Here is a 57,208-nt window from a genome sequence, read left to right on the forward strand (position 1 = left end):
TCCGGCGCTCCTCGACACGGACCCGTCCCAGCCCGGCGTCCTGGCGGTCGGGCAGACCGGTAGTTCGACGGACTCCATGGCGGTCGTGAACGTGGCCGGTGCCACGCCCACCCTCACCGCCTGGTACTTCAGTGACTACTCGCTCAACAGCGGCATCGGGGACATCGACCTGGTTCCCGGCGGGTCCCAGGTCCTGGTCAACGGATACCTGAAGGACGCCTACGCGGACGGCAAGTTCACCGCGGCCGGCGCCTACCCCGCCGGCCAGCGGGCCGACGTCTCCCCCACCGGCCTGGTGGCCCAGTCCACCGGCACCAAGGTGGCCGTGCACCGCCCGAACGTCTCCGCGCCCGTGCGGACGTACACCGTGGGAACGTCCGGCGCGGCCGAGCTGGCCTGGGCACCGGACTCCTCGCGGATCTTCGCCCTGGTGGCGGCGAGCGGCCGGTACAGCCTCAAGGTGCTGACCAGCCCGACGGTCAACAACCCGACCCTGACCGTGAGCGCCCCGTCGAAGGCCACCCGCGCCAAGTCGCTCACCGTGACCGGCAAGCTGTCGGCGACGGTGGCGCTGCCGGCCAGTGTGTCCCTGCGGGTCACCCGGACCGACCTGGACAGCCCGGCCGGCAAGGCGCTGGCCTCCGTCAAGACGAAGTCGGACGGGAGCTTCTCGTTCAAGGACACCCCGCCGGCCGGCGGGAACGTCAAGTACACGGTCGCGTACGCCGGTGACGCCACGCACCTGGCGGCCTCGGGCTCCGACACCGTCGCGGTCTCCCGCGTCACCCCGAAGCTGACGCTGACCAACAACGGCAAGGTGTACGACTACGGCAAGAAGGTCGCGTTCACCGCGCACCTCGGCTCGACGTACAAGAACCGCACGGTCGAGATCTGGGCCGACCCGTTCGGCACCGACAAGCCGAACAAGCTCCTCAAGTCCGCCAAGGTCAACTCCGCGGGCAACGTGTCGGTCTCGATCAGCATGACCCGGGACGCCACGGTCAGCGCCGTGTTCAAGGGCGACGCCCGGTCCGCGCCGAAGACGGTCAAGTCCACCGCGGGCGCGCGGGTGAAGGTGTCGTCCACGCTGTCGAAGTACTACCGGACCGGCAAGATCGGCTCCACGACGTACTACTACTTCCACAAGAACACCGACGTCGTCGACACGACGACGATGACGTACTACAAGGGCCGCAAGCAGCGCCTGGAACTGGAGCTGTACTACCAGGGCCAGTGGTACGCGGGGGACTCCGAGTACTTCAACCTCGGCACGAGCGGCAAGTCGATCGTCAACCTGGGCCACCCCGGCGAGTCCGGCATCCGGGCGCGCGTGCGTTCCTCGTACGTCAACGCCAGCTCGGGGGACACCGTGAACTCGACGACGCACGGCGCCTGGAAGTACTTCCTCTTCACCAACTGACCGCCTCAGTCAGCCAGCACGGCGCAGGGCCCCCACCGTGAACGTGAACGGTGGGGGCCCTGCGCGTTCAGTCGCGTACCGGCGGGACCGCCAGCCCCAGCCGCCGGTCCTTCAGCGCCGGAAACTGCTCGCGCGTCACCGCCACCCGCGCCGGGTCGAACTCGACCGTCAGGACCTCCTCGCCGTCCCCCGCCTCGGCCAGCACCTCGCCCCACGGGTCCACGACCACGCTGTGCCCCGCCTGCTCCACGCCCGCGTGGGTCCCCGCGGTGCCGCAGGCCAGGACGTACGACTGGTTCTCCACCGCACGCGCCCGCGCCAGCAGCGACCAGTGCGCGCGCCGCCGCGCGGGCCAGCCGGCCGGGACGACGAGCAGGTGCGCGCCCGCGTCGACCAGGCCGCGGAACAGTTCGGGGAAGCGCAGGTCGTAACAGGTGGCGAGGCCGATCGTGGTTTCCGGCAGCGCCACGGTGACCAGTTCGCCGCCCGCGTCCATCAGCGTGGCCTCGCCCTTGTCGAAGCCGAAGCGGTGGATCTTGCGGTACGTACGGACCAGCTCGCCGGCGGGGGAGAGGACGAGCGAGGTGTTGTAGAGCCGCCGCGAGGGCCCGTCGCCGACCCGCTCCACGATCGACCCCGCGTGCAGCCAGACCCCCGCATCACGCGCCGCCGCCGACATCGCCCGGAACGTCGGGCCGTCCGGCGTTTCCGCCTCGGTGGCAAAAAGTTCGTACGCGAATGCCCCCATGGGCCACAGTTCCGGCAGCACCACGAGGTCCGCGCCGCGCTGTTCGCGTACCAGAGCCGCCACCCGCAGCCTGCGGGATTCGACCGATTCGTCCGGGTCTACTGCGATCTGGAGAAGAGAGGCGCGCACGGTACCACCGTCCTGGCATTCGAGCCGTCAACACGGGCCTACGATCGTCACACGAAAGCACTGCCGGGGTGCCATCGGGCAGCGTAACTTAGCGTCCTAGCCTCCCACGCAGCCCGCAGCCCGCAGCCCGCAAGCCAGCCCGCGTACCGCAGAACCGCCGAGGGGTCCCGTGACCGTCCATCCCAGCCTCCAGAACTACGCCGATGCCTGGACCCACTCCATCGATGCCATAGTCGAGCTGGTGCAGCCACTCGTCGAGGGCGAATGGAACTGGCGCACACCGTGCCCCGCGTGGTCCGTACGCGATGTCGTCTCGCATGTCATCGGCATGGAGTCCGAAATGCTCGGGGACCCGCGTCCGATCCACTCCCTGCCGCGTGATCTCTACCATGTGCAGAACGAGTACGCCCGGTACATGGAGATGCAGGTCGACGTACGGCGGCACCACACCGCGCCGGAGATGACGGCCGAGCTGGAGTACACGATCATCCGCCGCAACCGTCAGCTGCGGAACGAGACGCGCTCGCCCGACACGATGGTCCGCGCCCCTCTCGGCAAGGAGCAGACTCTCGAGACGGCCCTGCGCGGGCGGGCGTTCGACGTGTGGGTGCACGAGCAGGATCTCCGTACGACCCTGAACCGGCCGGGCAACCTCGACTCCCCCGGCGCCCACATCACGCGCGACCTGCTGCTGGAGGCGCTGCCGAAGGTCATAGCCAAGGACGCGGGCGCGCCGCCGAACTCCGCGGTCGTGATCGACGTGAACGGCCCGCTGGAGTTCCTGCGGACGGTCCGGGTGGACGCGGACGGCCGCGGCACGATCGACGGCTCCCCGTCGCTCGGCCCGCTGGTGACGCTGGCGCTGGACTGGGAGACGTACTACCGGCTGGCGTGCGGGCGGGTGCGGTACAACGCGGTGGCGGACCGCGTGAAGATCGACGGCGACCCGGAGATGGCGGCGGCGATCCTGCGCGAGTTCGCGATCACGCGCTAGCGGTCACCACTGCGGGCGGTCACGCGGCAGCGGTCACGCGGCGCCGGCGGTCACGCCGGTACGTGCACGGCCTCCACCCGGCTCGCCACCAGCCGCTCCCGCTCCCGCCGTGCCGTACGCGCCCGCAGGCGCAGGATCTGCACCACCCCGAGCGCTTCGAGGACGAAGACGGACGAGAAGGCGATCCGGTAGTCGCCGTCGGTCGCGTCCAGCAGGACACCGACGGCGAGCAGCGTGAACATCGACGCCACGAAACCGCCCATGTTGACGATTCCGGAGGCCGTGCCCTGACGTTCGGGCGGGTTCGCGGGGCGGGCGAAGTCGAAGCCGATCATGGAGGCGGGGCCGCAGGCGCCGAGGACCACGCAGAGCGTGATCAGCAGCCACAGGGGCGCCTGCCCGCCCGGGTAGCCGAGGGTCGCCGCCCAGAGCAGCGCCGTCGCGCCGACCGTGCCGAGGGCGAGCGGGGTCCTGGCCTCGTGGTGGCGGCCGATGACCTGCCCGTACACCAGCCCGACCACCATGTTGGAGAGCACGACGAGGGTGAGCAGTTCACCGGCGGCGGCGCGGGACAGGCCCTGGGACTCTACGAGGAACGGCATGCCCCAGAGCAGCAGGAAGATCATCGCGGGGAACTGCCCGGTGAAGTGCACCCACAGCCCGAGGCGGGTGCCGGGCTCGCGCCAGGACTCGGCGATCTGCTTGCGCACGTAGGCCGTTCCGGCGTGCTGGGAGGGCGGCGGCTCGTGGCCCTCCGGGTGGTCCTTGAGGAAGAGGAGCAGCAGGACGAGGACCACCACGCCCGCCAGGGAGCTGCCCGCGAAGGTCGTGGTCCAGCCGAGGCCGTGCAGGGTACGGGAGATGAAGACGGTGGAGACGAGGTTGCCCGCCATCCCGAAGAACGCGGCGACCTGCGCGATCATCGGCCCGCGCCGGGCCGGGAACCACCGGGTGCCGAGCCGCAGCACGCTGATGAACGTCATCGCGTCGCCGCAGCCGAGCAGGGCGCGCGAGGCGAGGGCCGTGCCGTACGAGGTGGAGAACGCGAAGCCCAGCTGGCCGATCGTGAAGAGGACGACCCCGAAGGTCAGCATCCGCTTGGTGCCGACCCGGTCGACCAGCAGGCCGACGGGTATCTGCATGCCCGCGTACACGAGGAGTTGGAGGATCGAGAAGGTCGAGAGGGCGGAGGCGTTGATGTGGAAGCGGTCCGTCGCGTCGAGGCCGGCCACGCCCAGGCTGGTACGGAAGATGACGGCGACGAAGTAGACCGCGACGCCGATGCCCCACACGCGCAGGGCGCGGCGCCCGCCCGGTGGGTCGCCCGGCAGGCCGACGGCGGCGGCGCTCACCGGTCCTCCCCCCTGACCAGCACCTTGACGCGGCTCACGTGGCTGCGGATGCTGCGCGCGGCGCCCTCGGCGTCGCCGGACCTGATGGCGTCGAGGAGGTCGGCGTGCTCGTCGATGCTCCGGGCGACCCGCTCGGGGTGGGCCTCCAGCACGGCCACGCCCATCCGCAACTGCCGGTCCCTGAGCTGGTCGTAGAGCTTGGACAGGATCTCGTTGCCCGCGTGGCGCACGATCTCGGCGTGGAAGCAGCGGTCGGTGACGGCGAAGGCGGCGAGGTCGCCGGCGCCGGCCTTCTCGCGCTGCTCCTCCAGCACCTCTTCCAGCCGGGCGATCAGCCGGGCGGGGGCCGGGACGGCCTTCCGTACGGCGAACTCCTCCACGAGCAGGCGGGTCTCGACGACGTCGGCGATCTCCTGCACGGAGACGGCGAGGACCAGCGCGCCCTTCTTGGGGTAGAGCTTGATCAGCCCTTCCACCTCCAGCTTGAGCAGCGCCTCCCTGACGGGGGTGCGGGAGACCCCGACGGCCTCGGCGAGTTCGCCCTCGGTGAGGAGGGTCCCGCCCTGGTAGCGGCGGTCGAGGACGGCCTGCTTGATGTGGCTGTAGACACGGTCGGCGGCGGGCGTGCGCTTGACGGGGGCAGGGGCGGGGACGGGGGCGGCTGACGGCATGCGCACAGCTTAGATACAACAGGGGTGCAACAGAACACCGGTCCGCATGGCGGACATCCACCGGGCGGATCCACAGGGCGGACATTCGGAAATCCGTGCGCGGCGTACATCCTTCGGGGGTTCTCGGGAGTCACACATACGGACCCCTCATTCCCGAGGGCCCTCACACTTCGCTTTTCCACGCATGCGCGAACTCGGAGCGTTTCCTTTGATATCCACCCTCCCGGGCATACGCAAGGCCGCCGTGGTCGCTGTCGGCACCGGCCTGCTGCTGGCCGTCTCCCCCCTCGCCTCCTCCGCCCAGGCCGCCGCGAAGGCGCCGACGGTCGGCGGCAAGGGCGCCTTCCTGCTCAACAACTCGTCCAGCGCCACGGTGTTCAGCAAGACCCCCGACACCCGGCGCCAGATGGCCAGCACCACCAAGATCATGACGGCCGCCGTGGTGCTGAACATCAAGGGCGTCGACCTCAACAAGAAGATCACCGTCAAGCAGGCGTACCGCGACTACGTGGTCAGGGAAGGCGCGAGCACCGCCGACCTGCGGACCGGTGACAAGGTGACGGTCCGCCAGCTCCTGTACGGGACGATGCTGCCCTCCGGCTGCGACGCGGCGTACGCCCTGGCCGACGCGTACGGTACGGGCACCACGGTCGCGGCGCGGACGAAGTCCTTCATCTCGAAGATGAACGCGACGGCCAAGACGCTGGGTCTCAAGAACACCAAGTTCGACTCGTTCGACGGCATCTCGCCGAGCAACAACAACTACACGACGCCCCGCGACCTCGCGAAGATCGCGCAGTACGCGATGAAGAACAGCAACTTCCGCGCGGTCGTGAAGGCGACGAAGTACGTGGCCCCGGCGACGACGAGCGCCGGCAAGACGCGCACGTACACCTGGTACAACACGAACAAGCTCCTCGGCTCCTACAAGGGCGCCATCGGCATCAAGACGGGCACCGGCACCGCCGCGGGCCCCTGCCTGGTCTTCGCCGCCACCCGTGGCAGCAAGACGCTCGTGGGTGTCGTCCTGAACGGCACCGACCGTTACGCGGACGCCGCGAAGCTGCTCGACTACGGCTTCGGCACGACCACCGCGAAGACGATGAAGCTGCGGACCCTGCCGGCCACCGCCCAGCAGGACTGACCGCGCACCGGTACGGGGGTGGGACCACGGCGGTGGTCCCACCCCCTCATGACGAAGAGGGATGACCGGAATGTCGAACGTATCCATCGTGCGGGCCGACGGAGCCGACACGGAGGAGGTGACGTCGGTCCTCGCGACCGGTTTTCACGACGACCCGGTGAGCTGCTGGATCTTCCCGGACGAGGCCGACCGCGCCCGCCTGCACCCGGACTTCTTCCGCCCCTTCGTGGAACTGGCGCTCGCCGAGGGCTCGGTGTGGACCACCGCCGACCGCGCGGCGGTCGCGCTCTGGCTGCCGGTGGACGTGACGGCGCACGACGAGGGGCCGGACCTCAGGACGCTGTACGAGCCGATACTCGGCGCGTACCACGCGGACCGGATCGGGGCGTTCGACGTACGGTCCACGGCCAACCACCCGACCCACACGGACCACCAGTACCTGCCGTTCGTCGCCGTACTGCCGGACCGGGTGGGCGAGGGGCTCGGTACGGCCCTGCTGACCGACCGCCTCGACGAGCTCGACCGGCAGGGCGTGCCGTCGTTCCTGGAGGCGAGCAACGAGCGCAGCGCGAAGCTGTACGCGCGCCTGGGCTACGCGCACCTGGACGTCACGACGGACCTGCCGGGCGGGCCGAGCCTGTACCCGATGTGGCGGGATCCGGCGCGCTGACGGGCCGGCGGACGACGCACGGGGCGGGCCGCGGAGATCGATCTCCGCGGCCCGCCCCGTGTTCTCGGCGCTGTGTGCTGCTGTGGACCCGCCGAACGGCCGGGCCGTCAGGCCCAGGTGATCAGCCGCTTCGGCTGCTCCAGGATCGCGGCGGTGTCCGCCAGGACCTTGGAGCCCAGCTCGCCGTCCACCAGGCGGTGGTCGAAGGACAGCGCCAGGGTGGTGACCTGGCGGGCCTTGACCTTGCCCTTGTGCACCCAGGGCTGGAGCTTGATCGCCCCGACGGCGAGGATCGCCGACTCGCCCGGGTTGAGGATCGGCGTACCGGTGTCCACGCCGAAGACCCCGACGTTGGTGATGGTCACCGTGCCGCCCTGCATGGCTCCCGGGGTCGTCCGGCCCTCGCGGGCCGTGGACACCAGGTCGCCCAGCGCGGCGGCCAGTTGGGGCAGGGTCTTGTCGTGCGCGTCCTTGATGTTCGGGACGAGCAGGCCGCGCGGGGTGGCGGCGGCGATGCCCAGGTTCACGTAGTGCTTGACCACGATCTCCTGGTTCGCCTCGTCCCACGTGGCGTTGACCTCGGGGTGGCGCTTGATCGCGACCAGCAGGGCCTTGGCGATGAGGACGAGCGGGTTGACCCGCACGCCCGCCATCTCCTTGTCGGCCTTGAGCTCCTCGACCAGTCTCATCGTGCGCGTCACGTCGACGGTGACGAACTCCGTGACGTGCGGCGCGGTGAACGCGCTGCCCACCATCGCCGCCGCCGTGGCCTTCCGTACCCCCTTGACGGGGACCCGGGTCTCCCGGGCGGAGGCGGAGACGGGAGCGGGTGCGGCGGGGGCGGTGACGGCCGCGGGCGCCTGGACGGTCACGACCGGCTCGGGCGCGGCGGCCGGGGCGGTCGCCGCGTGGACGTCCTCGCGGGTGATGACCCCGTCGGGACCGGTCGGCGTGATCGTCGCCAGGTCCACGCCGAGGTCCTTGGCGAGCTTGCGCACGGGCGGCTTGGCCAGCGGCCGGGTCCGCTCGGGCTCCTGGACCGGCGCCGCGTACCCGTTCATCTCCGCCTGGACGGCGGCGGCCGCCGCCTGCTCCGGTACGGACGGGGCCGTGGCGCCCTTGCGGGCGCGGCGCTTGGTGGACGCCTCGGCGACGCCGTACCCGACGAGGACCGGCGTGCGGCCCGCGGAGGCCGCCGTCCCGGTCCCGGCGGAGGCGGAACCGGAGGCGGAACCCGAACCCGAGCCCGCGTCGGAGGACCCGTCCCCGGCGGCGGGCGCGGCCACCGGGGCCGCCGCCGGAGCGGCCTCCCCGCTGCCCGGCGCCACGTCCACCGTGATGATGGACTCCCCGACGTCGACGGTCGTGCCCTCGGCGAAGCGCAGCTCGTGCACCACCCCGTCGTAGGGGATGGGCAGTTCGACCGCCGCCTTCGCGGTCTCGACCTCGCACACCACCTGGCCGTCGGTGACGACGTCACCGGGCTGTACGTACCACTTGAGGATCTCGGCCTCGGTGAGTCCCTCGCCCACGTCGGGCATCTTGAACTCGCGGTAGCGCGTGGACGTGTCAGCAGTCATGGTCACGGCACTCCTCAGTACGCGAGCGAGCGGTCGACGGCGTCGAGCACCCGGTCCAGGCCCGGGAGGTACTCGTCCTCCAGGCGGGCCGGCGGATACGGCGCGTGGAAGCCGCCGACGCGCAGCACCGGGGCCTCCAGGTGGTAGAAGCACCGCTCCGTGACGCGAGCGGCGATCTCCGCGCCCGAGCCGTAGAACACCGGCGCCTCGTGCACCACGACCAGCCGGCCGGTCTTCTCCACCGACGTCTGGATGGTGTCGAAGTCGATCGGGGACATCGACCGGAGGTCCAGGACCTCCAGCGACTTGCCCTCCTCGCCGGCCGCCGCCGCGGCCTCCAGGCAGACCTTCACCATCGGGCCGTACGCGGCCAGGGTGAGGTCCGAGCCGGGGAGCGCGACCCGCGCCTTGTGCAGCGGGCCGGGGATGGCCTCGGGGTCGACCTCGCTCTTGTCCCAGTAGCGCCGCTTCGGCTCGAAGAAGATCACCGGGTCGTCGCTGAGGATGGCCTGCTGCATCATCCAGTACGCGTCGGACGACGTCGACGGCGAGACGATCTTCAACCCGGCAACGTGCGCGAAGAGCGCCTCGGGGGACTCCGAGTGGTGCTCGACCGCGCCGATGCCGCCGCCGTACGGGATACGGATCACGACGGGCATCTTGATCTTGCCGAGCGCGCGGGCGTGCATCTTCGCGAGCTGCGTGACGATCTGGTCGTACGCGGGGAAGACGAACCCGTCGAACTGGATCTCGACGACCGGGCGGTAGCCGCGCAGCGCGAGGCCGATCGCCGTGCCGACGATGCCCGACTCGGCGAGCGGGGTGTCGATGACCCGGCCCTCGCCGAAGTCCTTCTGGAGCCCGTCCGTCACGCGGAAGACCCCGCCGAGCTTGCCGACGTCCTCACCCATGATCAGGACCTTGGGATCGGTCTCCAGCGCCTTGCGCAGCGACTCGTTGATCGCCTTCGCGAGAGGAAGCTTCTGTACGGCCATGATCACTTACCCCCCTCGGCGGACTCGCCGGAGTCCGCGAACGACGCCTGGTACGCCTGGAACTGGGCCCGCTCCTCGTCGACGAGCGCGCTCCCGTCCGCGTACACGTGGTCGAAGATCGCCAGACGGTCGGGGTCCGGCATCGCCCGTACGGCCTCACGCACCCGCTTGCCGAGCGCCTCGCTCTCCTCCTCCAGGCCGGTGAAGTACGCCTCGTCGGCGTGCCCCTCCCGCTCCAGGAGGCGGCGCAGCCGCAGGATCGGGTCCTTGGCCCGCCAGGACTCGGTCTCCTCGTCGGCCCGGTACTTGGTCGGGTCGTCGGAGGTGGTGTGGGCGCCCATCCGGTACGTGAACGCCTCGACCAGCATCGGCCCCTCGCCCCGGCGCGCCCGCTCCAGCGCGGAGCGGGTCACCGCCAGGCAGGCGAGGACGTCGTTGCCGTCGACCCGGACGCCGGGGAAGCCGTACCCCTGGGCGCGCTGGTACAGCGGCACCCGCATCTGCTTCTCGGTGGGCTCGGAGATCGCCCACTGGTTGTTCTGGCAGAAGAAGACCACCGGGGCGTTGTAGACCGCGGCGAAGGTGAAGGACTCCGCGACGTCGCCCTGGCTGGAGGCGCCGTCGCCGAAGTAGGCGATCACGGCGCTGTCGGCGCCGTCCTTGGCCACCCCCATGGCGTAGCCGACGGCGTGCAGGGTCTGCGAGCCGATGACGATCGTGTAGAGGTGGAAGTTGTTGGTGCCCGGGTCCCAGCCGCCGTGGTTGACGCCGCGGAACATGCCGAGCAGGTTGGTGGGGTCGACGCCGCGGACCCAGGCCACACCGTGCTCACGGTAGGTCGGGAAGACGTAGTCGTCGTCGTGCAGGGCACGGCCCGAGCCGATCTGGGCGGCCTCCTGGCCCAGCAGCGAGGCCCACAGGCCCAGCTCTCCCTGACGCTGGAGCGAGGTGGCCTCGGCGTCGAAGCGCCGGGTCAGCACCATGTCCCGGTACAGGCCCCGCAGCTCCTCGGGGGTCAGGTCGATCTCGTATTCCGGGTGCTCGACGCGCTCACCCTCAGGGGTGAGCAGCTGTACGAGCTGGGGCTCGGAACTCTGCTGCTGCGGCGTCCTCCTGGCGCTGGTGCGCTTGGTGCCGCTACTGCGTCGCGGTTTGCGCGGGGCAGTGCTCTCCACGGTCACGTGCGTGCTCCTCCGTCTGTCCGGCCCCCGGGATCCGCCGGGAACCAGTGCGGCTCGCCGCTTCCGTCCGTCCGCACAGGGTGGGTGCGGTCCGGCCGGGATCGGCGTGACAAGTTGCCCCGGCGAGCGCCCTGTCAGAGGCACGTTACCCAGTGGGCGGCATTCCTGCGAAACCCCTTGTGACCTGCGATTTTGCTCGGATATCCAAGTAAATCGAAAGAAGTCGGAAACACCCACTGGTCACAGCCTCGCAGGCCGCCGGAACAACGGCACGTTATCCCGGCGCATCCGTGCCAGGGAAGGGCGGGCGGAGGGTGAGTGTGTGAGACTGACTTATGTGGGTGAAGACGGAAAAATCACGGTTTTCCTGGTCGATGATCACGAAGTCGTCCGACGCGGGGTGCACGAGTTGCTCTCCGTGGAGTCCGACATCGAGGTCGTGGGCGAGGCGGGTACGGCCGCGGACGCGATGGTGAGGATCCCCGCCACCCGTCCGGACGTGGCGGTGCTCGACGTACGGCTGCCGGACGGCAGCGGGGTCGAGGTCTGCCGCGAGATCCGCTCGCGCGACGAGGGCATCAAGTGCCTGATGCTGACGTCGTTCTCGGACGACGAGGCGCTGTTCGACGCCATCATGGCCGGGGCGTCCGGCTATGTCCTCAAGGCGATCCGGGGCAACGAACTGCTGAGCGCGGTACGGGACGTGGCGGCCGGCCGCTCGCTCCTCGACCCGGTGGCGACGGCCCGGGTGCTCCAGCGGCTGCGGGACGGCAGCGGGCCCAAGCCGGACGACAAACTGGCGGGGCTGACGGACCAGGAGCGCAGGATCCTCGACCTGATCGGCGAGGGCATGACGAACCGCGCGATCGGCGAGCAACTGCACCTCGCGGAGAAGACGATCAAGAACTACGTCTCCAGCCTGCTCTCCAAGCTCGGCATGGAACGGCGCTCCCAGGCCGCCGCCTACGTGGCACGCCTCCAGGCCGAAAGGCACTGATTCACCCCGATTCGGCCAGGTGTGACCGGGCCCTTTTCAGGACCAACGTCCCACGGCATCGGGGGCTGCCTCCCCTGGTGAGAGGGGTGCGCGGTGACGGAGAGTGGAGGGCATGCCCACCACGACCCAGGAACTCCGCGCACTGGAGCTGCTCACGCTCGTCTCGTACGGACGGGTGTCCACGACGATGCGGGCAATGCCGTTCGTCGCCCCGGCGCGGCACGTGGTGGTGGACGGGAACGTCCTGCTGCGGATGCACGCGGGCCACGGCTACCACCGGGCCTGCGCGGGCGGGGTGGTGGCGTTCGGCTCGGACAACTTCAACGTGGGCGGTACGGACCTGTGGTCGGTGCAGCTCACGGGCACCGCGGAGATCATCGAGCCGACCGCCCGGGAGCTGGAACTGTTCGGCGCCGTCCCCACCCTGATCGACGGCGCGGCCTACGAACCGGTGTACATGCGGCTCACGCCGCAGTTCTTCTCCGTACACACGCTCGACTACTGCGCAGGGCGACAGACCCAGCACACAGTGTGATCTAACATCTGACATGTGCTGCGCTCATATGCAATGGCTGTGCCCGCCGCGATCTCGGCGATCCCCTCCATCACCTTCGTCCCACCCGCCCCCCAGCCCACCGCCCATGCCCGTCCGCCCGTCGGAGCCCTGCTCCGCCGCTACCGCGACGCCGGCGAGGTGCTCTCCTGCGAACCGGTCGCCCAGGGGCTGCTGAACCGCGGCTACCGCCTGGCGACCACCCGGGGCTCCTACTTCCTCAAGCACCACCTGGACGGCGACCACGAGGCCGTGGCCCGCCAGCATCGCGCCACCCGGCGATTACCGGGCCTGGGCGTGCCCGTGGCGGAGGCCGTCGAGAACGCCTCCGGCGAGACCGTCACCGTCATCGGCGGCCACTGCTTCGCCCTGCACCCCTGGATCGACGGGCGCCACCGCAACGGCGCCCAGCTCACCCGCGCCGGGTCCGAGCGCCTCGGCGCGCTCCTCGGGCTCGTCCACACCGGCCTGGAGCAGGTGATGGAGGCGGACCCGGTGGCCCTCACCCACGCCCTCACGTACGACAGCCAGGACCCCGCCTCCACCTTCGCGCTCATCGACGAACTCCTCGCCCTGGCACGGCACAACGCCCCGCGCAACGCCTTCGACGAACTGGCCGAGCACCGCCTGACCGAGCGGCGCACCCTGCTGGAGCGGCACGCCCACCGCCGCCCGCCGCCCGGCGCGGAGCCGGCCGCGGGCTGGGTGCACGGCGACTTCCACCCGCTGAACCTGATCTACCGCGGCTCGGAGCCGGCCGCGATCGTCGACTGGGACCGGCTGGGCGTCCAGCCGCGCGCCGAGGAGGCCGTACGGGCCGCGGCGATCTTCTTCGTACAACCGACCGGCGAGCTGGACCTGACGAAGGTACGGGCCTACGCGCGCGGCTACCGGCGGGCGGCCGGCGCGGGCGCCGCCGAACTGGCCGCCGCCGTGCACCGCGTGTGGTGGGAGCGGCTCAACGACTTCTGGATACTCCGGTGGCGGTACCAGCTGGACGACCGGAGGGCCGACCCGCAGTTCGCCGCGGTGTCGGCCCTGGCGGTGTGGTGGACGAGGGAGTACGAGGCGGTGCGCGAGGCCTTCGCGGGGTGACGCGAAAGCCTCACGCGAGCGCCTTGTGCGGGGCGCCTCGCGCGGGGCGGGCGCGGGGTGCGGGGCGCGGTCGGGCGCCTCGCTCAGCCGCTGCCGGTGGTGGTGGCGCCTTCCGTGCCCGCCACGGCCCCGCCGGGGTCGGCCCCGACCGTCGTACCGGCGTCCCCGGTGCCGGGGTCGCCCGTCGTCGCCGTCTCCGAAGGCCCGCCCGTCGGTTCGCCGTTGGTGTTGCCGCCGTCCGTGGTGCCCCCGTCTGTCGTACCGCCCTCGGTGCCACCGGAATCCGTGCCGGTGTCGGGCGACGACGGGGTCTCCGAGGGCTTCTCGGAGGGGGTCAGCGACGGGGTCGGCTTGCGCGGCGTGGTGTAGTCCGGCTGCTGCTGGCCCCCCGACGACGTGTCGGGCTCCTCGGTCTTCTCCGTCTCCGACTCGCTCGGCGTCGGCGAGTCGCTGGGCGCGGACTCGGTCGGGGAGACCGACGGCTTCGGGTTCTTGTCGCCGCCCTCCTTCGCGCCCATGCCGTTCACCGCGAAGGCGACGCCCGCCACGATCGCGACCAGCGCCAGCGCGACGAACAGCAGCATCTTGCCGCGCCCGCCGCCGCCCTGGCCGCCGTGGTTGTTGACGTACGCGCCGTCGTTCGGGTTCATCGGCGGCAGGATCGGGCCCTGCGAGGTCTCGCCGTGCGGCGGGTGCCCCATCGCGGTCGTCGCGGCCATGCCCATCGGCGGGGTGCCCCCGCCGTGCGCGTCGACCGGGCCGGTGTTCCAGGTGTGGGTGTGGCTGCCCTGCTGCTGGAGCATCTGCATGCCGTACTGGATGAGCCCGCGCATCTCCTCGGCGCTCTGGAACCGGTCGTCCGGTTCTTTCGCGAGGGAGCGCATGACCATGCCGTCCAGCTCCGGCGGCGCGACCGGGGAGACCTGGGAGGGCGGCACCGGGATGTCCTGCACGTGCTGGTAGACGACGGACAGCGGCGTCTCACCGGTGAACGGGGGCCGCTGCGCGAGCAGTTCGTACAGCAGGCAGCCCGTCGCGTACAGGTCGGAACGGTGGTCGACGGACTTGCCCAGCGCCTGCTCGGGGGAGAGGTACTGGGGCGTGCCCATGACCATGCCGGTCTGCGTCATCGTCGACTGCGCGCCGTGCAGGGCGCGCGCGATGCCGAAGTCCATGACCTTGACCGCGCCGCTGTGCGTGATGATCACGTTCGCGGGCTTGATGTCGCGGTGCACGATGCCGTGCTGGTGCGAGTAGGCCAGGGCCTCCAGCACACCGGAGACGATGATCAGCGCCTGCTCGGGCGGCGGCGCCTCCGCCTCCAGCAGCAGCTCACGGATCGTGCGGCCCTCGACCAGTTCCATGACGATGTACGGCACGACCTGGCCGTTGACGACGTCCTCGCCGGAGTCGTAGACCGCCACCACCGCGTGGTGGTTGAGCCCGGCGACCGACTGCGCCTCGCGGGTGAAGCGGGCCTTGGAGATGGGGTCTTCGGCCAGATCGGCCCGGAGCAGCTTCACCGCCACGGTGCGCCCGAGGCGTACGTCCTCGGCCGCGAACACCTCGGCCATACCGCCACGGCCCAGGCGATGCGTCATCCGGTAGCGGCCGTCGCCGACCAGTCCGCCCTCGCCCCAGGAGTCCGCGGCATCCGACACTCCGTTGCCGCTTGCTTCCGGTTCGGGTGCCATCAGTCCTCGCCGTCGTTTCTGTCCGCGTCAGGTCCGCCAGCGCGGCCCGCGGTGGTTCGGGGATTTTCAGGGGTGCTATGCCACGTCACGCTACAGCCTTCGTGTGACACGCCGGTTCAGGATGGAACCGGTCATGAAACCCGTACGGACGGGGCCACGCAAATTACATGGAGTTCCTGTAACGCTTCCGAGACGCTCTGTCGCGCTTACGGTCACGGAACGGGCACCCCGCTTGACGTGTCCGGGGCCTGGGGCAGACTTGGCCCGTTATCGCGCACCAATGGGAACATCGCGTCAGCGTCACGGCATTCAGCGCCCAACCCGCCGACGCGCCGAGGGGGAAGCACAGTCATGAGCCAGGACGGCGCACGGGGCCGCTACGCGGGCGGTTCGGTCGCGGGCGGCCGGTACCAGCTTCGCGACCTGCTCGGCGAAGGCGGCATGGCGTCCGTCTACCTCGCCTACGACTCGGCGCTGGACCGCCAGGTCGCCATCAAGACCCTGCACACGGAGCTGGCGCGCGAGCAGTCGTTCCGCGAGCGGTTCCGCCGCGAGGCGCAGGCCGTCGCCAAACTGTCGCACCCGAACATCGTCTCGGTCTTCGACACCGGCGAGGACACGCTCTTCGAGAACGGCGCCGCCGCGGGCACCGGCGCGATGATGCCGTACATCGTCATGGAGTACGTGGAGGGGCAGCCGCTCGGCTCCCTGCTCCGGGCGGACATCGCGCAGCAGGGGGCGATGCCGGCCGACCGGGCGCTCGGCGTGACGGCGGACGTGCTGGCCGCGCTGGAGGCCAGCCACGAGATGGGCCTGGTCCACCGCGACATCAAGCCGGGCAACGTGATGATGACCCGGCGTGACGTGGTCAAGGTCATGGACTTCGGCATCGCGCGCGCCATGCAGTCGGGTGTCACGTCGATGACGCAGACCGGCATGGTCGTCGGCACCCCGCAGTACCTCTCCCCCGAACAGGCGCTGGGGCGCGGCGTGGACGCCCGGTCCGACCTCTACTCGGTCGGCATCATGCTCTTCCAGCTGTTGACGGGCCGTCTGCCGTTCGACGCGGACTCGCCGCTGGCGATCGCGTACGCGCATGTGCAGGAGGAGGCCGTCGCGCCGTCCTCGATCAACCGGTCGCTGACGCCCGCGATGGACGCGCTGGTGGCGCGGGCGCTGAGGAAGAACCCGAACGAGCGCTTCCCGAGCGCCGCCGCGATGCGCGACGAGTGCCGGCGGGTGCTGCCCGCCGGGCCGACGGGCGCGCCGGTGATCATCCAGGGGGCGCCGTCGAACAGTGGCGCGGGGGTCAGCTCGGCGGTCTTCCCGCCGGTCGACCAGTCCGCGCAGGCGCCGGGGCCGTACGGCGTGCAGACCCCGTACCAGCCGCCGCACCAGACGCCGGCGCACCAGGCGACCGGGCTCCCGCAGGCGCCGCAGCACCCGAACCCGTACGGGCCGCCGGCCCCGGTGCCGGGCCCGCACGGGGCGGGTGCCGGGTACGGGTACCCGCAGGCCGCCCCGTACCAGACGCAGGGGCAGCAGACCCCGCCCCCGTACGCGATCTCGCCGCAGCAGTCCCCGCCGCAGGGGGGCGGGGGCGGCAGGCGGAACACCCCGGTCGTCGTGGGCGCGATCGTCGTCTCGCTGCTGGCCATCGGCGGGCTGATCACGGCTCTCTCGATGCGGGACGACGGCACCACGGACGGCGGCAACGAGGCGGGGCCGACCGCGAGCGCCCCGGCGGTGGACGGCTACCGGGCGCCGGACCGCGGGAACACCATCGACGAGGACGAATGCACGGATCCGTCGGAGGACCCCTCGGACCCGAGCAAGGTGACGGTGCCGGACTTCCGGTACAAGGACATCCTCTCCGTGAAGCAGTGCCTGAACGCGGCGCACTGGAAGTACGAGCAGCCGACGACGGTCCAGAACGGGCAGTACGCCAAGGAGACCGTGATCGAGCAGTACCCGACGCAGGGCACGGGCATCGACCCGAAGTCGGTGGTCTTCACGCTGCGGCTCGCTTCGGGGTCCGCGCAGTAGCCCGTAGTCCTTACGGGGGAGGCGGGACGGCCCCTTCCCCGGCGAGGGGCCGTCGCTCAGGATGCCGGGGCGGTCACGCCGTGTGACGCTGGTCGCGTGATGCCACGGCTCCGCTCCCACTGCGCTCTCGCGGTCGCGTCCTTGCTGCTGGCCGCGCCGCTCGCGCGGGCCGAGGAGTCCGCCTCCCCGTCCGCCGGGCCGCCGGCGGCCGCCCGGCCGCCCGTGGCCGGCCCCTCGGCCACGCCCGGGCCGACGGAGTCGCTGGCGGGACGGCAGGCCGGGGAGGGGCACTTCCGGCCCGGCAGGCCGACCGGGCCCGAGGTCTCCCGGCCGGGGGACACCCCGCCGGACACGCCGGAGGGCAGCCCGGACCCGGAGTCCACCGGCGCCTCGGACAGCCCGTCCCCGGCGTCCCCCTCCCTCGCCCCGTCATCCCCCTCGCCGACCGGTCCGTCCCGTACGGCCCGGCCCCGGCCCTCCGCCTCCCCCTCGGCGTCCCCCGACCGCGGCAGGCCGTCCCCGGCCCGGCCGGAGCCCCGGGACACGGGCGGCTCCGAGAGCGCCGCCGAGGAGCGCGGGGACACGGCGCCGCCGTCCGGCGGCCCGGCGTCCCCGCCGCCCGCGGCGGCCCGTGAACCCGGCGCGACGGCGTTCCGGCAGCCCGTCGCCGAGCCGGTGGCGATCCTGACCCTGGGGACCGGCATCACCCTGATCGGCCTCGGGCTCGGCTTCCTCGGCCTGCGGCTACGCCGCCGCTGACCCGGGGCTCGCGGCTCTGTCCCAGGTCCGTCCCGGCCGTGTCACCGGGTCGTATCCGTCTCACGGCTGAGGCGTGAGGTCCGTCTCAGGTCGCTTGCGGCCGCCGACCTACCGGGTATACATACTGAGTATGTCGATTCGCCACGGGCTTCTGGCCCTCCTGGAACGCGGCCCGCGCTACGGCTCCCAGCTCCGTACGGAGTTCGAGTCCCGTACGGGATCCACCTGGCCGCTCAACGTCGGGCAGGTCTACACGACCCTGAACCGCCTGGAGCGGGACGGCATGGTCACGCAGGACGGTGAGGACGAGGCCGGCCGCGCGCTCTACGTGATCACGGATCAGGGCCGCGAGGAGCTGCGGTCGTGGTTCCGCACCCCCGTCGACCGCACCAGCCCGCCCCGGGACGAGCTGGCCATCAAGCTCGCCATGGCGGTGGGCGCGCCGGGCGTCGACATCCGCGAGGTCATCCAGTCCCAGCGGCACCACACCATCCAGGCCATGCAGGACTACACGCGTCTCAAGTCCCAGAGCGTGGAGAGCGCGCCGGTCGGCCGGGACGAGGTGGCGTGGCTGCTCGTGCTGGACCAGCTCATCTTCCAGACCGAGGCCGAGGCCAGGTGGCTCGACCACTGCGAGGTACGGCTGATCCGGCTCGCGATGGCCCAGGACAAGGCGGCCGGGAGCGGCGCCGGGGCGGCCACCGCCGCGGACGCGGCCCCGGACGACGCGAGCGTCCCCGTGCCGACGCCCCCGGAACCGGCCGTGACCGCACCGACCCGCCGGGGCCGCCGGCACTGACCGCACCTCACCGCGCCTCACCGCGCGCCACCCGCCCCGGCGGGCGCCGCGCACCCACCCCACCGTCTTCAGCTCACCATCCGTACGCGCGAACACGCCCGCGTCAGCACAGAGGGGGATCCACCCATGCCCGAAACACCCGGCACACCGCCGCAACCGGTGCTGCGCCTCATGGACCTGACCCGCGTCCACGGCAGCGGAGCCACCGAGGTTCATGCGCTGCGCGGCATCAACCTCGACGTGTTCCCCGGCGAACTCGTCGCCGTCATGGGCCCGTCGGGCTCCGGCAAGTCCACGCTGCTCACCATCGCGGGCGGACTCGACCACCCCACCTCCGGGCGCGTGGTCGTCGAGGGGACGGACATCACCACCGTCGACCGCAAGCGGCTCGCGGCCCTGCGCCGCCGCAGCATCGGCTACGTCTTCCAGGACTACAACCTGATCCCCGCCCTCACCGCGGCGGAGAACATCGCCCTCCCGCGCGAACTGGACGGCACCTCGGCCCGCAAGGCACGCGTCGAAGCCCTCGCCGCGCTGGAGGAGATGGGCCTCGGCCAGCTCGCCGACCGCTTCCCCGACGAGATGTCCGGCGGCCAGCAGCAGCGGGTGGCCATCGCCCGCGCCCTCGTCGGCGACCGCCGGCTGGTGCTCGCCGACGAGCCCACCGGCGCCCTGGACTCCGAGACCGGCGAATCCGTCCTCGCGCTGCTGCGCAGCCGCTGCGACGCGGGCGCCGCCGGTGTCCTGGTCACCCACGAGCCGCGCTTCGCGGCCTGGGCGGACCGGGTGGTCTTCCTGCGGGACGGCTCGGTCGTCGACCAGACCGTCCGCAGCCAGGCGGACTCGCTGCTCACCGGGCAGGCGGCCGACCTGTGATCACCTGGTTCCACTCCTGGCGCGCCGCCCTGCGCATCGCCCGCCGCGACGCCTGGCGCTTCAAGGGACGCAGCTTCCTCGTCCTCGCGATGATCGCGCTCCCCATCCTCGGGGTGAGCGCCGTGGACCTGACCGTACGGAGCGCCGAACTCTCCCCGCGGGAGACCCTGGCGCGCGAACTCGGCCACGCCGACGCCCGGTTCACCGACCCGGGGCTCGCCGGGGCGCCGATCCTCCAGGGCCCCAAGGGCACGGACTACTCCCCCGCCAAGGACTACAGCGACACGGCGTGGCCCAGCGGCAGCACCGACCTCAGGAAGGCGCTGCCCGCCGGGGCCACCACGCTGACCGACACGACCGGCAACGCGAAGCTCCGGACGACCCACGGGCTGCTCCAGACGCAGGTCCGTGAGCTGAGGGCCGCGGACCCGGTGGCCGAGGGGATCATGCGCCTGCAGCACGGCCGGTTCCCGGCCCGGGCCGACGAGGTCGCCGCGACCACCCAGTTCCTGGAGACCAGCGGACTGCGGGTCGGCTCGAAGCTCACCGCGCGCGGGCTCGACACCCCGTACCGGATCGTCGGCTCCTACGAGGTGCCCGACGAGCTGAACAGGGCCGAGGTCAACGCGCTCCCCGGCGCCCTGCTCGCGCCGCTGGACAAGGCCCTGCGGACCCAGGGGCTGGACAGTTCGACGCCCGACGCGACCCTGCTGGTGTCCCTTCCCGGCGGTTTCACGTGGAACATGGTCCAGGAGGCCAACACCAAGGGCGTCGTGGTCGCCTCGCGGGCCGTGATCCTCTCGCCGCCCGCCGACGCCGACGTACCGCTCTACCAGAAGAGCGACTGGATCGGATACCGCGACAACGGGCAGACCGATCCGGCCGCGCTCGCCGCGGCGGGCACCGTCGTCGGCCTCGCCATGCTGGAGATCTGCCTGCTGGCCGGTCCCGCCTTCGCCGTGGGCGCCCGCCGCTCGCGCCGCCAACTGGGCCTGGTCGGGGCCAACGGCGGCGACCGGCGCCACATCCGGGCCATCGTCCTCGGCGGCGGCCTGGTCATCGGGGTCGTCGCGGCGGTCGTCGGCACCGTCCTCGGCGTTGCCCTCACCTTCGCCCTGAAGCCGGTCCTGGAGGGCTATCTCGGCGCGCGCTTCGGCGCCTTCGACGTACGGCCGCTCGAACTGCTCGGGATCGCGGCGATCGCCGTGCTCACCGGCCTGCTCGCCGCGATCGTCCCGGCCGTCACCGCCTCCCGGCAGACCGTCCTCGCGTCCCTCACCGGCCGGCGCGGCATCCGCCGCAGCAACCGGGTGCTGCCCGCGGTGGGCCTGGCCGCGGTCGTGATCGGCGCGGCGATCGCGCTGTACGGGTCGACGGTGTCGGACAGTTACGTGATCGTCGCGGGCGGCAGCGCCGTCGCCGAGCTGGGCGTGGTCGCGATGACCCCGGCCCTGGTGGGGCTGTTCGGCAAGGCGGGCCGCTGGCTGCCGCTCTCACCGCGGCTGGCGCTGCGGGACGCGGTACGCAACCGGGGCCGTACGGCCCCGGCCGTCGCCGCCGTCCTGGCGGCCGTCGCGGGGACGGTGGCGGTCGCCACGTACACCGCGAGCAGCGACGCCCAGAACCGGGACGCGTACGTCGCCGACCTGCCGTACGGCGCGGTCGCTCTCTCCATCAGCGACGACGGCGGCCGGGACGTGCCCGCCGCGCGGGCCGCCGTCCAGCGGGAGCTGCCCGTCGCGGTGTCCGCGAAGATCGACGGCCTGGTCGTCGGTCCCCCGCGCTGCGCGTCCGACAACTGGGGCAAGGGCTGCGGGACGGCCGAGGTGGTCGTACCGGACGCGAACCAGTGCCCGCTGTGGAAGGAAGGCAGCGGGGACAAGGACTTCAGCGCCGCCGAGCGCCTGAAACTGCGGGCCGACCGGCGCTGCAAGGACATGACGGTCTACCCCCCTACGGGCGACACGGTGGTCGGTGACGCCGCGCTCCTCAAGGTGCTCGGGATCAAGGACCCCGGCGCCGAGAAGGCGCTGGCGGCGGGCGAGATCCTCTCGTTCGACCCCCTCAACGTCGACACCCGGGGAAAGATCGGCATCCGGCTGATCACCGACACCCACGCGGCCGACGAGGCCAGGCAGCAGAACAAGAAGGTGCCGGCCGCCGTCAAGGAGTTCACGGCGCACGCCGTCCCGGGCAAGCCCAACTCCTACGGCATCAAGATGATCATCCCGGCCGCCGCGGCCAGGGCGGCGGGCTTCGGGGTCGTCCCGCTCGGCGGGTACTTCTCGACGACCTCGATGCCGAGCAGCGTGCAGGAGCAGCGGCTCACCTCCGCCCTCGACACGTTCGGCGCCAACGCCTACCTCGACATCGAGAAGGGGTACGTCGGCGAGAACAACATCGTGCTCCTCGCGCTGGGCGTCTTCGCCGGGCTGGTGACCATCGGCGCCGCCGGAATCGCCACCGGCCTGGCGCAGGCCGACGCCGAGGCCGACCTCAAGACGCTCGCCGCGGTCGGCGCGCCCTCCCGGGTCCGCCGGACCCTCAGCGGATTCCAGTGCGGGCTGGTGGCGGGGATGGGCGTCCTGCTGGGCAGCGCCGCCGGCCTGCTCCCGGCGGTCGCCCTGCGGCTGACCGAGCGGCGCGAGGGGGAGAACCGCTACCGGCAGGCCCTCACGGACGGGCTCAACCAGGCCGTGGTGCCCCACGTGCCGATCATCGTCCCGTGGGGAACGCTGGCCGCCCTGCTGGTGGCGGTGCCGGTGGGGGCGGCCCTGCTGGCCGCCGTGGTCACCCGCTCGCACAGGACCCTGGGGCGCCGCGCGGCCACGTAGGCCGTGCGGCGGGGGTGGCACGGCCGGGACCGCCGGGGTGGCCCGGCGGGCCGGGCCGTGCCACCCGGGGGCACACCGCGTGGCGGTGGGCCGGTGCGAGACAATGAATGCATGGAAATGTCGAGGAACGAACGGTCGCAGGAGAGCCCTCATGTCCTGGTGGTGGGACAGGACGGGACGGCGCTCGGCGGCGGTGGAACCGACGACGAGCCGCGCGAGATCCCGGTGACGGAGATGGTCGAACAGCCCGCCAAGGTCATGCGCATCGGCAGCATGATCAAGCAGCTGCTCGAAGAGGTACGCGCGGCCCCTCTGGACGAGGCGAGCCGGGTACGGCTCAAGGAGATCCACGCCAGCTCCGTGAAGGAGCTGGAGGACGGGCTCGCACCCGAGCTCGTCGAGGAGCTGGAGCGGCTCTCCCTCCCCTTCACCGACGAGGCCATCCCCTCGGAGGCGGAGCTGCGCATCGCGCAGGCCCAGTTGGTGGGGTGGCTGGAGGGCCTCTTCCACGGGATCCAGACGGCGCTGTTCGCCCAGCAGATGGCGGCCAGGGCCCAGCTCGAACAGATGCGCCGCGCCCTCCCGCCGGGCTCGGTGCAGGAGGACGACGAGGAACAGGGCCACGGCGCGATCCGCTCGGGGCCGTACCTCTAGGACCTCTTACGCAGAGCGTCGTACGCAGAGCCCTTTACGCGGCCGGGGCCCGGCACCCTTCCACGGGTGCCGGGCCCCGGCCGTCGGTCATCGCGGGCCGGGCCCCGGCCGTCGGTCTCCGCGCGGGTCGGGCGCCCGTCAGGGCGTGGCTCAGGCGGTGGGGGCGAGCAGCAGGATCTTGCCCACGTGGGAGCTGGACTCCAGCACCCGGTGCGCCTCGGCCGCCTCCGCCATCGGCAGGGTCCGGTCCACGATCGGACGGACGCGGCCCTCGGCGACGAGCGGCCAGACGTTCTCCCGTACGGCCGCCACGATGGCCGCCTTCTCCGCGCGGGGACGGGCCCGCAGCGAGGTCGCCGTGATGGTGCCGCGCTTGCTCAGGAGCGCGCCGATGTTCAGCTCGGCCTTCACCCCGCCCTGCATCCCGATCACCGCGAGCCTGCCGTTCACGGCCAGCGCCTTCACGTTCTGGGCCAGGTACTTCGCGCCGACGATGTCGAGGATGACGTCCGCGCCGGCCCCGTCCGTCGCCTTCCGTATCTCCGCCACGAAGTCCTGCTCGCGGTAGTCGATCAGGATGTCCGCGCCCAACTCGGCGCACCGGGCCAGCTTCTCGGGGCCGCCCGCCGTCACCGCGACCCGGGCGCCGAGCGCCTTGGCGACCTGGATGCCCATCGTGCCGATCCCGCTCCCGCCGCCGTGCAGAAGCAGCGTCTCGCCCGCGGTGAGCCGCCCGAGCATGAAGACGTTCGACCAGACCGTGCAGGCCACCTCGGGAAGCGCGGCGGCCTCGGCCAGGGGCACCCCGGCCGGTACGGGGAGCAGTTGGCCCGCCGGTACGACGACCTTCTCGGCGTACCCCCCGCCGGCCAGCAGGGCGCACACCTCGTCGCCGACGGCCCACCCCGTGACCCCGGGGCCGAGCGCGGCGACCCGGCCCGCGCACTCCAGGCCGGGGTAGGTCGAGGATCCGGGCGGCGGGTCGTAGTGCCCCTGCCGTTGCAGGACGTCGGCGCGGTTGACCGCGCTCGCCACCACCTCGACGAGAACCTCGCCCTCGCCGGGGACGGGATCGGGGACTTCGGCCCACACGAGCGCTTCGGGGCCACCGGGTTCCGGAATCGTGATCGCATGCATGGCCGCGAGGCTACCCGCAGCCCCGGCCGCCGAACCGGTCCCGGCCGCCGCCCGCGCGACCGGCGGCTTCCTTACCGACCGTCAGGCCCCCGCCTCCGGATCCGCCGGGTTCTGGGCGCGCACGATGGTGATCAGCCGGTCGGTCAACTGGAGCGGGCTCGCGGACGGATCGTCGTACCCGATCAGCCGGTGCCCGCGCAGCACGCTCACCACCAGGTCCTCGGTCTCCCGCACGTTCCGCCCCACCTCTGCCTTTATGACGGGCCGTTCGATGAGGTCCAGACCGGTGCCCTGCTGGATCAGGTCCTCCATCACCGTGCCGGCCATCGGGCTGAGCACCGACATGCCGAGCAGCCGTCCTGCCGCGCTGGCGCTGGTGATCACCGCGTCGGCGCCGGACTGGCGCAGCAGCGGCGCGTTCTCCTCCTCGCGGACCGCGGCGACGATCTTCGCCGACCGGTTGAGCTGACGCGCGGTCAGCGTCACCAGGACGGCCGTGTCGTCCCGCTGGGTGGCGATGACGATCTGACGGGCCTTCTGGACCTCGGCGCGCAGGAGCACTTCGCTGCGGGTCGCGTCGCCGAGGACCCCCACGAACCCCTGGGCGTTGGCCGCCTCGATCACCTTCGCCGACGGGTCGACGATGACGATCTGGTCCTTCCTGAGACCCGTGGCGCACAGGGTCTGTATGGCCGACCGGCCCTTGGTGCCGTACCCGACGATGACCGTGTGCTCGCGCAAGTGGGACCTCCAGCGGTTCTGCCGCCATTCCTCACGGGTGCGTTCCGTGAGGACCTCAAGAGTGGTGCCGACCAGGATGATGAGGAACAGCACGCGCAGGGGCGTCACGAGCAGCACGTTGACCAGGCGTGCGCTGTCGCTGTACGGGACGATGTCGCCGTAACCGGTCGTGGAGAGCGTGACGGTCGCGTAGTAGACGGCGTCGAGGAAGTCGACCGAGTCGTCCGAGTTGTCGTGGTAGCCCTTGTTGTCGATCCAGACGATGAAGACCGTCACGAACAGCACCACGAGCGCCATCACGAGCCGACGGGTCACCTGGACAAGCGGTCGCTGGACCTGCTGGCGCGGCAACTGCACCCGGGCCGTGACCAGATGCTCGTCGGCGTTCCTGGCTATGGCGTCATGGCCGGGAAGTTTCACGTGAAACACCCGCCGTCGGTCGACGCGGTCCAGGGCAGGTCGAGCACGTCGACGTCCTCACCGGGCCGGGCGCCCCCGGGCGGAATGACCGCCAGCCCGTCCGCGGCGGCGATGCCCCGCAGCATGGCCGGACCGTTGAAGTGCAGCGGCACCACCCCGTCGTCGCGGTGGACGACCGGGACGAGCCGGGTGTCGTGCGGGTGGCCCTGCACCTCGTCCCGCAGCGGCACCCGGTACGGCGGGGGCGCCGGGCGGCCCGCGAGCGCGCGCAGCAGGGGTTCGGCGAGCGTGAGCAGCCCGGAGACGGCGGCGAGGGGGTTGCCGGGCAGGCCCACGAGGTGCCGTCCCGAGGGGAGCCGTGCGAGGACCATGGGGTGGCCGGGGCGCACGGTGACGCCGTCGACCAGCAACGCGGCGTCCGCGGCGCGGAGCACGGGGTGGACGTGGTCGACCGGGCCGCCGGCCGTCCCACCCGTGGTGATGACCAGGTCGGCCTTGGACTCGGTGACCGCGCGGTAGAGGTCGTCCTCGTCGTCCCCGATGCGGTGGGTGGCGACCACGTCGACGCCGAGGGTACGCAGCCAGGGCGCGAGCATCGGGCCGAGCGCATCGCGGATGAACCCGTCGCGGGGGAGGCCCTCGGTCAGCAACTCGTCGCCGAGCACGAGGACTTCCACCGTCGGGCGGGGGACGGTGAGCAGCGCGTCGTACCCGGCGGCGGCGGCCAGGCCCAGCACGGCCGGGGTCACCAGCGCCCCGGCGGGCAGCAACGGCTCCCCGGAGCGGCACTCCTGGCCCCGCGACCTGATGTCCTGGCCGGGGACGACCGGGCGCTCGGCGTGGAGGTGGCCGGTGTCGTCGGTGCGGGCGTGCTCGCTGCGGATCACCGCGGTCGCCTCGGGCGGTACGCGCGCGCCGGTGGCGATCCGTACGGCGGCGCCGTCGGGAAGCGGTACGGACTCACCGTGTCCGGCGAGGATCCCGGACCGTTCGGCGGCGTCGCCCCGCACGGGCGTGCCCTCCGGGGTCCGGACGGCCCAGGGTCCGGGGCCCGCGACCGCCCAGCCGTCCATGGCGGAGGTGTCGAACGACGGCAGGTCGGTGAGGGCGGCCAGCGGCTCGGCGAGCACCTCCCCGAGGGCGTGCGCGAGGGGGACGTGCCGGGCCCGCGCGGCCGGGGCGGCCCGCCCCGAACTCCCGGCGACGGCGCGGGCGTCGGCCCAGGCCGTACCGTGCCGCCGGTCACCGGCCGCCGGACCGCCGCCGGCCGTACCGCCGTCGCCCGGGCCGGGCGGCTGCGCGGGTGCGGTGCGGGCGTCGCGGGACACGAGGTCGTCGTGGGAGGCGGGGGTGTCGTGGGAGCCGTGCGCGTCGTGCGGGGCTCGCGCGTCGTGCGCGGCCTCCACGTCGTACGGGTCCCGCGCGTCGTGCCCGGTCCGCGTGGCGTGCGCGGGGTCGGGGACGTGCGGTGGCCGGTGCGCGCGGGCCTGGTCCCTGGCCACCAGGGCCAAGGCGTCCTCGACGCCCTCGACCTCGCGGTCCTGGGCGGTCATCCGGCGTCGGCCCCCTTGGCGCCCCCGGCGGGACCGTCGGTCCCGGCCGCCTCGTCGGCCCAGCGCAGGGCGAGCGCCACCGCCTTGCGGGTCGCCGCCTCGACGGCCTCGGGTCCCTCGCCGCCGGCCCGGCCCGCCGCGTACCCGACCAGGAAGGTCGTCAGCGGGGCCGCCGGCCGGGCGACGCCGTGGGCGGCGTCACGGGCCAGGTCCAGAAGGAGGGGGATGTCGACGTCCAGCTCGATGCCGAGCTCGTCCTTGACTGCGTTGATCCATTCTTCCAGCACGGTCCCATGCTCTCTGATGCGGGCCCGGGCCGTGGAGATGTCTTCCCAGGTGTCGCAGTCGAACGAGGCGAAGGGATCGGCATCGACCCGGGCGAGGTCGAGTTCGTCGGACAGCAGACGCAGGGGCAGACCGGTGAGGTTCCCGTGCTCGGTGGCCAGCAGCGCCAGTTCGCGGCGCAGCGGCTCGGCGCGGTAGGCGGCGACCAGCGGCTGGTCCCGCCCGTCCGGGTCGACGAGGAGCGCGGCCTCCCGGCCGCTCGTGTCCAGCGCCTCGACCAGCCGGAGCACGGTCGGGGCGCCGAGGAACGGCAGGTCGGCGGAGAGGACCAGGACGGTGTCGGCCCCGACGGCGCGCACGCCCGCGCCGAGCGCGGCGAGCGGCCCGCCGCCCGGCGGGTCCTCCCGCGCCCAGTGCACGGGCCGGACCGTCGGGCGCCTGCCGCCCACGACGACTGTCCTGCCGGCCCCCTCACAGGCCGCCAGGACGCGGTCGAGCAGGGCGCGGCCCCCGACCCGCACGGCGGGCTTGTCGATCCCTCCGAGGCGCTTGGCGGCGCCTCCGGCGAGCACGATGGCGTCATACGCGGTCATGCCAGAAGTATGACGGTGCCGGGCGGCCGCTAATCCGGGATCCGGCATCGAAGTTCTGGACCCCGGACATCGCTCACAGCGTGCGCAGGAGCACCGCCGGGTTCTCGACGCAGTCCGCCACGTACCGGAGGAAGCCGCCCGCCGTGCCGCCGTCGCAGACCCGGTGGTCGAAGGTGAGGGACAGCTGGACGACCTGCCGGACGGCCAACTCCCCCCGGTGCACCCACGGCTTGGGGATGATCCGGCCGACCCCGAGCATCGCGGCCTCCGGGTGGTTGATGATCGGCGTCGAGCCGTCGACCCCGAACACCCCGTAGTTGTTGAGCGTGAACGTCCCCCCGGTCAGGTCGCCCGGCGTCAGCGTGCCCGACCGGCCCGCCTCCGTCAGACGCGCGAACTCGGCGCTCAGGGACTCCGCGTCGCGCCGGTGCGCGTCCCGCACGACCGGGACGACGAGCCCGCGGTCGGTCTGGGCGGCGAAGCCCAGGTGCACGTCGGGCAGCCGCAGGATCTCCCTGGCGGCCGTGTCCACCGTGGAGTTCAGCTCCGGGTGACGGGCCAGGCCCGCGACACAGATCCGGGCCAGCAGCGCGAGGAGGGAGATCTTCGGTCCGCCGGCCGCGTTCATCGCCGTACGGGCCGCCATCAGCTCCGTCGCGTCGGCGTCCACCCAGCAGGTGGCGTCCGGGATCTCGTGGCGGCTGCGGGACAACTTGTCGGCGACCGCGCCCCGTACACCCCGCAGCGGCACCCGGACGACGTCCGGCCGCCCGGCCGCTCCCGCGGCCCCGGTGGGCGCGGCGACGGCGGCCGGAGGCTCCGGGTCCGCCGACCGAATGGCCCGGTCGACGTCGGAGCGCAGGATCAGGCCCTCGCGCCCCGAACCCGTCAGGGTCCGCAGATCGACGCCGTTCTCCCGGGCGAGCCTGCGGACCAGCGGCGACACCACCGCGACAGGACCGGCCGGTCCTGCGGATCCGCCGGCCGGCGTCAGGACGGGGGCCCCGGACCCGTTGGCCCGCCCCACGACCGGCGCGGGCGCCGGCGCGGGCACGGCCGCCGCCGGGGACGCCTGGCGGACGCGGCGCCTGCGCGCGGCGGGCGCGCCCGTGCCGTACCCGACGAGCACGTTGCCCGACCCCTCGTCGGCGGCCGGCGCGGCCGGGGCCTTCTCCGGGGCCGGCTCCCCGCCCGCCGCGGACTCGGACGCGCCGACCGCGACGGTCAGCAGCGGGGCGCCGACCGGCAGCTCCGAGCCCTCCTCGCCGTACCGCGCGGTGACCACGCCGCCGTACGGGCAGGGCACCTCGACCATCGCCTTGGCCGTCTCGACCTCCACGACCGGCTGGTCGACGGCGACGACGTCGCCGACCTCCACCAGCCAGTGGACGATCTCCGCCTCGGTCAGTCCTTCCCCGAGGTCCGGCAGCCTGAATTCCAGCACCTGGGCCATCAGCTCTCCGTCTCCCACTGAAGCCGCGCGACCGCGTCCAGCACCCGGTCCACGCCGGGAAGGTGGTGCTTCTCCAGCATGGGCGGCGGATACGGGATGTCGAATCCCGCGACCCGCAGCACCGGCGCCTCCAGGTGGTGGAAGCACCGTTCGGTGACGCGGGCGGCGATCTCCCCGCCGGGTCCGCCGAAGCCCGTCGACTCGTGGACGACAACCGCCCGGCCCGTACGCCGTACGGAGGCCGCCACCGTCTCGTCGTCGAACGGCACCAGCGAGCGCAGGTCCACGACCTCCAGGTCCCAGCCCTCGGCGCGGGCCGCCTCGGCCGCCTCCAGGCAGACCGGCACGGACGGTCCGTACGTGATGAGCGTGGCGCTCGTGCCCCGGCGCCGCACGACCGCGCGGCCGATCGGCTCCACCGCGGCCGGCTCGTCCGGCGACCACTGCGCCTTCGACCAGTACAGCCGCTTCGGCTCCAGGAAGACCACCGGGTCGTCGGAGGCGATCGCGGCCCGCAGCATCCCGTACGCGTCGTCCACCGTCGCCGGGGTCACGACGTGCAGCCCCGCGGTCGCCATGTAGTACGCCTCGGAGGAGTCGCTGTGGTGCTCGACCCCGCCGATCCCGCCGCCGTACGGCACCCGCACCGTGATCGGCAGGGGCATCGCCCCGCGCGTACGGTTGCGCATCTTCGCCACATGGCTGATGAGCTGCTCGAACGACGGATAGGCGAACGCGTCGAACTGCATCTCCACGACGGGCCGCAGCCCGTACATCGCCATGCCGACGGCCGTCCCCAGGATGCCCGCCTCGGCGAGGGGGGTGTCCGTGCAGCGCTCGTCGCCGAACTCCGCCGCCAGGCCGTCGGTGATCCGGAAGACCCCGCCGAGCGTGCCGACGTCCTCTCCCAGGACGTGGACGGTCGGATCCTCGGCCATCGCGTCCCGCAACGCGCGCTGGAGGGCCGAGGCCATCGTGGCGGGCTTCACCGCGGTGGTCGTCATCGCCGCTCACCCGCCGCTTCCCCGCCGGTGCTCCCGGCGTCCCCGGACGCCGGGTCGGCCGACGCCTCCAGCTCCGCCCTGAGCAACGCCGCCTGTTCCGCCAACTGGGTGGTCTGCTCGGCGTAGACGTGCGTGAACAGGTCCATGGGGTCCAGCTCCGGATCGGCGTTCATCCGCTCCCGCAGCCGGGCGGCCATCGCCTCGGCGCCCTCGGCGGCCTTCCTGACGCCGTCCTCGTCCAGGACCCCGCGCTCCAGCAGCTCGCGCTCCATGAGCTTCACCGGGTCGTGCGCGCGCCACGCCTGGACCTCGGCGTCCTCGCGGTAGCGCGTCGCGTCGTCGGCGTTCGTGTGGGCGTCCATCCGGTACGTCACGGCCTCGACCAGCGTCGGGCCCTCGCCGCGCCTCGCGCGGTCCACGGCCTCCGCGAGGACGGTGTGCACCGCGATCGCGTCGTTCCCGTCGACCAGGCGGCCCGGCATCCCGTACCCGACGGCCTTGTGGGCCAGGGAGGGCGCCGCGGACTGCTTGGCGAGCGGTACGGAGATCGCGAAGCCGTTGTTCTGCACCAGGAAGACCACCGGGGCCCGCCACACGGCCGCGAAGTTCAGCGCCTCGTGGAAGTCGCCCTCGCTGGTCCCGCCGTCGCCCACCAAGGCCAGCGCGACCACGTCGTCGCCCTTGAGCCTGGCCGCGTGCGCCAGGCCCACCGCGTGCGGCAGCTGGGTGGCGAGGGGCGTGGAGAGGGGCGCGACGCGGTGCTCGTGCGGGTCGTACCCGGTGTGCCAGTCGCCACGCAGCAGCGTCAGGGCCTGGACCGGGTCGAGCCCGCGGGCCACGGCCGCGAGGGTGTCGCGGTAGCTGGGGAAGAGCCAGTCCCGGTCCTCCAGGACCAGCGCGGCGGCGACCTCACAGGCCTCCTGGCCGGTGCTGGACGGGTAGACGGCCAGCCTGCCCTGCTTGGTCAGGGCCGTGGCCTGCGTGTTGTACCGCCGGCCCCGGACCAGCTCGGTGTAGAGCCGCAGCAGCAGGGCCGGGTCGGCGCCGGCCGCGGCGGGCGTGCCGAGCACGCGGAACGGCTCGGGGTCCGGGAGCAGCGGGGCCGGGTCGGTACGCGGCTGCCACGCCGGGGGCGGGGTGGGCCGGCGGACGGCGGCACCCGGCAGTTCCTGAACCGAAGTACTGCTCTTCTTCACGCGTGCACCTCCTCGTGGGAAACGAGCCAGGGGTGCCCGGATGTGGCACACCTCACCTACCGATTGTTCGGTCGTTGCGGCAATTTGGCTACACACACCCTCAGCCTGTGGACAAACGGTGCCGGGCGGCCTGGGATGGGCACAGGTCGTCCATGGGGGAGAGGCGGGGAGACATGGGAGCTGAACAAATGGCCGACGGCACGGACGGGGCGTCCGGCGCGGAGGACGGCGACGGCACAGGAACAGCCCCGCCACCAGCCGCTCCGCCGACCGCTCCACCGGCAGCCGCGGGCACCGTTCCTGCGGCCTCTCCGCCGCCGCGCCCGCTCGACGCGATAGACCGGGACATCCTCCGCATACTCCGCGCGGACGGCCGGGCCTCCGTCCGCTCCGTGGCCGAGCGCGTCCACGTCTCGCGCGCCAACGCCTACGCGCGGATCAACCGGCTGATCGACGACGGGGTCATCCGCGGGTTCAGCGCCCGGGTGAACGAGGAGCGGGCGGGGCAGGGCGCCTCCGCGTACATCACCCTCAAGATCGTGCAGAACTCCTGGCGCACGGTGCGCGAGCAGCTCCAGGGGCTGCCGGGCGCCACCCACATCGCCCTGGTCAGCGGGGACTTCGACGTCCTGCTGCTGGTCCACACCGCGGACAACAGGACACTGCGCGAGCTGGTCCTCACCCGGCTCCAGGCGATCCCCGAGGTGCTCTCGACCCGCACGCTGCTGGTCTTCGAGGAGACGGACCTCGACCAGGGCCAGCCGCATCCGGGTCCCCGGCCACCGGCCCCGCGGCCGCCTCTTTAGGAAGCCGCGCCCTATCCCCGGGAAGCCCCGCCGGACCGCTCCGTACGGTCGTTGCGCAACCCGTCGAAGGCCAGCCGGACCACCGCGTCGGCGACCTGCTCGCGGTCGTACCCGCCGGCCGGCTGGGGGCGGTACCACTCCACCAGCGAGTTGATCATCCCGAAGAGCAGCCGGGTCGCCAGCCGGGTGTCCATGTCGGCCCGCAGGTCCCCGTCCGCGGCGGCGTCCTTGAGCAGGTCCGCCACCCGCTGGTCGAACTCCCTGCGCCGCTCCATGGCCCAGCGCTCGGTCTGCGTGTTGCCGCGCACGCGCAACAGCAGCGTCACGTACGGCAGCTCGGCCATCAGGACCTCGACCGTGCGGCGGACGACGTACTCGACGCGCTGGACCGCCCGGCCCCGCGACGCCCCGTCCTCGTCGAGGATGCCGAAGAGCCCGTCGAGCGCCCGGCTGACCGCGCGCCTCAGCAACTCCTCCTTGCCCACCACGTGGTGGTATATCGAGGACTTGGAGATCCCGGCCGCCTTGGAGAGATGCTCCATGGACGTGCCGTCGTACCCCCGCTCGTTGAAGACCCGCACGGCGACGGTCAGCAGGGTCTCGGGCGTGTACGTGTCCCGCTTGGGGGTGGTCATGACGCGTCGTCCTCCAGCGCGGCGGCCAGGCGGCGGAGCGCCTGGGAAGGGGCGTAGCGGCCGGTGGGGTACTCGGCGTGCAGGCGTTCCAGCGCGGTCAGCACCCACCGCGCGCCCAGTTCCGCACCCCACTCGATCGGCCCGCGCGGGTAGTTGACGCCGAGGCGCATCGCGGTGTCGATCGCCTCGCCGGTCGCCACCCCGCGCGCCCGCGCGTCGAGCGCGAAGTCGACGAGCATCGCGACCGTACGGCTCACGATCATGCCAGGGACGTCGGCGACGACGCTCACGTCCTTGCCGAGCGCCTGGAACAGGCCGACGGCCCGCGCGAGCGACGCGTCGCCGACCCGGGACGAGGGGGCGAGCGCGATCCGGGTGGCGCTCCGGTAGTCGAGGGCGAGGTCGAAGTGGATCACCGGCCCCCGGGCCCGGTCGGCCGCCGACCCGTCGGAGAGGAGCAGGCGCGTGCCGTCGGGCAGTTCGATCCAGCCCGGACGGCCCGCTTCGGCGTCGTCCTTCCGTAGGACGTCGATGCCCGCCTCCGCGATCAGCTCGGGCAGCACGGCCGCCGCGAGGAGGTCGCCGTGGACGGAGACGGACGCGGGTGCCGCTTCCGGGGCGGCCGTGTGCGGCCCGGCCGGCGCGGTGGACGCCGCCGCGTCCTCGCCGTACGGGAACCAGCCCCGGCCGGACTTGCGGCCCAGCCGCCCCGACTCCACCAGCCGGCGCTGGGCCAGCGACGGGGTGAACTTCTGGTCGTAGGAGAAGGCCTCCCAGACGGACCGGGTGACGGCCTCGTTGACGTCCTGGCCGATCAGGTCGGTCAGCGCGAAGGGGCCCATCCGGAAGCCGCCGCTCTCCCGCAGCACCGCGTCGATGGTGGCCGCGTCGGCGGCGCCCTCCTCGTACACCCGCAGCGCCTCGGCGTAGAAGGGGCGCGCGATCCGGTTGACGATGAAGCCGGGGGTGTCCTCGCTGCGCACCGGCGTCTTGCCCCAGGCCAGGACGGTGTCGTAGGCGTCCCGCACGACCTCCGGGTCCGAGGCGAAGCCGCCGACGACCTCCACGAGGGGCAGGAGCGGCGCCGGGTTGAAGAAGTGCAGGCCCACGCAGCGGCCGGGGCGGCGCAGGCCGCCCGCGACGGCGGTGACGGACAGGGAGGAGGTGTTGGTGGCGAGCACGCAGTCGTCGCCGACGGTGTCCTCCAGGGCCGCGAACAGCGCGCGCTTGACCGTGAGGTCCTCCATCACGGCCTCCACGACGAGCGCGGCGTCCGCCAGCTCCGCGAGGCGGGTGACCGGACTCAGGCGGCTGCGGGCTGCGTCCCGCTCCGCCGGGGCGAGCCGGCCCTTGTCCACCAGCCGGTCGAGACGGGCGAGGAGCGCGGCCGCGGCCTGTTCCGCCCGGCCCGGCACCGCGTCGTGGAGCCGTACCGGGTGGCCGGCGACCAGCGCCACCTGGGCGATGCCCTGGCCCATCGTGCCGGTGCCGACGACGGCGACCGTACGGCCCGTCTCGATTGCTGTCATGAACGCAATCCTCCCGCATGAGTGGTCCACAGGTCGGCGAGCGGGACGAGCGAGCGGGGAGCAAGGTTATCCACAGGTTCGCCCGGCCCCTTGTCCCGACCGATCGTTCGGTTACTCTAGCTCTGACTGTCCGCACATGCCCCTGTTCCCGCCCAGCTCGACGAGGAGTTGGTCCTTCATGGCCGCCCGTCTCAGCCCCCAGCAGCTCTCCGAGAAGCACCGGCCCACGCTCGACCAGGCCCTCGACACGATCCGCACCCGTGCCTACTGGTCGCCGCACCCCGAGCACCCGAAGGCGTACGGCGAGAGCGCGCCCGCCGACGGCCTCGCGGCCTTCGAGGCGCTGCGCGACACCCGCTTCGAGCTGGACCAGCCCGGTACGGACGACTGGACCGGCGGCGAGGTCTCGCCGTACGGCCCGGCGCTCGGCGTCACCTATCCGCACCCCGACCTGGACGTGCTCCTGCCCGCCATGCGCGCGGGTACGGCGGCCTGGCGCGACGCGGGCCCGGAGACGCGCGCCCTGGTCTGCGTGGAGATCCTGGCGCGGATCAGCGCCCGGACGCACGAGTTCGCGCACGCGGTGATGCACACCAGCGGGCAGGCCTTCATGATGGCGTTCCAGGCGGGCGGACCGCACGCACAGGACCGCGGCCTCGAAGCGGTGGCGTACGCGTTCGCGGAGCAGACCCGCACCCCGTCGGTGGCGGACTGGTCCAAGCCGCAGGGCAAGCGCGACCCGCTGGAGCTGCGGAAGTCGTTCGTCGCCGTCCCGCGCGGCATCGCGCTGCTGGTCGGCTGCAACACGTTCCCCACGTGGAACGGCTACCCGGGCCTGTTCGCCTCCCTGGCGACGGGCAACGCGGTCCTCGTCAAGCCGCACCCGCGGGCGGTCCTGCCGCTCGCGCTGACGGTCCGGGTGGCCCGTGAGGTGCTCGCCGAGACCGGGTTCGACCCGAATCTGGTCGCGCTGGCCGCGGAGCGCCCCGGCGAGGGCATCGCCAAGACGCTGGCCGTCCGCCCCGAGATCCGGATCATCGACTACACCGGGTCCACCGCGTTCGGCGACTGGCTGGAGACCCACGCCCGCCAGGCGCAGGTCTACACGGAGAAGGCCGGGGTCAACACGGTCCTCGTGGACTCGACCGACAACTACCGCGGCATGCTCGCGAACCTCGCCTTCTCCCTGTCGCTCTACAGCGGCCAGATGTGCACCACGCCGCAGAACGTCCTCATTCCCAAGGACGGCATCACGACCGACGCGGGCGAGAAGACGTACGACGAGGTGGTCGCCGACCTCGCCGCCGCGGTGGACGGCCTGCTGGGCGACGACGCGCGGGCCAACGCCCTGCTGGGCACGCTGGTCAACGACGGCGTGAAGGACCGGCTGGCGACGGCCGGCACGCTCGGCGACGTCGCGCTGGCCTCCCGCGAGGTCGCCCACCCGGACTTCCCGGACGCCGTGGTGCGCACGCCCGCGATCGTGCGGGCCGACGGCTCCCGCAAGGCGTGGGACAAGGCCTGGGAGGCGGGTGTCGAGGCGGAGGTGCCGTATCTGTCCGAGTGCTTCGGCCCGGTCTCGTTCGCGATCGCCGTGGACTCGACGCAGGACGCCCTGGAGCTGCTGCGGCGGACCGTGCGCGAGCGGGGCGCGATGACCGTCGGCGCGTACACGACGTCCGAGGACGTCGAGCGGGCCGTCGAGGAGGTCTGCCTGGAGGAGTCCGCGCAGCTCTCGCTGAACCTGACCGGCGGGGTGTACGTGAACCAGACCGCGGCCTTCTCCGACTTCCACGGCTCCGGCGGCAACCCGGCGGCGAACGCGGCCCTGTGCGACGCGGCCTTCGTCGCCAACCGCTTCCGCGTGGTGGAGGTCCGCCGACAGGCGTGACGCCCGGGGGCGTCCGCCCGGCCCGGCTCTCCGGGCCGGGCGGTGCGCCTCAGGCAGGCAGGAGTCGGGTCAGCAGCGGGCGCGGTCAGGGGGTCGGCTGCGCCGGGACGTCCGCGTAGCGCTGGATCCACGCGTGCATGGCGATCGCCGCCGCCGCGCCCGCGTTGATCGAGCGCGTCGAGCCGAACTGCGCGATCGAGCACACCATCGCCGCGTGCTCCCTGGCCTCCTCGGTCAGACCGGGGCCCTCCTGCCCGAAGAGCAGGACACAGCGGCGCGGCAGCTCGGTGCGCTCCAGCGGTACGGCCCCGGGCAGGTTGTCGATCCCGATGATCGGCAGGCCCTCGGCCGCCGCCCAGGCCGTCAGCCCGGCGGTGTCGGCGTGGTGGCGCACGTGCTGGTAGCGGTCGGTGACCATCGCCCCGCGCCGGTTCCAGCGCCGCCGCCCCACGATGTGGATCTCCCGGGCGAGGAAGGCGTTGGCGGTACGGACCACGGATCCGATGTTGAAGTCGTGGCCCCAGTTCTCCACCGCCACGTGGAAGTCGTGCCGCCGGGTGTCGAGGTCGGCGACGATCGCCTCGTGCGTCCAGTACCGGTAGCCGTCGACGACGTTGCGCCGGTCGCCGCCGGCCAGCAGCTCGGGGTCGTACCGCTCACCCCGCGGCCAGGGCTCCGGATGGGGTCCGACCCCGATCTCCTTGCCGAACCCGTCGTCGTACTGGACGGGGGCTTCGTCGTCCCCGACGGGGGCGTCGTCCCGGACCCGTGCTTCGCTGCTCACCCCACGAGAGTACGGGGCTCCGCCTCCCGCTCGCCCCGCTGCCCGGGCAGGGCGGGAGTCCGGCGGGACAGCCGGCGCCACCGCCCCGACACCCGGTCCCCGAGCCACCGCAGGAAGGGGGTCGGGAGGAACACGGCGTCGGCGGCGATCATCGCCAGGGAGAAGAACGGCAGCCCGAGCAGCACCGCGATGCCCAGGTGCTCCATGATCATCGCGACCAGCAGGACGTTCTTGACCCGCCGGTTGAAGAGCGTGAACGGGAAGGCGACCTGGACCACGACCGTCCCGTACGTCACCAGCATCACCACCACCCCGCTGGCGGCGAGGATGCCCGACAGGGCGGGCCAGGGCGTGAAGTAGTCCAGCTTGAGCGGGAAGTACAGGGCCGTGCCGTCCTGCCAGCGCGTGCCCTGGATCTTGTACCAGCCGGCGGTCGCGTACACGAGGCAGACCTCGGCCATGATGACCGCGAGACCGGCGTTGTGGAGGATGTTCGCGAGGACGTCGAGCAGCGCGCGCGGCTGCCCGCCCGGCGCGTAGTGCCCCGTCAGCCACCACAACCCCTGCGCCGCCCACGCGCCCCAGAACAGGACCGCGAGCCACGTCTCGATCCGGAACCGGTCCGCCGTCAGGGTCGCGACCAGGAGCAGGGCGCCCATGGCCACCCACAGGACAGGACCGACCCGGTCCCGTACGGCACCGGTCCGCTCCCGCACGGCACTGGCCCGGGCCGCGCGCCGGGCGTCCAGCGACCAGACCTGGCCGCAGCGGGTCACCACGAGGTAGATCGCCATCAGGTGGATGATGTTGTCGCCGCCGTCGCCCATGAAGATGCTGCGGTTCTGGAGCGACAGCACGCCGAACATGAACAGCACCGACATCGTGCGCGTCCGCCAGCCGAGCGCCAGCAGCGCGGCCGACAGCACGGCCACCGCGAAGACGATCTCGAACCAGACCTCGCTGTCCGACCACATCAGCCCGCTGAACGCGCCGTTCCTGGCGATCAGCTGCTGGGCCATGGTCCAGCTCCACGGCCCTTCCGGCCCGTACAGCTCCCGGCGGTTGGGCAGTTCCCGCAGCAGGAAGAGGAGCCACGTCCCGGCGACCCCGATCCGGACGACCGCGCTCTGGTACGGGCCGAGAGCCGTCCCCGTGACACGCCGGATCGCGTACGCGGCCTTCCGCGCCGCCCACTCCCCGCCCACCGCGCCGCCGCCGACCCGTGCGTCGGGACCCGCCGTCCCGGCCCCGCTCACCCGCCCGTCCCCGCTCACCGGCCCGCCTCCGTACGACCGTTCCGCACGCCCCCGGGAAGGTCCGCGGAGGTCACGCTCCACCAGGGGCACACCCGGTAGGTGGGCCGCGTGTCGAACTTCGTCCTGCTCCAGGCGGGCGCGTCCACGGTCGTCGAGACGGACCTGACCTGGATCCGCTGCACGGGACCGCCCAGCCGGTGGTCCGCCAGCCGGAGCATCACTATCCGCCGCAGGTACTGCTCGGAGAGCTGCCCGCGCACCCCCTGCGCACGGTTCTGCGCGTCGTGGGAGCCGGTGAAGAAGTCCCAGCCGCGGCGCAGCTCGTTCTGGTCGACGTGGCTCGGGAGGGGATTGCCCCGTATCGCCGCGCCGTCCTCGGCGGAGAGGTCGATCCAGTCGGTGGTCGTCCGCTCGCCGTCCGGCGCCGCGACCTCGGCCCGCACCTGCACGGCGATGTTCTGCTGGAGGGGGTTGGGCGCGAAGAGCTTCCAGTTCTGCTCGAACTCGGGGTAGATCCAGTTGTCCACGGCCTCGCCGTACTGCTTGGAGACGGTGTTGGACGGGGCCACGTGCAGGAAGACCATGCCGAGGTGCACGCAGGCCAGCACGCCGACGACCCCGAGCGCGAGGGCGGCCACCACCTGGTACGGAAGGGAGAGGCCGGCTATGCCCGCGCCGGGCTTCGGCCCGGCCTTCACACCCTCGTGGTCGTACGAATCCATCCCACCTCAATCGCCGCCCGCGAACGGTCCCCGGCCCCGGGTCAGAGCACGAACGCCGGGCTGCCGCCGTCGCTGACCATCGGACGCCCCGCGCCGTCCCAGGCGAGCATGCCGCCGTCCACGTTGACCGCGTCGACGCCCTGCTGCACCAGATACTGCGTGACCTGCGCGGAACGGCCACCGACCCGGCACATCACATATGCCTTCCGCCCGTCGGCCACGGCCTCGGTCACCTCGCCGAACCGGCCGACGAAGTCACTCATCGGCACGTGCAGCGCGCCCTCGACATGGCCGGCCGCCCATTCGTCGGCCTCCCGGACGTCCAGCACCAAGCCGTCGGACGGAACCGCCGCGACGTCCACGGAGGGCAGCGGGGCGAAGTTCATGGGTGTCGCCTTCTCTCGTACCTGTCTGGTCTGTGTGTCCGGTCCCGGCTCCGACTCCGGCTCCGGGAACCGGTCCCGACCCCGGAAACCTACCGCGCCAGCTCCGCCAACCGGGCCTCTCGCTCGGAGACCTCCGCGAGCAACTGCTCGGCGATCTCCTCCAGCAGCCGGTCCGGATCGTCGGGCGCCATCCGCAGCATCGCGCCGATGGCGCTCTCCTCCAGCTCCTTGGCGACCAGCGTGAGCAGCTCCTTGCGGTGCGAGAGCCACTCCAGCCGGGCGTACAGCTCCTCGCTCTCGCTGCGCCGGTGCTCCTCGGGCGCGGGACCCGCCGCCCACTCCTCGGTCAGCTCCCGCAGCAGCGGCTCGTCCCCGCGCCCGTACGCGGCGTTGACCCGCGTGATGAACTCCTCGCGCCGGGCCCGCTCCTTGTCGTCCTGCGCCAGGTCCGGGTGCGCCTTGCGCGCCAGCTCGCGGTAGAGCTTGCGCGCCTCGTCACTCGGCCTGACCCGCTTGGGCGGCCGTACGGGCTGGTCGGTGAGCATCGCCGCCGCCTCGGGCGACAGCCCCTCCGAGTCGAGCCAGTCGTGGAACAGCTCCTCCACGCCCGGCATGGGCTGCACCAGCGCGCGGGCCTCCTCGGCCCTGCGTACGTCCTCCGGATCGCCGGTACGGGCCGCCCGCGCCTCGGCGATCATCGCGTCCAGCTCGTCGAGCCTCGCGTACATCGGCCCGAGCCGCTGGTGGTGCAGCCGGGAGAAGTTCTCCACCTCGACCCGGAAGGTCTCCAACGCGATCTCGAACTCGATGAGCGCCTGCTCGGCGGCGCGCACGGCCTTCTCCAGCCGCGCTTCGGGCCGGGGCACGGCACCCTCGGCCACGCCGGCCGGACCGCCGCCCGCGTCCACCGGATCGCTCGCCACGCCGGCCGTCGCGCCCGGCGCGCGTGTCGCGTCCTGTACGTCCTGCTCGTCGTCGTTACGGATCGTCGGCTCCCCAGGGGCGTCGTGCATCACCCGTCCAGCGTACGGGCGATCGAACCCGCCCCCGCCCCGTTCGACCCCACCACGGCCCCGCTCACGCCCGCCACCGCCCCGTTCGCGCCCGCCACGACCCCGGAGACCGCCCGGGCCCGCCCCCGGAGACCGCCAACGGCGCCCGCAGCCCCGGGCCCGGCGGGCGCCGGCGTCACACGCCCAGCTCCGCCGCGATCCGCCCGCTCCTGACCGCCGCCACCAGCTCCGCGTGATCCGCTTCCGTACGGTCCGCGTACGCCACCGCGAAGGCCGCCACCGCGACGTCCAGCTCCTCGTTCTTGCCGCAGTACCCGGCGATCAGCCGGGGATCCACGCTGTGCGCGTGCGCCCGCGCCAGCAGCGCCCCGGTCATCCGCCCGTAGTCGTCGATCTGGTCGGCGGGCAGCGCGGCCGGGTCCACACTCCCCTTGCGGTTCCTGAACTGCCGTACCTGGTACGGCCTGCCCGCCACCGTCGTCCAGCCCAGCAGGCTGTCGCTGACCACCTGCATCCGCTTCTGCCCGAGCACCACCCGGCGCCCCTCGTGCGTCTCCTCCGGCACCTCGAACCCGGCGGCCGGCAGGTACGGCAGCAGGGCCGAACCGCGCGCCTCCTTCACCTGGAGCACCAGCGGCTCCCCCCGGTGGTCGAGGAGCAGCACCACGTACGACCGCGTCCCGACGCTGCCGGTGCCGACGACCCGGAACGCCACGTCGTGGATCGCGTACCGCGCGAGCAGCGGCAGCCGGTCCTCCGACAACGTCCCCAGATACTCCTCCAGCGAGGCCGCGACGGCCGCCGCCTCCTCGTCCGGCACCCGCCGCAGAACGGGCGGGGCGTCCACGAAGCGCCGCGTACCGCTCCCGCGCCCGCCCGCGCCCGGCGCACCGTCGGCCTCCGGCACGGCCTCGGTCGACCGGGCGGCGAACCGGGCGCTCGTGTTGTTGCGCGCCTTCTCCGAGACCCGCTCCAGCGTGCCGGCCAGATCCCGCGCGTCGGCGTGCGAGACCAACCGCTCGTCGGCGATCGCGTTCCACGCGTCGAGCGCGGGGAGCTTCGCCAGCAGCCTCATCGTGCGCCGGTACGAACCCACCGCGTCGCAGGCGCCGCGCCGGCACGTCTCCTCGTCCGCGCCCGCCTCACGACCGGCCAGGACCAGCGACGTCGCGAGGCGCTTGACGTCCCACTCCCAGGGGCCGACGACGGTCTCGTCGAAGTCGTTGAGGTCGATGACCAGTTGGCCGCGTGAGTCCCCGTACAGACCGAAGTTCGCCGCGTGCGCGTCCCCGCAGATCTGCGCGCCGACCCCGGTGACCGGGGTGCCCACCAGGTCATGGGCCATCAGCCCGGCCGAACCCCGCAGGAACGCGAAGGGCGTGGCCGCCATCCGCCCCACCCGCAGCGGCGTCAGCCCGGCCACCCGGCCGCGGCTGGACTCCTCGACCGCCCGCAGCGCGTCGGGCCGCCCGGCCGCGAGGACGAGGGAATCGTGCGAGGAGCGCGGCACCCGGTCCCGCAGCGCGTGCCCCCGCGCCTTGGGCGTGGGGGCCCCGTCGACGGTCGCGCGGGGTGCGAATCCGGACACCTCCGGAATCCGCCCGCTCCCGCGCCCCGCCTGTCCCGCGGCGCCCCGCGCCAGCCCCGTCACCACCGGTCCGACCTCGCCCATGGCGTGCCGCCTCCCCCGTACTCGTACGTGCTCGTGCCGTGCTGAATCCGGCTCATGCCGAATCAGGCCAACATCAACTGAGCACGACGTTACCGCCGGGCGAAGCCGGGCGTCGCCCCCTGTGGACAACCTGTGGACAACCGCGGACAGGCACACGTTCCGGCCACCCGGGGCCAGGAGGGGGGGAGGGCCGGGTCTAGCAGCGCCCCTCGGGCGACTCCGCGCCGCCGAGATATGACTCCGACCACATCTTCAGCTCCTTGAGCGCGGGCTCCATCGCCCTCCCCGCGTCCGTCAGCCGGTACGCGACACGCAGCGGCGGCCCGTCGTCGACCTCCCGTACGACCAGGCCGGAGGCCGCGAGTTCGGTGAGCCGGTCGGAGAGCATGCGCTCGCTGATCCCCGGGATGGCGCGCCGCAGTTCGGCGAAGTGGACCGCGCGCTGCATGAGCACGGAGACGATCGGGCCGGTCCATCGCTTGCCGAACAGCTCGAAGACGCGGGTGATCCCCACGTCGACCTTCCTGCACGCGTCCTCGTCGTGGTCCGCGTTGTGCTCCGCCATGCCCCCAGGGTACTGGCGCCCCCCGAACGGGATGAAAAAAAGTAAGTGACTGTGTTATCCATAGGTACGCACAGAATCTTGGTTCCTTACGGAGCTGTGGTCCTGCCCGCGCTCACCCCCGCCCTGCCCTATGGAGACCCGTCATGGCCACGCTTCTGCACCTCGACTCCGCCCTCTTCCCCCAGGGCTCCGCCTCCCGCGACATCACCGCCGCCTTCGTGAAGTCCTGGCTGGAGCAGCACCCGGAGGGCAAGGTCGTCTACCGCGACCTCGCCGCCTCCCCGATCCCCCACCTGGACGCCGCGGCCGCCGGCGCGGGGGCGGACCACGCGTTGCGCGCCGAGCTGGCGGCCGAGCTGGCGGAGGCGGACGCCGTCGTCATAGGCGCCCCGATGTACAACTTCACGATCCCCTCGACGCTCAAGGCGTGGCTGGACCAGGTGATCATCGTGGGCGCCAACACGGGCCCCGACAGCCCGGTGGCCGGCACCCCGTTCACGATCGTCGCCAGCCGCGGCGGCTCGTACGCCGCTGGCACTCCCCGGGAGGACTTCGAGTTCGTCCAGAACTACCTGGAGAAGGTCCTGCTCGGCATGCTCGGCGTCACCGAGATCGACTTCATCGTCCCCGAACTGACCCTGGCCCCCCTGAAGCCCGAGATGGCCGACCTCATCCCCCTCGCCGAGGCCTCCCGCGCGAAGGCGACCGACGAGGCCGTCCAGAAGGCCAAGGCCCTGGCCGCCCGCCTCGCGGCCTGACCCCGCCCCACACGCAACGGCCGCCACACGGCGGGCCTCCCGCACCGACCCCCGGGAGACCCGCCACCCCCGTACACGCGGTCACAGCCCAGCGGCGACGAGAATCCCCTCCATCCGAGCCGCCCGCAACACCGGGTTGGCGGCGGCCTCCCGGACCACCTCAGGGTCCGGATCCGACAGCAGCCGCTCCAACAGCTCGTCCGTGACACCGGGGTGACCGGCGACCCCACGACGCAGCCAGGACTCGTCCGGGTCCGCGAGTCGCCAGAGAAACGGAACAGGAAGCTCCGGGTCCTGGAGGGCGACCACCCGTACGTTCGCGCCCGGCTCGTCCGCGAACGTACGCAACAGGTGGCGGGGGAACCGGGGATGGTCGGTGAGCCATGGCCTGAGGTGGGAGATCTCGCCATGGGCGCGTACCAGCCGTTCCAGGACCTCCGGCGGCACGTCGGGCCTACGGGCGGCCGCGTGCCTGACCAACAGCTCGGGGTCGTCGTCCAGCCGCCGCCACGCCTCCTCGGGCAGGTCGCGGCAGGAGGCCAGCACGCGGCGGAACACCGCGTGCGGACAGTCCAGATACGTCAGCCGTTCCGCGAGAGGCGCCTCGCGCAACCACTCCGGCTCGGCGAAGTTCCAGTGCAGCGCCACCTCGGCCGCGCCGCTCCCGGTCGCCCGCTCGGCCTCCACGAGCGCGTACAGCCGGTCCCTGGTCCGGGCGTCCACATGGCGGCTGAGGGCCATCGAGACCCGTACGGCCGGATCGTCGTCGTCCAGGAGCCGGGCGACCATCTCGGCCGACAGATGCCGATTCCCCGCCACGGCGTGCCGCACGCCCTTGTCCCCGGAGTCCACGAGCCGCGTGAACTGGTCCCAGGTGAGCGGGACACGGCCGGCCACCCGCGCGCGTACGGCCTCGTCCGCGAGGCAGCTCTCCCTCAGTTCCGGCGGGACAGCCCCGTGCTCCCCCTCGGCGGCGGCGCCACGCACCTCCGGATCCGGATCGGCGAGCAGGGCCGCCTGCACCGCGGCGGGCCGGTCGCGCCAGCCGCGCGCGACGGCGGCCCGCAGCTTCGGGTCCCGGGCGCCGACCAGTTCGGTACGGGACAGGCCGTACGCCTCCTCCAGCGCCGCGATGCCCAGCGGCACCCCGCTGTCCACCATGCCGCGGACGAAGCCGGGGAACGCGTCGCGGATCGCCGGGTCCGGATGCGCGGCGATCCTGCGGCGCATCGCCGGGGAGACCCGGCCGCCGTGAAGTCCCACGGCGGAATGCCCGTCGCCGTACGCCACCATCGCCTCGACCACGGCGTCCGGCAACCGCCCGGGGCGCCGCGACATCGCGTCCCGGCCGACCGCGTGCGCGGCCAGCCGCAGCAGAACGCCCCGCGGCGCCGCCGGATTCCGCCCCAGTCCCGACAGCCCCGGGTGCCGCACGTCAGTCACCCGCCCAACCCAGGCACTCGCCCTCCACCGAAGGGAACTCCGCAAGGAACAAGGAACACCGCCGCGAGGCCCCCGTGACATGCGTCACTGTGCGGGCTTCCAGCGGTACGGGGCGGCGCCGCGACCGCCCGGATCGCCCCGGCCCCGCTCCCGGCGCGCGACACCCCCCGCGCCGCCGGACATACGAGAAGCGGGCCCCCGCCAGGACTTTCGTCTCCGGCGAGGACCCGCTCCTCGGTTTCTCTGTGCGCGAGGGGGGAGTTGAACCCCCACGCCCTTTCGGGCACTGGAACCTGAATCCAGCGCGTCTGCCTATTCCGCCACCCGCGCATTGGGTGTGCCGTCCGGTGCCTCACCTGCTGTGTACCGCTGGTGTGCGCTCCTGGCGACATCGAGAAGATTAGCACGCTGGAGGGGGGCGAATCACCTCCGTTTGTTTGGCCGACCCGGTCGCGGAACAGGGAACGAACCGGGGCGGCCCCCACTCCTCCTCGGTGCACCCCGGGTGCGGGACACTGTCGGGAGGCCGCCTCTACGATCCGTGTGAGAGGTGACACTCATCAACGGGGCGGACATGGGGAACCAGCCTATTTCCCGGCGCGTGGATACGATCAGTAAGCAGTACCAGGACGGCAACGACCGAGGAGGTGCCCCATGGGAGTCATGAAGCGTTTCGAACAGCGTCTCGAAGGTTTGGTCAACGGCACCTTCGCGAAGGTCTTCAAGTCCGAGGTCCAGCCCGTGGAGATCGCCGGCGCCCTCCAACGCGAGTGCGACAACAACGCGACGATCTGGAACCGCGAGCGGACCGTCGTACCCAACGACTTCATCGTCGAGCTGAGCACGCCCGACTACGAGCGGCTCAGCCCGTACTCCGGCCAGCTCGGCGACGAACTGTCCGGGCTGGTCCGCGACTACGCGAAGCAGCAGCGCTACACCTTCATGGGCCCCATCAAGGTCCACCTGGAAAAGGCCGAGGACCTCGACACCGGCCTGTACCGGGTGCGCAGCCGCACCCTGGCGTCGAGCACGTCCCAGGCCTCCGGGCCCGCCCCCGCGGCCCCCCAGGGCGGCTACGGCTACCCGCCGGCCGCCGCGCCCCCCATGCCCGCCGCACCCCCGCCCGGCGCCCACCAGCCCCCTCCCGGAGGCCCGGGACGGGGACCGGTGCCAGGAGCCGGCCAGGCGGCCGGACCGGGCGCCGCGGCAGGACCCGGCGGACTGCCGGGCAGCCAGGTAAGACGCTGGATCGAGATCAACGGCACCCGCCACCAGATCTCCCGCCCGACCCTCGTGCTGGGACGCAGCACCGAGGCCGACGTGCGGATCGACGACCCCGGCGTCTCGCGGCGGCACTGCGAGATCCGGGTCGGTACGCCCTCGACTATCCAGGATCTCGGGTCCACCAACGGCATCGTGGTAGACGGACAGCACACCACCCGCGCTACGCTCCGCGACGGCTCGCGGATCGTCGTGGGCAATTCCACCATCGTTTACCGGCAAGCCGAAGGGTGAAGCGGGGGCAATGTCAGAGCTGACCCTGACGGTCATGCGGCTAGGTTTCCTGGCCGTTCTGTGGCTGTTCGTGATCGTGGCCGTCCAGGTCATCCGCAGCGACCTGTTCGGAACACGCGTCACCCAGCGCGGCTCACGCCGCAGCGCGGACGCCAGACCGCAACAGGCACGCCAGACCGCGGCGGCCCCGCCGCCGCAGCGCCAGCAGCAGGGAGGCCGACAGCGTCGCGGCGCACCCACCAAGCTGGTCGTCTCCGAGGGCATCCTGACCGGCACCACGGTCGCGCTCCAGGGGCAGACCATCACGCTGGGCCGCGCGCACGACTCAACGATCGTGCTGGACGACGACTACGCGTCCAGCCGGCATGCCAGGATCTACCCGGACCGTGACGGCCAGTGGATCGTCGAGGATCTCGGGTCCACCAACGGCACGTATCTCGACCGGACCCGGCTCACGACCCCGACACCGATTCCGCTGGGCTCACCGATCCGCATCGGCAAGACCGTCATCGAGCTGCGGAAGTAGTACGACAATGAGCGAGCGGAGCGAGCGAGCCGCAGCGGTCCCGACAGCGGACCGGAGCAGGCTCCCGACCGGAGGGTGGGCAGTGTGGCTCGAGACCGGCTGGCGCGACAGTCGACCGGCGAGCCGACGGGCGAGGTGCGCATGAGTCTGTCGCTGCGCTTCGCCGCCGGGTCGCACAAAGGCATGATCCGGGAGGGCAACGAGGACTCCGGCTACGCCGGCCCCCGTCTGCTCGCCATCGCCGACGGCATGGGCGGCCAGGCGGCCGGCGAGGTCGCCTCCTCCGAGGTGATCTCCACCCTCGTCCAGCTCGACGACGACGTGCCGGGCTCCGACATCCTCACGTCGCTCGGCACGGCGGTCCAGCGCGCCAACGACCAGCTCCGCCTGATGGTCGAGGAGGACCCCCAGCTGGAGGGCATGGGCACCACGCTCACCGCCCTCCTGTGGACCGGCCAGCGCCTCGGCCTCGTCCACGTCGGCGACTCCCGCGCGTACCTCCTGCGCGACGGCCTCCTCACCCAGATCACCCAGGACCACACCTGGGTCCAGCGCCTCGTCGACGAGGGCCGGATCACCGAGGAAGAGGCCACCACCCACCCGCAGCGCTCCCTGCTGATGCGCGCCCTCGGCAGCGGCGACCACGTCGAGCCGGACCTCTCCATCCGTGAAGTACGGGCGGGCGACCGGTACTTGATCTGCTCGGACGGCCTCTCGGGCGTCGTCTCCCACCAGACCATGGAAGAGGCCCTCGCCGGCTACCAGGGTCCGCAGGAGACCATCCAGACCCTCATCGAGCTGGCGCTGCGCGGCGGCGGCCCCGACAACATCACCTGCATCGTCGCCGACGTCCTGGACGTCGACGCCAACGACACCCTCGCCGCCCAGCTCAACGACACCCCCGTCGTCGTCGGCGCGGTCGCCGAGAACCAGCTCCCGCCCAGCGCCGCGGAGAACGCCGCCGCGATGCAGACCCCCGCGGGCCGCGCCGCCGGCCTCGGCAGGGCCGTACCGCAGCAGCCCGCGGGCGGCTTCGGCCCGCCCGGCAGCGGCGATGACCCCGGCTACGGCGGCATGCCGCCCGAGGGCGGGTACGGGACGTACTCCGACGACGACTTCACCAAGGCGCGCGGCGGCCGCAAGTGGGCGAAGAGATCCTTCTACGTCGTCCTCGCGCTCGCCGTCGTCGGCGGCGGCCTGTACGGCGGTTACCGCTGGACCCAGACCCAGTACTACGTCGGGTCCAACAAGCAGCACGTCGCGCTCTACCGGGGCATCAGCCAGGACCTGGCCTGGGTCTCGCTCTCGAAGGTCCACAAGGACCACCCCGAGATCGAACTCAAGTACCTCCCGGACTACCAGCGCAAGCAGGTCGAGAGCACCATCACCGAGGGCAACCTGAGCGAGGCCGGCAAGAAGATCGACGCACTCGCCGTCCAGGCGTCGGCCTGCAAGAAGGACGAGCAGCGCCGCGCGGCCGAGCGAGCGGCCGACGTGGCCGACAGCGAGGAGCAGGTGGGCGGCACGAAGCCGACCGACAAGCCCTCCGCCGGTACGCCCGGCACCACCAAGCCCGACAAAGCCACTCCCCATCCGGGCCCCAGCCTCTCGGAAGAGGAGCAGAAAGTGGCCTCGAACTGCGGGAAGCAGTAGCGGCCGAGGGGGCCTCTTCACCACCATGAGCGTTGTCACCAACACCACCACCATCGGCGCCATCGAGGCACCGAGCCGCCGCAACACCGAACTGGCCATGCTGGCCTTCGCGGTCGCCATCCCGATCTTCGCGTACCTGAACGTAGGACTCGCGATCAACGGGAAGGTGCCGACCGGGATGCTCGGCTACGGGCTCGGCATCGGCCTCCTCGCCGGCATCGCCCACCTCGTGGTGCGCAAGTTCGCGCCGTACGCGGACCCGCTGCTGCTTCCGCTGGCCACGCTGCTCAACGGCCTCGGACTCGTGGTCATCTGGCGGCTCGACCAGTCACCCAAGCTGATCCGCCTCTCCAAGCTCGCGTACGGCGCCTTCTCCCCGGACGCGCCGAAGCAGCTCCTCTACTCGGCGATCGGCATCGCGCTCTTCCTCGCCGTCCTGATCCTGCTCAAGGACCACCGCATCCTCCAGCGGTACACGTACATCTCCATGGCGGTGGCCCTGATCCTGCTGATCCTGCCCGCGTTCTTCCCCGCCGTGAACGGCGCGAAGATCTGGATCAGCCTGGGCCCCTTCACCATCCAGCCCGGAGAGTTCGCGAAGATCATCATCGCGATCTTCTTCTCCGGCTACCTGATGGTGAAGCGCGACGCCCTCGCCCTCGCCAGCCGCCGCTTCATGGGCCTCTACCTGCCGCGCGGCCGCGACCTCGGACCGATCCTGGCCGTCTGGGCCATGTCGATCCTGATCCTCGTCTTCGAGACCGACCTCGGTACGTCGCTGCTGTTCTTCGGTGTCTTCATCGTCATGCTGTACGTCGCCACCGAGCGCACCAGCTGGATCGTCTTCGGCCTCCTGATGTCCGCCGCCGGCGCGGTCGGCGTCGCCACCTTCGAGCCGCACGTCCAAGGACGCGTCAACGCCTGGCTCGACCCGTTCGGCTGCTACAAGACGGACAAGACGGGCGCCTGCCAGCAGATCGGTGACGCCCTGCTGTCCTTCGGGTCCGGCGGCACGCTCGGCACGGGCCTCGGCCAGGGCCACTCGGACCTCATCGGCTTCGCCGCCAACTCCGACTTCGTCCTCTCCACCGTCGGCGAGGAGTTCGGGCTCGCCGGCACCATGGCCTTCCTGCTGCTGTACGGGCTGATCGTCGAGCGCGGTGTCCGTACCGCCCTCGCCGCCCGCGACCCGTTCGGCAAGCTCCTCGCCATCGGCCTCTCCGGCGCCTTCGCCATCCAGGTCTTCGTCGTCGCGGGCGGCGTGATGGGCCTCATCCCGCTGACCGGCATGACCCTCCCGTTCGTCGCGTACGGCGGTTCGTCCGTCCTCGCCAACTGGGTCCTGATCGGCATCCTGATCCGGATCAGCGACACCGCTCGCAGGCCCGCGCCGGCCCCCGCCCCGTCACCCGACGCCGAGATGACCCAGGTGGTCCGACCGTGAACAAACCCCTGCGACGGGTCGCGATCTTCTGCGGCCTGCTGATCCTGGCGCTCCTGGTCCGCGACAACTGGCTCCAGTACGTACGGGCCGACGAGCTGAACTCCAGCGACTTCAACCGCCGGGTCCTGATCGAGCGGTACGCGCACGCGCGCGGCGACATCATCGTCGACGGGAAGCCCATAACGGGCTCCGCGAAGACGAGCGGCAGCGACTTCGCGTACAAGCGCACGTACGTGGACGGCCCCATGTGGGCGCCGGTCACCGGCTACGCCTCGCAGGCCTTCGACGCCACCCAGATCGAGAAGATCGAGGACGGCATCCTCACCGGCAACGACGACCAGCTGTTCTTCGACCGCACGCTGGCGATGTTCACCGGCGAGAAGAAGAAGGGCGGTGACGTCATCACCACCCTCAGCGGCGCCGCCCAGAAGGCCGCCTTCGACGGCCTCGGGAAGAAGAAGGGCGCGGTCGCCGCGATCGACCCGAAGACCGGCAAGATCCTCGCCCTGGCCTCCACCCCCAGCTACGACCCCTCCTCGTTCGCCGGCAACAGCGACAAGGACGGCGAGGCGTGGACCAAGCTCAACGAGGACAAGGACCAGCCGAAGCTGAACCGGGCGCTGCGTGAGACCTACCCGCCCGGCTCCACCTTCAAGGTGGTCACGGCGGCCGCGGCCCTGGAGCACGGCGTGGTGAGCGGCGTCGACGACAAGACCGATTCCCCGGACCCGTACGTCATGCCCGGCACGACCACCAAGCTGCCGAACGAGGGCAACATCCCCTGCAAGAACGCCACCCTGCGCGTGGCGCTCCAGTTCTCCTGCAACACGGTCTTCGGCAAGCTCGGCGTGGACGTCGGCGCCGACAACATGCTGGAGACCGCGAAGAAGTTCGGCTTCAACGCCGAGCAGTTCGTCCCGGTACGCGCCAACGCGTCGATCTTCCCCGAGAAGATCAACCAGTCGCAGACCGCGCTCTCCTCCATCGGCCAGTTCGACACCCGCGCCACCCCGCTCCAGATGGCCATGGTCGCCGCCGCGATCGCCAACGACGGCAAGCTGATGAAGCCGTACATGATCGACCAGCTGCGCGCGCCCAGCCTCGACCAGCTCAGCCAGACCGACCCCGAGGAGCTGAGCCGCCCGCTCACGCAGGAGCACGCGCAGATGCTCCAGCAGATGATGGAGACGGTCGTCAAGGAGGGCACCGGCACCAAGGCGCAGATAGAGGGTGCGACCGTCGGCGGTAAGACCGGTACGGCCCAGCACGGCGAGAACAACAGCAAGAACCCGTACGCCTGGTTCATCTCCTACGCCAAGACCCCCGACGGCGGATCCCCGGTCGCCGTGGCCGTCGTGGTCGAGGACAGCGACGCCAGCCGCGACGACATCTCCGGTGGCGGTCTCGCCGCCCCGATCGCCAGGGACGTCATGAAAGCCGTACTCGACAGCAAGAAGTGACGCCGGTCACGCGTCACGTCCATATCTGCACATTGCGATACCGGTCGCGTATCAGGTGACCGGGACAGGCGGACCGCACGAGGCGTGCCCGGTAGCGTAGGCGCGTACAGCACATCGCCGGAGTCCACACACCGGTGCGATCGGGACTGACGGAGAGGGCCGGAACAGTTATGGAAGAGCCGCGTCGCCTCGGCGGCCGGTACGAGCTGGGCGCGGTGCTCGGCCGTGGTGGCATGGCCGAGGTGTACCTCGCGCACGACACCCGGCTCGGCCGCTCCGTCGCTGTGAAGACGCTCCGGGCCGACCTGGCCCGTGACCCGTCGTTCCAGGCCCGGTTCCGCCGGGAGGCCCAGTCCGCCGCCTCGCTCAACCACCCGGCGATCGTCGCGGTCTACGACACCGGCGAGGACTACGTCGACGGCGTCTCCCTCCCGTACATCGTGATGGAGCACGTCGACGGTTCGACCCTGCGTGAGCTGCTGCACTCCGGGCGCAGGCTGCTGCCCGAGCGCACGTTGGAGATGACCGTCGGGATCCTCCAGGCGCTCGAGTACTCGCACCGCGCCGGGATCGTCCACCGCGACATCAAGCCCGCCAACGTCATGCTGACCCGCACCGGCCAGGTCAAGGTCATGGACTTCGGCATCGCCCGCGCGATGGGCGACTCCGGCATGACGATGACGCAGACCTCCGCCGTCATAGGAACCGCCCAGTACCTCTCCCCGGAGCAGGCCAAGGGCGAACAGGTCGACGCGCGCTCCGACCTCTACTCCACCGGCTGCCTGCTCTACGAGCTCCTCGCCGTCCGGCCGCCGTTCGTCGGGGACTCCCCGGTCGCGGTGGCCTACCAGCACGTACGGGAAGAGCCGCAGCCCCCCAGCGTGTACGACCCCGAGATCACGCCCGAGATGGACGCGATCGTCCTCAAGGCCCTCGTCAAGGACCGGGACTACCGCTACCAGTCCGCCGACGAGATGCGCGCCGACATCGAGGCCTGCCTCGACGGCCAGCCCGTCGGCGCGACCGCGGCCATGGGCGCGGTCGGGTACGGCGGCGGCTACGGCGGCCCCGAGGACCAGGCGACCACGGCGCTGCGCACGGCCGACCCCGCCACCTCGATGCTGCCCCCGATGAACCCGAACGACGGGGGCTTCGGCGGAGGCGGCTACGACGGCGGTGGCGGCCCCGGCCGGCGGCGCCAGCCGAAGAAGTCCAACACGTCGACGATCCTGCTGATCGCCGCCGGTGTGCTGGTCCTGGTCGGGGCGATCCTGATCGGCCAGGCGGTCTTCAACGGCGACGACTCCGCCACGAGCAAGGTGCCGATCCCCACGCTCGTCGGGAAGACCCTCACGGAGGCCGAGGCGCTGGCGACCAACGCCGGCGTGAAGGTCGCCCAGTCCAGCAGCGAGCGCTGCGACCAGCCCAAGAACGCGATCTGCAGCCAGACCCCGGCGCCCGAGGCGGGCGAGATGAACCAGGGCGACACGATCAACGTCGTCGTCTCGGAGGGCGCGCCCAAGGTCGAGGTCCCCGACGTCACGGACAAGGACCTCAAGGACGCGACGCGTCTCTTGGAGGACAAGGGCTTCCAGGTGCTCGACCCGAAGCAGGTCGAGTCGGACGAGGACCCGGGCACGGTCCTGGAGCAGGACCCGGCGGGCAACTCGCAGGCCGAGAAGGGCGCCGAGGTCACGCTGACCATCGCCAAGCAGGCCCTGGTCGACATCCGCGACACCGTCGGCCAGCAGTTCGACTCCGCGAGGTCGCAGTTGGAGGACACGCTGGGCTTCACCGTCAAGCGGGAGGACGTGGACAACGATCAGCCCGCGGGCATCGTCGTCAAGCAGGACCCTCCTGGCGGCACCAAGGCCGCGAAGGGCAGCCAGATCACCCTCCAGGTCTCCAAGGGCCCGCAGCAGGAGAAGGTCGGCGTACCGGACGGGCTCCAGGGGAAGCGGGTCGCCGACGCCAAGGCGATCCTCGCGAGCGTGGGTCTCAGCGCGACGTTCGCCCCGAACACGCCCCAGGACGACAACGCCGTGGTCCTGAACAGCAACCCGGGCGCCGGAACGCAGGTCGACAAGGGGTCGGCCGTCCTCCTGCTCACGGTAGGCGTCGGCGGTGGCCAGAACGGCGGGAACAACGGCGGCGGGGACGGCAACGGCGGCGGCGACAACGACGGAGGCTTCTTCGGAGGCGCGAACGGCGTGGTCTTCCGGCCGGAGGACTGACCGCCACCCGTCGGACGACAAGGCACGACGAAGCCCTGGCCCCCGCAGTGGGGGCCAGGGCTTCGTCGCGTACCACCCTCAGCGCAGCTCCGGCGGCGGGGTGCGGTTCTTGTCGACCTTCTCCGTACGGACCAGCTCCGCCCACACCACGTAGCGGTAGTCCGACGTGTAGATCGGCGTGCACGTCGTCAGCGTCAGGTAGCGGCCCGCCTTCGTCTTCCCCGACTCCTTGGGGATCGGCAGCAGGACGTTCACGTTGAACTTCGACGTCTTCGGCAGCTCTTTGTAGACCTTGTAGACGTACCAGGTGTCCTTGGTCTCGAAGACGACCGGGTCACCCACCTCGATCTTGTGGATGTTGTGGAACTTCGCCCCGTGGCCGTCCCGGTGCGCCGCCAACGTGAAGTTGCCCTTCTTGTCCCAGGGCAGGGCCGACTTGACCGGGTCGGTGTAGTAGCCGGCGATCCCGTTGTTCAGGGACTTGGTCTCCGTGCCCTTCTTCACCAGCACCTCGCCGTTGTGCATCGCCGGGACGTGCAGGAAGCCGATGCCGTCCTTCGGGTCGAAGACCGCGGGCTCACCGTCGCCGGTGGTGCCCGTACCGCCGCCCTGGGCCCAGTGGTCGCGGACCTCGTTGCCCTGCTTGGTGGCCTCACGGTCGGCGAGCACGTTCGTCCACCACAGCGAGTAGACGACGAACAGGCCGAGCACCAGGCCCGCGGTGATGAGCAGTTCACCGAAGACGCTGACCACCGACGCGACACGGCCCCTGGGCCGCCGGCCCGGTGACGGGTCGGGGTCCGGGCCGACCGGCGCGGCGGACGCGTCCGGCCCCGGCGGCGGTGCGCCGGTCTGCTCGTCGTGTTCGGTTCCCGCTGCCACCGCACCCGCCCCCGTCCAGTCCAGTCGGCCCCGGGGCTCAGTCGACGAGATCGTCGGGCTTGCCCTTGCTGCGCGGCCGTTCGTCCACCATCTTGCCCCACACGATCATCCGGTACGTACTGGTGAATTCGGGCGTGCAGGTCGTCAGCGTGATGTAGCGCCCCGGGCCCGCGAACCCCGACTGCGGGGGCACCGGGTCGATCACGCTCACGTTCGACGGAGAGGTCTGCGGCAGGGTCTTCGTCATCGCGTACGTGTAGTAGGCGTCCTGCGTCTCCACGATGACCTTGTCGCCCGGCTGGAGGCGGTTGATGTAACGGAAGGGCTCGCCATGGGTGTTGCGGTGGCCGGCCACCGCGAAGTTGCCCTGCTTGTCCTGCGGCATCGCCGTCTTGAGCTTGCCCTCGGAGTAGTGCCCGACCATGCCGTGGTCGAGGACCTTCGACTTGCTGATGCCCTCGGCGATCGGCACGACGACGTCCAGCTTGGGGATGTGCATGATGGCGAAGCCCTGGCCGGGCTCGAAGGCGCCAGGCTGGCGGCCCTTGGCCCAGCTGTCCTGGATCTTGTTCGTCTCCTTGCCGGCGTACTGGTCGGCCCGGACGTTCGTCCACCAGAGCTGGTAGGTGACGAACAGCAGCATCAGGACGCCGAAGGTGATGAACAGTTCGCCGACCACCCGGCTCACGACCACCGCGGGGCTGTCCTTCGCCGCGCGCGCGGCGCGGCGGGCCTCGACGCGGGAGAGCGGCTTGGCCGGCGCGGATCCGTGCGCGGCCGTCCCGGGGCCGTTCCCGGCCTCGGCCGGTCCTGGTTCCTGGCGCCTGCGTCCCCGGCCGCCCTTGGCGGCCTTGCGGCGCTCGGCGCGCCCGCCCTGCTCGGAACCGGCCTGCTCCTGGGCGGCGGTCGGCGCACCGGCGGTGGCCGGTGCGGCGGACCGCGCGGCGGTCGCGCGGCGCAGATCGTCCGTACGGAGGCCGATCGTCGCGTCGTCGGGGAGGTCGGCCGTGGGGCGGGCCGGCGTGGGGAAGAGGGGCCCGGATATGAGGGTCTCGTCCATCGCCCCGGGCACCGGCCCGGCGGCGGGGGGCGCGGCGTGCGCCGCGGGGGACGCGGGACGCCCGGCGGCGGGGGCCGGTCCGGCCTTCCGTACGCGCTCCTGAGGCTGCCCCGGAGCCGTACCCGCGGCGGGAGTCGCACCCGCACCCGGATCGGCCACCGGCCGCTCGGGCGGCAGGGGCACGGACAGCGGTGCGGAGGCCGGGACGGAAGGTCCGGTCGGAGCGGAAGGGGTCGAGGGGGCCGCCGGGACCGCCGGGGCCACAGGAGCCTGTCCGGCCGCCTCAGGGCCCCCGGGGGCGGCCGGGGCCTGCCCGGCCTCCCGCGGGCTCTCCGGCCCCCGGTGACGGCCGTGACGCGCCCTGGAGGGCGGTGCCTCGCCCCGCGCCGCCGGCTGCTCCGGGATCGCACCCGGCGCGGCGCCCGACGGCCGGCCCGGGACCGGCCCCGAGGGCGTCCCCGGAAGCCGGCCCGGGAGCGGGTCGTTCAGCGGGTCCGCCAGGCCGCCCACCGCCGCCCGCAGCGCGGCCTCCGCCGCCACGGCCTCGGCGGCCTCCTCACGCGCGTACGGGGCTTCGGGGCCACCGGCGTCGTGTTCCGGGCGGAGTGTCGTCACGCGAGCGCCTTGCCCACCACCGGTGCGAGGCCCGACGACCGGCCGACCGCACCCGGATCCCCGCACCGCGCCAGCCAGTTCGCCAGCATCAGGTGGCCGTGCTCGGTGAGCACCGACTCGGGATGGAACTGGACGCCCTCCACGGGCAGTTCACGATGACGCACACCCATGATGATCCCGTCCGCGGTCCACGCCGTGACCTCCAGGTCCGCCGGCAGCTCCGCGGGCTCCGCCGCCAGCGAGTGGTACCGCGTCGCGGTGAACGGCGAGGGCAGCCCGGCGAAGACACCGTTGCCCTCGTGCGTGACGAGCGAGGTCTTGCCGTGCAGCAGCTCGGGGGCGCGGCCCACGACGCCTCCGTACGCCACCGCCATCGACTGCATGCCGAGGCAGACGCCGAAGACGGGGACGCCGGTCGCGGCGCAGTGGCGCACCATGTCGACGCAGACACCGGCCTCTTCGGGGGTCCCGGGGCCGGGGGAGAGCAGGACGCCGTCGAAGCCGTCCTGCGCGTGGGAGGTGGTGACCTCGTCGTTGCGCAGCACCTCGCACTCGGCCCCGAGCTGGTACAGGTACTGGACGAGGTTGAAGACGAAGCTGTCGTAGTTGTCCACGACGAGGATGCGCGCGCTCATCCGGCCGACCCCGATCCGTCGACGGTGACGTCGTTGAACGGAAGCAGGGGCTCCGCCCAGGGGAAGACGTACTGGAAGAGCGCGTAGACGACTGCCAGCGCGACCACGAGCGAAATGGCCGCCCGCACCCACACGTTGCCCGGCAGATGCC

Annotated in this window: 50 protein-coding genes and 1 tRNA gene (2 of these 51 only partly in view); 22 read left to right on the plus strand and 29 right to left on the minus strand. The window is 72.3% G+C overall.

The genetic code is table 11. The annotated features are described in order from the left end of the window. Nucleotides 1-1,420: the 3' portion of a YncE family protein gene (locus HA039_RS33590; protein ID WP_243870128.1), read on the plus strand. The gene continues 698 nt to the left of window position 1, outside the view; the window shows 1,420 of its 2,118 coding nt (coding positions 699-2,118); its start codon lies beyond the left edge, outside the window; it ends in the stop codon at nt 1,418-1,420. Between the two features lie 67 nt (nt 1,421-1,487). Here the strand turns inward: HA039_RS33590 and HA039_RS16670 are convergent, their stop codons facing one another. Further along, entirely contained in the window at nt 1,488-2,297 is an 810-nt protein-coding gene (locus tag HA039_RS16670; RefSeq protein WP_167030201.1) for a carbon-nitrogen family hydrolase, read from the minus strand. Nucleotides 2,298-2,466: 169 nt separating this feature from the next. On the opposite strand from HA039_RS16670, the gene HA039_RS16675 reads away from it, so the two are divergent. Continuing rightward, nucleotides 2,467-3,291, plus strand: a complete 825-nt coding sequence (locus HA039_RS16675; RefSeq protein ID WP_167030204.1) for a maleylpyruvate isomerase family mycothiol-dependent enzyme — start codon at nt 2,467-2,469, stop codon at nt 3,289-3,291. Nucleotides 3,292-3,341: 50 nt separating this feature from the next. On the opposite strand, the gene HA039_RS16680 is transcribed toward HA039_RS16675, so the two are convergent. Next, nucleotides 3,342-4,643, minus strand: a complete 1,302-nt coding sequence (locus tag HA039_RS16680) for an MFS transporter (protein ID WP_167030207.1) — start codon at nt 4,641-4,643, stop codon at nt 3,342-3,344. Beyond that, nucleotides 4,640-5,314: a GntR family transcriptional regulator gene (locus tag HA039_RS16685; RefSeq protein WP_167030210.1), complete on the minus strand. Its 675-nt coding sequence runs from the start codon at nt 5,312-5,314 to the stop codon at nt 4,640-4,642. Before HA039_RS16685 ends, HA039_RS16680 begins: the two co-directional genes overlap by 4 nt. 184 nt (nt 5,315-5,498) lie before the next feature. On the opposite strand from HA039_RS16685, the gene HA039_RS16690 reads away from it, so the two are divergent. Both HA039_RS16690 and HA039_RS16695 read left to right on the plus strand, forming a co-directional pair. Continuing rightward, nucleotides 5,499-6,458, plus strand: coding sequence for a D-alanyl-D-alanine carboxypeptidase family protein (locus tag HA039_RS16690; protein WP_167030213.1), 960 nt, complete (start codon nt 5,499-5,501; stop codon nt 6,456-6,458). Nucleotides 6,459-6,528: 70 nt separating this feature from the next. Further along, complete coding sequence (locus tag HA039_RS16695) at nt 6,529-7,128, plus strand: GNAT family N-acetyltransferase (protein WP_167030215.1); 600 nt, start codon at nt 6,529-6,531, stop codon at nt 7,126-7,128. A 107-nt stretch (nt 7,129-7,235) separates the two neighbouring features. Here the strand turns inward: HA039_RS16695 and HA039_RS16700 are convergent, their stop codons facing one another. The 3 genes from HA039_RS16700 to pdhA (HA039_RS16710) are packed head-to-tail and all read right to left on the minus strand — an operon-like array spanning nt 7,236 to nt 10,884. Next, nucleotides 7,236-8,708 (minus strand): dihydrolipoamide acetyltransferase family protein, encoded by a 1,473-nt coding sequence (locus tag HA039_RS16700; protein WP_167030218.1) that lies wholly within the window; start codon nt 8,706-8,708, stop codon nt 7,236-7,238. Between the two features lie 14 nt (nt 8,709-8,722). After that, nucleotides 8,723-9,703, minus strand: coding sequence for an alpha-ketoacid dehydrogenase subunit beta (locus HA039_RS16705; RefSeq protein WP_167030221.1), 981 nt, complete (start codon nt 9,701-9,703; stop codon nt 8,723-8,725). A gap of 2 nt (nt 9,704-9,705) precedes the next feature. Beyond that, complete coding sequence (gene pdhA, locus HA039_RS16710; RefSeq protein WP_167030222.1) at nt 9,706-10,884, minus strand: pyruvate dehydrogenase (acetyl-transferring) E1 component subunit alpha; 1,179 nt, start codon at nt 10,882-10,884, stop codon at nt 9,706-9,708. A gap of 337 nt (nt 10,885-11,221) precedes the next feature. On the opposite strand from pdhA (HA039_RS16710), the gene HA039_RS16715 reads away from it, so the two are divergent. The 3 genes from HA039_RS16715 (at nt 11,222) to HA039_RS16725 (ending at nt 13,529) form a co-directional block, all read left to right on the plus strand. Further along, nucleotides 11,222-11,881, plus strand: a complete 660-nt coding sequence (locus tag HA039_RS16715) for a response regulator (protein WP_167030225.1) — start codon at nt 11,222-11,224, stop codon at nt 11,879-11,881. A gap of 112 nt (nt 11,882-11,993) precedes the next feature. Continuing rightward, nucleotides 11,994-12,416, plus strand: a complete 423-nt coding sequence (locus HA039_RS16720) for a pyridoxamine 5'-phosphate oxidase family protein (RefSeq protein ID WP_167030228.1) — start codon at nt 11,994-11,996, stop codon at nt 12,414-12,416. A 33-nt stretch (nt 12,417-12,449) separates the two neighbouring features. After that, the gene (locus HA039_RS16725) at nt 12,450-13,529 is read left to right on the plus strand and encodes a phosphotransferase (RefSeq protein WP_167030232.1); all 1,080 of its coding nucleotides are present in this window, start codon (nt 12,450-12,452) and stop codon (nt 13,527-13,529) included. A gap of 83 nt (nt 13,530-13,612) precedes the next feature. Here the strand turns inward: HA039_RS16725 and HA039_RS16730 are convergent, their stop codons facing one another. Then, nucleotides 13,613-15,223 carry a protein kinase domain-containing protein gene (locus tag HA039_RS16730; protein WP_167030235.1) on the minus strand — a complete coding sequence of 537 codons (1,611 nt, stop codon included), beginning with the start codon at nt 15,221-15,223 and terminating at the stop codon, nt 13,613-13,615. A 351-nt stretch (nt 15,224-15,574) separates the two neighbouring features. On the opposite strand from HA039_RS16730, the gene HA039_RS16735 reads away from it, so the two are divergent. The 6 genes from HA039_RS16735 (at nt 15,575) to HA039_RS16760 (ending at nt 23,191) form a co-directional block, all read left to right on the plus strand. Beyond that, complete coding sequence (locus HA039_RS16735; protein ID WP_167030238.1) at nt 15,575-17,269, plus strand: protein kinase domain-containing protein; 1,695 nt, start codon at nt 15,575-15,577, stop codon at nt 17,267-17,269. Between the two features lie 96 nt (nt 17,270-17,365). Beyond that, complete coding sequence (locus tag HA039_RS16740; RefSeq protein WP_167030241.1) at nt 17,366-18,028, plus strand: hypothetical protein; 663 nt, start codon at nt 17,366-17,368, stop codon at nt 18,026-18,028. A 130-nt stretch (nt 18,029-18,158) separates the two neighbouring features. After that, a complete protein-coding gene (locus HA039_RS16745; RefSeq protein ID WP_167030244.1) occupies nt 18,159-18,827 on the plus strand; it encodes a PadR family transcriptional regulator in 669 nt (222 codons plus the stop codon). A 126-nt stretch (nt 18,828-18,953) separates the two neighbouring features. After that, complete coding sequence (locus tag HA039_RS16750; protein ID WP_167030247.1) at nt 18,954-19,703, plus strand: ABC transporter ATP-binding protein; 750 nt, start codon at nt 18,954-18,956, stop codon at nt 19,701-19,703. After that, complete coding sequence (locus tag HA039_RS16755) at nt 19,700-22,537, plus strand: FtsX-like permease family protein (RefSeq protein WP_167030250.1); 2,838 nt, start codon at nt 19,700-19,702, stop codon at nt 22,535-22,537. Before HA039_RS16750 ends, HA039_RS16755 begins: the two co-directional genes overlap by 4 nt. A 111-nt stretch (nt 22,538-22,648) precedes the next feature. After that, the gene (locus HA039_RS16760; protein WP_167030254.1) at nt 22,649-23,191 is read left to right on the plus strand and encodes a bacterial proteasome activator family protein; all 543 of its coding nucleotides are present in this window, start codon (nt 22,649-22,651) and stop codon (nt 23,189-23,191) included. Between the two features lie 150 nt (nt 23,192-23,341). On the opposite strand, the gene HA039_RS16765 is transcribed toward HA039_RS16760, so the two are convergent. From HA039_RS16765 to pdhA (HA039_RS16795), 7 genes are all read right to left on the minus strand, one after another. Then, nucleotides 23,342-24,328 carry an NAD(P)H-quinone oxidoreductase gene (locus tag HA039_RS16765; protein ID WP_167030257.1) on the minus strand — a complete coding sequence of 329 codons (987 nt, stop codon included), beginning with the start codon at nt 24,326-24,328 and terminating at the stop codon, nt 23,342-23,344. An 81-nt stretch (nt 24,329-24,409) separates the two neighbouring features. Further along, a complete protein-coding gene (locus tag HA039_RS16770) occupies nt 24,410-25,489 on the minus strand; it encodes a potassium channel family protein (protein ID WP_208298632.1) in 1,080 nt (359 codons plus the stop codon). After that, on the minus strand, nt 25,486-27,042 hold the full coding sequence (locus tag HA039_RS16775; RefSeq protein WP_167030260.1) for a molybdopterin molybdotransferase MoeA: 1,557 nt from the start codon (nt 27,040-27,042) through the stop codon (nt 25,486-25,488). The genes HA039_RS16770 and HA039_RS16775 overlap by 4 nt, the downstream gene beginning before the upstream one ends. Continuing rightward, the gene (locus HA039_RS16780; RefSeq protein WP_167030263.1) at nt 27,039-27,920 is read right to left on the minus strand and encodes an NTP transferase domain-containing protein; all 882 of its coding nucleotides are present in this window, start codon (nt 27,918-27,920) and stop codon (nt 27,039-27,041) included. The genes HA039_RS16775 and HA039_RS16780 overlap by 4 nt, the downstream gene beginning before the upstream one ends. Nucleotides 27,921-27,993: 73 nt before the next feature. Beyond that, entirely contained in the window at nt 27,994-29,373 is a 1,380-nt protein-coding gene (locus HA039_RS16785) for a dihydrolipoamide acetyltransferase family protein (RefSeq protein ID WP_167030266.1), read from the minus strand. Beyond that, entirely contained in the window at nt 29,373-30,377 is a 1,005-nt protein-coding gene (locus tag HA039_RS16790) for an alpha-ketoacid dehydrogenase subunit beta (protein WP_167030269.1), read from the minus strand. Before HA039_RS16790 ends, HA039_RS16785 begins: the two co-directional genes overlap by 1 nt. After that, entirely contained in the window at nt 30,374-31,573 is a 1,200-nt protein-coding gene (gene pdhA, locus HA039_RS16795) for a pyruvate dehydrogenase (acetyl-transferring) E1 component subunit alpha (RefSeq protein WP_167030272.1), read from the minus strand. The genes HA039_RS16790 and pdhA (HA039_RS16795) overlap by 4 nt, the downstream gene beginning before the upstream one ends. A gap of 188 nt (nt 31,574-31,761) precedes the next feature. On the opposite strand from pdhA (HA039_RS16795), the gene HA039_RS16800 reads away from it, so the two are divergent. Next, entirely contained in the window at nt 31,762-32,379 is a 618-nt protein-coding gene (locus HA039_RS16800; protein ID WP_167036951.1) for an Lrp/AsnC family transcriptional regulator, read from the plus strand. An 11-nt stretch (nt 32,380-32,390) separates the two neighbouring features. Here the strand turns inward: HA039_RS16800 and HA039_RS16805 are convergent, their stop codons facing one another. Both HA039_RS16805 and HA039_RS16810 read right to left on the minus strand, forming a co-directional pair. Next, on the minus strand, nt 32,391-33,014 hold the full coding sequence (locus HA039_RS16805; RefSeq protein ID WP_167030275.1) for a TetR/AcrR family transcriptional regulator: 624 nt from the start codon (nt 33,012-33,014) through the stop codon (nt 32,391-32,393). Beyond that, nucleotides 33,011-34,543, minus strand: coding sequence for a 3-hydroxyacyl-CoA dehydrogenase (locus HA039_RS16810; protein ID WP_167030278.1), 1,533 nt, complete (start codon nt 34,541-34,543; stop codon nt 33,011-33,013). Before HA039_RS16810 ends, HA039_RS16805 begins: the two co-directional genes overlap by 4 nt. Nucleotides 34,544-34,721: 178 nt before the next feature. Between HA039_RS16810 and paaN the strand changes: the two genes are divergently transcribed. Continuing rightward, nucleotides 34,722-36,434, plus strand: a complete 1,713-nt coding sequence (gene paaN / locus HA039_RS16815; protein WP_167030281.1) for a phenylacetic acid degradation protein PaaN — start codon at nt 34,722-34,724, stop codon at nt 36,432-36,434. Nucleotides 36,435-36,519: 85 nt separating this feature from the next. On the opposite strand, the gene HA039_RS16820 is transcribed toward paaN, so the two are convergent. The 7 genes from HA039_RS16820 to HA039_RS16850 form a co-directional block, all read right to left on the minus strand. Next, complete coding sequence (locus tag HA039_RS16820) at nt 36,520-37,218, minus strand: RNA methyltransferase (protein WP_167030284.1); 699 nt, start codon at nt 37,216-37,218, stop codon at nt 36,520-36,522. Further along, on the minus strand, nt 37,215-38,423 hold the full coding sequence (locus HA039_RS16825; RefSeq protein ID WP_243870132.1) for an HTTM domain-containing protein: 1,209 nt from the start codon (nt 38,421-38,423) through the stop codon (nt 37,215-37,217). The genes HA039_RS16820 and HA039_RS16825 overlap by 4 nt, the downstream gene beginning before the upstream one ends. Nucleotides 38,424-38,488: 65 nt before the next feature. Further along, nucleotides 38,489-39,196, minus strand: coding sequence for a DUF5819 family protein (locus HA039_RS16830; RefSeq protein ID WP_167030286.1), 708 nt, complete (start codon nt 39,194-39,196; stop codon nt 38,489-38,491). A 41-nt stretch (nt 39,197-39,237) separates the two neighbouring features. Then, entirely contained in the window at nt 39,238-39,582 is a 345-nt protein-coding gene (locus HA039_RS16835; RefSeq protein ID WP_167030289.1) for a rhodanese-like domain-containing protein, read from the minus strand. Between the two features lie 89 nt (nt 39,583-39,671). Beyond that, nucleotides 39,672-40,595: a J domain-containing protein gene (locus HA039_RS16840; protein ID WP_425086414.1), complete on the minus strand. Its 924-nt coding sequence runs from the start codon at nt 40,593-40,595 to the stop codon at nt 39,672-39,674. A 175-nt stretch (nt 40,596-40,770) separates the two neighbouring features. After that, on the minus strand, nt 40,771-42,267 hold the full coding sequence (locus tag HA039_RS16845; RefSeq protein ID WP_167030295.1) for a DUF2252 domain-containing protein: 1,497 nt from the start codon (nt 42,265-42,267) through the stop codon (nt 40,771-40,773). A gap of 196 nt (nt 42,268-42,463) precedes the next feature. After that, nucleotides 42,464-42,832, minus strand: a complete 369-nt coding sequence (locus tag HA039_RS16850; protein ID WP_167030298.1) for a winged helix-turn-helix transcriptional regulator — start codon at nt 42,830-42,832, stop codon at nt 42,464-42,466. Nucleotides 42,833-42,975: 143 nt separating this feature from the next. On the opposite strand from HA039_RS16850, the gene HA039_RS16855 reads away from it, so the two are divergent. Beyond that, the gene (locus tag HA039_RS16855) at nt 42,976-43,590 is read left to right on the plus strand and encodes an FMN-dependent NADH-azoreductase (protein WP_167030300.1); all 615 of its coding nucleotides are present in this window, start codon (nt 42,976-42,978) and stop codon (nt 43,588-43,590) included. Nucleotides 43,591-43,671: 81 nt separating this feature from the next. On the opposite strand, the gene HA039_RS33595 is transcribed toward HA039_RS16855, so the two are convergent. Both HA039_RS33595 and HA039_RS16865 read right to left on the minus strand, forming a co-directional pair. Then, nucleotides 43,672-45,033 (minus strand): hypothetical protein, encoded by a 1,362-nt coding sequence (locus tag HA039_RS33595; protein ID WP_208298633.1) that lies wholly within the window; start codon nt 45,031-45,033, stop codon nt 43,672-43,674. 246 nt (nt 45,034-45,279) lie between these two features. Further along, nucleotides 45,280-45,363: transfer RNA gene (locus tag HA039_RS16865), tRNA-Leu, on the minus strand. A gap of 324 nt (nt 45,364-45,687) precedes the next feature. Between HA039_RS16865 and HA039_RS16870 the strand changes: the two genes are divergently transcribed. The 6 genes from HA039_RS16870 (at nt 45,688) to pknB (ending at nt 53,865) form a co-directional block, all read left to right on the plus strand. Next, a complete protein-coding gene (locus HA039_RS16870; RefSeq protein ID WP_167030302.1) occupies nt 45,688-46,548 on the plus strand; it encodes an FhaA domain-containing protein in 861 nt (286 codons plus the stop codon). Nucleotides 46,549-46,558: 10 nt separating this feature from the next. Beyond that, nucleotides 46,559-47,074, plus strand: coding sequence for an FHA domain-containing protein FhaB/FipA (locus tag HA039_RS16875; protein ID WP_167030304.1), 516 nt, complete (start codon nt 46,559-46,561; stop codon nt 47,072-47,074). Between the two features lie 84 nt (nt 47,075-47,158). Further along, nucleotides 47,159-48,727, plus strand: a complete 1,569-nt coding sequence (locus HA039_RS16880; RefSeq protein WP_388333416.1) for a PP2C family protein-serine/threonine phosphatase — start codon at nt 47,159-47,161, stop codon at nt 48,725-48,727. 25 nt (nt 48,728-48,752) lie between these two features. Continuing rightward, entirely contained in the window at nt 48,753-50,171 is a 1,419-nt protein-coding gene (locus HA039_RS16885) for an FtsW/RodA/SpoVE family cell cycle protein (protein ID WP_167030306.1), read from the plus strand. Further along, nucleotides 50,168-51,631, plus strand: coding sequence for a peptidoglycan D,D-transpeptidase FtsI family protein (locus HA039_RS16890; protein WP_167030309.1), 1,464 nt, complete (start codon nt 50,168-50,170; stop codon nt 51,629-51,631). The genes HA039_RS16885 and HA039_RS16890 overlap by 4 nt, the downstream gene beginning before the upstream one ends. Nucleotides 51,632-51,801: 170 nt before the next feature. Continuing rightward, the gene (gene pknB, locus HA039_RS16895) at nt 51,802-53,865 is read left to right on the plus strand and encodes a Stk1 family PASTA domain-containing Ser/Thr kinase (protein ID WP_167030312.1); all 2,064 of its coding nucleotides are present in this window, start codon (nt 51,802-51,804) and stop codon (nt 53,863-53,865) included. Nucleotides 53,866-53,943: 78 nt separating this feature from the next. On the opposite strand, the gene HA039_RS16900 is transcribed toward pknB, so the two are convergent. The 4 genes in view from HA039_RS16900 to HA039_RS16915 are tightly spaced (at most 37 nt apart) and all read right to left on the minus strand, a layout consistent with a single transcriptional unit that may run on beyond the window. Continuing rightward, a complete protein-coding gene (locus HA039_RS16900) occupies nt 53,944-54,747 on the minus strand; it encodes a class E sortase (RefSeq protein WP_167030315.1) in 804 nt (267 codons plus the stop codon). A gap of 37 nt (nt 54,748-54,784) precedes the next feature. Continuing rightward, nucleotides 54,785-56,422 carry a class E sortase gene (locus HA039_RS16905; protein ID WP_167030318.1) on the minus strand — a complete coding sequence of 546 codons (1,638 nt, stop codon included), beginning with the start codon at nt 56,420-56,422 and terminating at the stop codon, nt 54,785-54,787. Further along, nucleotides 56,419-57,057, minus strand: a complete 639-nt coding sequence (locus tag HA039_RS16910; RefSeq protein WP_167030321.1) for an aminodeoxychorismate/anthranilate synthase component II — start codon at nt 57,055-57,057, stop codon at nt 56,419-56,421. Before HA039_RS16910 ends, HA039_RS16905 begins: the two co-directional genes overlap by 4 nt. After that, nucleotides 57,054-57,208 carry the 3' portion of a hypothetical protein gene (locus HA039_RS16915; RefSeq protein ID WP_167030325.1) on the minus strand. 19 nt of this gene lie beyond the right edge of the window, so the window shows 155 of its 174 coding nt (coding positions 20-174); the start codon falls outside the window, past its right edge; it ends in the stop codon at nt 57,054-57,056. Before HA039_RS16915 ends, HA039_RS16910 begins: the two co-directional genes overlap by 4 nt.

Origin of the sequence: Streptomyces liangshanensis, from assembly GCF_011694815.1 — a bacterium.
Taxonomy (GTDB): domain Bacteria; phylum Actinomycetota; class Actinomycetes; order Streptomycetales; family Streptomycetaceae; genus Streptomyces; species Streptomyces liangshanensis.

What these genes read in the sequence shown, in the direction of transcription:
- HA039_RS16685 (WP_167030210.1), bottom strand. Translation starts at nt 5,314, where the DNA reads ATGCCGTCAGCCGCCCCCGTCCCCGCCCCTGCCCCCGTCAAGCGCACG.
- HA039_RS16690 (WP_167030213.1), top strand. Translation starts at nt 5,499, where the DNA reads ATGCGCGAACTCGGAGCGTTTCCTTTGATATCCACCCTCCCGGGCATA.
- HA039_RS16695 (WP_167030215.1), top strand. Translation starts at nt 6,529, where the DNA reads ATGTCGAACGTATCCATCGTGCGGGCCGACGGAGCCGACACGGAGGAG.
- HA039_RS16700 (WP_167030218.1), bottom strand. Translation starts at nt 8,708, where the DNA reads ATGACTGCTGACACGTCCACGCGCTACCGCGAGTTCAAGATGCCCGAC.
- HA039_RS16705 (WP_167030221.1), bottom strand. Translation starts at nt 9,703, where the DNA reads ATGGCCGTACAGAAGCTTCCTCTCGCGAAGGCGATCAACGAGTCGCTG.
- HA039_RS16720 (WP_167030228.1), top strand. Translation starts at nt 11,994, where the DNA reads ATGCCCACCACGACCCAGGAACTCCGCGCACTGGAGCTGCTCACGCTC.
- HA039_RS16725 (WP_167030232.1), top strand. Translation starts at nt 12,450, where the DNA reads ATGGCTGTGCCCGCCGCGATCTCGGCGATCCCCTCCATCACCTTCGTC.
- HA039_RS16730 (WP_167030235.1), bottom strand. Translation starts at nt 15,223, where the DNA reads ATGGCACCCGAACCGGAAGCAAGCGGCAACGGAGTGTCGGATGCCGCG.
- HA039_RS16735 (WP_167030238.1), top strand. Translation starts at nt 15,575, where the DNA reads ATGAGCCAGGACGGCGCACGGGGCCGCTACGCGGGCGGTTCGGTCGCG.
- HA039_RS16745 (WP_167030244.1), top strand. Translation starts at nt 18,159, where the DNA reads ATGTCGATTCGCCACGGGCTTCTGGCCCTCCTGGAACGCGGCCCGCGC.
- HA039_RS16750 (WP_167030247.1), top strand. Translation starts at nt 18,954, where the DNA reads ATGCCCGAAACACCCGGCACACCGCCGCAACCGGTGCTGCGCCTCATG.
- HA039_RS16760 (WP_167030254.1), top strand. Translation starts at nt 22,649, where the DNA reads ATGGAAATGTCGAGGAACGAACGGTCGCAGGAGAGCCCTCATGTCCTG.
- HA039_RS16765 (WP_167030257.1), bottom strand. Translation starts at nt 24,328, where the DNA reads ATGCATGCGATCACGATTCCGGAACCCGGTGGCCCCGAAGCGCTCGTG.
- HA039_RS16775 (WP_167030260.1), bottom strand. Translation starts at nt 27,042, where the DNA reads ATGACCGCCCAGGACCGCGAGGTCGAGGGCGTCGAGGACGCCTTGGCC.
- HA039_RS16780 (WP_167030263.1), bottom strand. Translation starts at nt 27,920, where the DNA reads ATGACCGCGTATGACGCCATCGTGCTCGCCGGAGGCGCCGCCAAGCGC.
- HA039_RS16785 (WP_167030266.1), bottom strand. Translation starts at nt 29,373, where the DNA reads ATGGCCCAGGTGCTGGAATTCAGGCTGCCGGACCTCGGGGAAGGACTG.
- HA039_RS16790 (WP_167030269.1), bottom strand. Translation starts at nt 30,377, where the DNA reads ATGACGACCACCGCGGTGAAGCCCGCCACGATGGCCTCGGCCCTCCAG.
- HA039_RS16800 (WP_167036951.1), top strand. Translation starts at nt 31,762, where the DNA reads ATGGCCGACGGCACGGACGGGGCGTCCGGCGCGGAGGACGGCGACGGC.
- HA039_RS16805 (WP_167030275.1), bottom strand. Translation starts at nt 33,014, where the DNA reads ATGACCACCCCCAAGCGGGACACGTACACGCCCGAGACCCTGCTGACC.
- HA039_RS16810 (WP_167030278.1), bottom strand. Translation starts at nt 34,543, where the DNA reads ATGACAGCAATCGAGACGGGCCGTACGGTCGCCGTCGTCGGCACCGGC.
- paaN (WP_167030281.1), top strand. Translation starts at nt 34,722, where the DNA reads ATGGCCGCCCGTCTCAGCCCCCAGCAGCTCTCCGAGAAGCACCGGCCC.
- HA039_RS16830 (WP_167030286.1), bottom strand. Translation starts at nt 39,196, where the DNA reads ATGGATTCGTACGACCACGAGGGTGTGAAGGCCGGGCCGAAGCCCGGC.
- HA039_RS16835 (WP_167030289.1), bottom strand. Translation starts at nt 39,582, where the DNA reads ATGAACTTCGCCCCGCTGCCCTCCGTGGACGTCGCGGCGGTTCCGTCC.
- HA039_RS16840 (WP_425086414.1), bottom strand. Translation starts at nt 40,595, where the DNA reads ATGCACGACGCCCCTGGGGAGCCGACGATCCGTAACGACGACGAGCAG.
- HA039_RS16845 (WP_167030295.1), bottom strand. Translation starts at nt 42,267, where the DNA reads ATGGGCGAGGTCGGACCGGTGGTGACGGGGCTGGCGCGGGGCGCCGCG.
- HA039_RS16850 (WP_167030298.1), bottom strand. Translation starts at nt 42,832, where the DNA reads ATGGCGGAGCACAACGCGGACCACGACGAGGACGCGTGCAGGAAGGTC.
- HA039_RS16855 (WP_167030300.1), top strand. Translation starts at nt 42,976, where the DNA reads ATGGCCACGCTTCTGCACCTCGACTCCGCCCTCTTCCCCCAGGGCTCC.
- HA039_RS16870 (WP_167030302.1), top strand. Translation starts at nt 45,688, where the DNA reads ATGGGAGTCATGAAGCGTTTCGAACAGCGTCTCGAAGGTTTGGTCAAC.
- HA039_RS16875 (WP_167030304.1), top strand. Translation starts at nt 46,559, where the DNA reads ATGTCAGAGCTGACCCTGACGGTCATGCGGCTAGGTTTCCTGGCCGTT.
- HA039_RS16885 (WP_167030306.1), top strand. Translation starts at nt 48,753, where the DNA reads ATGAGCGTTGTCACCAACACCACCACCATCGGCGCCATCGAGGCACCG.
- pknB (WP_167030312.1), top strand. Translation starts at nt 51,802, where the DNA reads ATGGAAGAGCCGCGTCGCCTCGGCGGCCGGTACGAGCTGGGCGCGGTG.
- HA039_RS16910 (WP_167030321.1), bottom strand. Translation starts at nt 57,057, where the DNA reads ATGAGCGCGCGCATCCTCGTCGTGGACAACTACGACAGCTTCGTCTTC.